45 protein-coding genes and 2 tRNA genes (1 of these 47 only partly in view) are annotated in these 49,037 nt (G+C 62.5%); 25 read left to right on the top strand and 22 right to left on the bottom strand.

Annotation, left to right across the window (positions count from 1 at the left end):
- Together ACK4TE_RS04015 and purB are read right to left on the bottom strand one after the other, a co-directional pair.
- Positions 1-932, bottom strand: a 932-nt coding sequence (locus ACK4TE_RS04015) for a dipeptidase (RefSeq protein ID WP_409910190.1), incomplete at its 3' end; no start/stop codon positions are given.
- A gap of 82 nt (positions 933-1,014) precedes the next feature.
- Positions 1,015-2,313: an adenylosuccinate lyase gene (purB, locus tag ACK4TE_RS04010; protein ID WP_409910189.1), complete on the bottom strand. Its 1,299-nt coding sequence runs from the start codon at positions 2,311-2,313 to the stop codon at positions 1,015-1,017.
- A gap of 139 nt (positions 2,314-2,452) precedes the next feature.
- On the opposite strand from purB, the gene recJ reads away from it, so the two are divergent.
- The 5 genes from recJ (at position 2,453) to ACK4TE_RS03985 (ending at position 5,989) form a co-directional block, all read left to right on the top strand.
- Positions 2,453-4,258 (top strand): single-stranded-DNA-specific exonuclease RecJ, encoded by a 1,806-nt coding sequence (gene recJ / locus ACK4TE_RS04005; protein WP_409910188.1) that lies wholly within the window; start codon positions 2,453-2,455, stop codon positions 4,256-4,258.
- Between the two features lie 68 nt (positions 4,259-4,326).
- Positions 4,327-4,401, top strand: a tRNA-Glu gene (locus ACK4TE_RS04000).
- Positions 4,402-4,524: 123 nt separating this feature from the next.
- A complete protein-coding gene (locus tag ACK4TE_RS03995) occupies positions 4,525-5,052 on the top strand; it encodes a cold-shock protein (RefSeq protein WP_409910187.1) in 528 nt (175 codons plus the stop codon).
- Positions 5,053-5,103: 51 nt separating this feature from the next.
- Positions 5,104-5,559 (top strand): DUF192 domain-containing protein, encoded by a 456-nt coding sequence (locus ACK4TE_RS03990; protein WP_409910186.1) that lies wholly within the window; start codon positions 5,104-5,106, stop codon positions 5,557-5,559.
- Entirely contained in the window at positions 5,552-5,989 is a 438-nt protein-coding gene (locus ACK4TE_RS03985; RefSeq protein WP_409910185.1) for a PaaI family thioesterase, read from the top strand. Before ACK4TE_RS03990 ends, ACK4TE_RS03985 begins: the two co-directional genes overlap by 8 nt.
- 6 nt (positions 5,990-5,995) lie before the next feature.
- Here ACK4TE_RS03985 and ACK4TE_RS03980 read toward each other — a convergent pair whose 3' ends face one another.
- The 3 genes from ACK4TE_RS03980 to groES all read right to left on the bottom strand — a co-directional run bounded on the left by ACK4TE_RS03980 (position 5,996) and on the right by groES (position 9,717).
- Positions 5,996-7,600 carry an acyl-CoA synthetase gene (locus tag ACK4TE_RS03980; protein ID WP_409910184.1) on the bottom strand — a complete coding sequence of 535 codons (1,605 nt, stop codon included), beginning with the start codon at positions 7,598-7,600 and terminating at the stop codon, positions 5,996-5,998.
- A gap of 133 nt (positions 7,601-7,733) precedes the next feature.
- Positions 7,734-9,377, bottom strand: coding sequence for a chaperonin GroEL (gene groL, locus ACK4TE_RS03975; RefSeq protein WP_409910183.1), 1,644 nt, complete (start codon positions 9,375-9,377; stop codon positions 7,734-7,736).
- Between the two features lie 49 nt (positions 9,378-9,426).
- Positions 9,427-9,717 carry a co-chaperone GroES gene (gene groES / locus ACK4TE_RS03970; RefSeq protein ID WP_409910182.1) on the bottom strand — a complete coding sequence of 97 codons (291 nt, stop codon included), beginning with the start codon at positions 9,715-9,717 and terminating at the stop codon, positions 9,427-9,429.
- A gap of 300 nt (positions 9,718-10,017) precedes the next feature.
- Here groES and ACK4TE_RS03965 point away from each other — a divergent pair, with 300 nt between their 5' ends.
- From ACK4TE_RS03965 to ACK4TE_RS03955, 3 genes are all read left to right on the top strand, one after another.
- Positions 10,018-10,290: a Usg family protein gene (locus tag ACK4TE_RS03965; RefSeq protein ID WP_409910181.1), complete on the top strand. Its 273-nt coding sequence runs from the start codon at positions 10,018-10,020 to the stop codon at positions 10,288-10,290.
- Between the two features lie 120 nt (positions 10,291-10,410).
- A complete protein-coding gene (locus tag ACK4TE_RS03960; RefSeq protein ID WP_409910180.1) occupies positions 10,411-11,310 on the top strand; it encodes a GGDEF domain-containing protein in 900 nt (299 codons plus the stop codon).
- A gap of 70 nt (positions 11,311-11,380) precedes the next feature.
- Positions 11,381-12,577, top strand: coding sequence for a CaiB/BaiF CoA transferase family protein (locus tag ACK4TE_RS03955; protein ID WP_409910179.1), 1,197 nt, complete (start codon positions 11,381-11,383; stop codon positions 12,575-12,577).
- Here ACK4TE_RS03955 and ACK4TE_RS03950 read toward each other — a convergent pair.
- Positions 12,574-13,392 (bottom strand): SDR family NAD(P)-dependent oxidoreductase, encoded by an 819-nt coding sequence (locus tag ACK4TE_RS03950; protein WP_409910178.1) that lies wholly within the window; start codon positions 13,390-13,392, stop codon positions 12,574-12,576. The genes ACK4TE_RS03955 and ACK4TE_RS03950 overlap by 4 nt on opposite strands.
- Positions 13,393-13,557: 165 nt before the next feature.
- On the opposite strand from ACK4TE_RS03950, the gene rpsD reads away from it, so the two are divergent.
- Positions 13,558-14,175 carry a 30S ribosomal protein S4 gene (gene rpsD / locus ACK4TE_RS03945; protein WP_409910177.1) on the top strand — a complete coding sequence of 206 codons (618 nt, stop codon included), beginning with the start codon at positions 13,558-13,560 and terminating at the stop codon, positions 14,173-14,175.
- A 75-nt stretch (positions 14,176-14,250) separates the two neighbouring features.
- A complete protein-coding gene (locus ACK4TE_RS03940) occupies positions 14,251-15,078 on the top strand; it encodes a polyphosphate kinase 2 family protein (RefSeq protein WP_409910176.1) in 828 nt (275 codons plus the stop codon).
- A 10-nt stretch (positions 15,079-15,088) separates the two neighbouring features.
- Here ACK4TE_RS03940 and ACK4TE_RS03935 read toward each other — a convergent pair whose 3' ends face one another.
- Positions 15,089-16,024 (bottom strand): GIN domain-containing protein, encoded by a 936-nt coding sequence (locus ACK4TE_RS03935; protein WP_409910175.1) that lies wholly within the window; start codon positions 16,022-16,024, stop codon positions 15,089-15,091.
- 101 nt (positions 16,025-16,125) lie between these two features.
- Positions 16,126-17,115: a GlxA family transcriptional regulator gene (locus tag ACK4TE_RS03930; protein WP_409910174.1), complete on the bottom strand. Its 990-nt coding sequence runs from the start codon at positions 17,113-17,115 to the stop codon at positions 16,126-16,128.
- Between the two features lie 66 nt (positions 17,116-17,181).
- On the opposite strand from ACK4TE_RS03930, the gene ACK4TE_RS03925 reads away from it, so the two are divergent.
- A complete protein-coding gene (locus ACK4TE_RS03925; RefSeq protein WP_409910173.1) occupies positions 17,182-17,889 on the top strand; it encodes a DJ-1/PfpI family protein in 708 nt (235 codons plus the stop codon).
- On the opposite strand, the gene rimO is transcribed toward ACK4TE_RS03925, so the two are convergent.
- The 5 genes from rimO to ACK4TE_RS03900 form a co-directional block, all read right to left on the bottom strand.
- Positions 17,871-19,226 (bottom strand): 30S ribosomal protein S12 methylthiotransferase RimO, encoded by a 1,356-nt coding sequence (gene rimO, locus ACK4TE_RS03920; protein WP_409910172.1) that lies wholly within the window; start codon positions 19,224-19,226, stop codon positions 17,871-17,873. The genes ACK4TE_RS03925 and rimO overlap by 19 nt on opposite strands.
- 45 nt (positions 19,227-19,271) lie before the next feature.
- A complete protein-coding gene (locus tag ACK4TE_RS03915; RefSeq protein ID WP_409910171.1) occupies positions 19,272-20,219 on the bottom strand; it encodes a hypothetical protein in 948 nt (315 codons plus the stop codon).
- 167 nt (positions 20,220-20,386) lie between these two features.
- Positions 20,387-20,725, bottom strand: coding sequence for a Grx4 family monothiol glutaredoxin (gene grxD, locus ACK4TE_RS03910; RefSeq protein WP_409910170.1), 339 nt, complete (start codon positions 20,723-20,725; stop codon positions 20,387-20,389).
- Between the two features lie 78 nt (positions 20,726-20,803).
- Entirely contained in the window at positions 20,804-22,633 is a 1,830-nt protein-coding gene (locus tag ACK4TE_RS03905; protein WP_409910169.1) for a M2 family metallopeptidase, read from the bottom strand.
- 72 nt (positions 22,634-22,705) lie between these two features.
- Positions 22,706-22,936: a BolA/IbaG family iron-sulfur metabolism protein gene (locus tag ACK4TE_RS03900; RefSeq protein ID WP_409910168.1), complete on the bottom strand. Its 231-nt coding sequence runs from the start codon at positions 22,934-22,936 to the stop codon at positions 22,706-22,708.
- A gap of 88 nt (positions 22,937-23,024) precedes the next feature.
- Between ACK4TE_RS03900 and ACK4TE_RS03895 the strand changes: the two genes are divergently transcribed.
- Complete coding sequence (locus ACK4TE_RS03895) at positions 23,025-24,059, top strand: M28 family peptidase (RefSeq protein WP_409910167.1); 1,035 nt, start codon at positions 23,025-23,027, stop codon at positions 24,057-24,059.
- The gene (locus ACK4TE_RS03890; RefSeq protein WP_409910166.1) at positions 24,056-24,562 is read left to right on the top strand and encodes a DUF1993 family protein; all 507 of its coding nucleotides are present in this window, start codon (positions 24,056-24,058) and stop codon (positions 24,560-24,562) included. Before ACK4TE_RS03895 ends, ACK4TE_RS03890 begins: the two co-directional genes overlap by 4 nt.
- 63 nt (positions 24,563-24,625) lie before the next feature.
- On the opposite strand, the gene purL is transcribed toward ACK4TE_RS03890, so the two are convergent.
- Positions 24,626-26,887 (bottom strand): phosphoribosylformylglycinamidine synthase subunit PurL, encoded by a 2,262-nt coding sequence (gene purL, locus ACK4TE_RS03885; protein ID WP_409910165.1) that lies wholly within the window; start codon positions 26,885-26,887, stop codon positions 24,626-24,628.
- Positions 26,888-27,044: 157 nt separating this feature from the next.
- Between purL and ACK4TE_RS03880 the strand changes: the two genes are divergently transcribed.
- The gene (locus ACK4TE_RS03880) at positions 27,045-28,175 is read left to right on the top strand and encodes an FAD-dependent oxidoreductase (RefSeq protein WP_409910164.1); all 1,131 of its coding nucleotides are present in this window, start codon (positions 27,045-27,047) and stop codon (positions 28,173-28,175) included.
- Here the strand turns inward: ACK4TE_RS03880 and ACK4TE_RS03875 are convergent, their stop codons facing one another.
- Genes ACK4TE_RS03875 through purQ form a run of 3 tightly spaced genes read right to left on the bottom strand, consistent with a single transcriptional unit; the run spans position 28,176 to position 30,276 of the window.
- On the bottom strand, positions 28,176-29,180 hold the full coding sequence (locus tag ACK4TE_RS03875; RefSeq protein WP_409910163.1) for an adenosine deaminase: 1,005 nt from the start codon (positions 29,178-29,180) through the stop codon (positions 28,176-28,178).
- A gap of 44 nt (positions 29,181-29,224) precedes the next feature.
- A complete protein-coding gene (locus ACK4TE_RS03870; RefSeq protein ID WP_409910162.1) occupies positions 29,225-29,614 on the bottom strand; it encodes a c-type cytochrome in 390 nt (129 codons plus the stop codon).
- Positions 29,614-30,276 (bottom strand): phosphoribosylformylglycinamidine synthase subunit PurQ, encoded by a 663-nt coding sequence (gene purQ, locus ACK4TE_RS03865; protein WP_409910161.1) that lies wholly within the window; start codon positions 30,274-30,276, stop codon positions 29,614-29,616. The genes ACK4TE_RS03870 and purQ overlap by 1 nt, the downstream gene beginning before the upstream one ends.
- 162 nt (positions 30,277-30,438) lie before the next feature.
- Here purQ and ACK4TE_RS03860 point away from each other — a divergent pair, with 162 nt between their 5' ends.
- Complete coding sequence (locus tag ACK4TE_RS03860; RefSeq protein WP_409910160.1) at positions 30,439-30,591, top strand: entericidin A/B family lipoprotein; 153 nt, start codon at positions 30,439-30,441, stop codon at positions 30,589-30,591.
- A gap of 36 nt (positions 30,592-30,627) precedes the next feature.
- Here the strand turns inward: ACK4TE_RS03860 and ACK4TE_RS03855 are convergent, their stop codons facing one another.
- Complete coding sequence (locus tag ACK4TE_RS03855; protein ID WP_409910159.1) at positions 30,628-30,972, bottom strand: DMT family protein; 345 nt, start codon at positions 30,970-30,972, stop codon at positions 30,628-30,630.
- A 107-nt stretch (positions 30,973-31,079) separates the two neighbouring features.
- On the opposite strand from ACK4TE_RS03855, the gene ACK4TE_RS03850 reads away from it, so the two are divergent.
- From ACK4TE_RS03850 to ACK4TE_RS03840, 3 genes are all read left to right on the top strand, one after another.
- Positions 31,080-31,322, top strand: coding sequence for an entericidin A/B family lipoprotein (locus tag ACK4TE_RS03850; RefSeq protein WP_409910158.1), 243 nt, complete (start codon positions 31,080-31,082; stop codon positions 31,320-31,322).
- 242 nt (positions 31,323-31,564) lie between these two features.
- A complete protein-coding gene (locus ACK4TE_RS03845) occupies positions 31,565-31,969 on the top strand; it encodes a hypothetical protein (protein WP_409910157.1) in 405 nt (134 codons plus the stop codon).
- A 186-nt stretch (positions 31,970-32,155) separates the two neighbouring features.
- Positions 32,156-32,231, top strand: a tRNA-Trp gene (locus tag ACK4TE_RS03840).
- A 4-nt stretch (positions 32,232-32,235) separates the two neighbouring features.
- On the opposite strand, the gene ACK4TE_RS03835 is transcribed toward ACK4TE_RS03840, so the two are convergent.
- From ACK4TE_RS03835 to ACK4TE_RS03825, 3 genes are read right to left on the bottom strand one after another with little or no spacing between them, the layout of a single operon-like run.
- Complete coding sequence (locus ACK4TE_RS03835) at positions 32,236-33,777, bottom strand: MFS transporter (protein WP_409910156.1); 1,542 nt, start codon at positions 33,775-33,777, stop codon at positions 32,236-32,238.
- Between the two features lie 5 nt (positions 33,778-33,782).
- Positions 33,783-35,177, bottom strand: a complete 1,395-nt coding sequence (locus tag ACK4TE_RS03830) for an alpha-amylase family glycosyl hydrolase (protein WP_409910155.1) — start codon at positions 35,175-35,177, stop codon at positions 33,783-33,785.
- Positions 35,174-37,282 carry a glycoside hydrolase family 97 protein gene (locus ACK4TE_RS03825; RefSeq protein WP_409910154.1) on the bottom strand — a complete coding sequence of 703 codons (2,109 nt, stop codon included), beginning with the start codon at positions 37,280-37,282 and terminating at the stop codon, positions 35,174-35,176. The genes ACK4TE_RS03830 and ACK4TE_RS03825 overlap by 4 nt, the downstream gene beginning before the upstream one ends.
- Positions 37,283-37,624: 342 nt before the next feature.
- On the opposite strand from ACK4TE_RS03825, the gene ACK4TE_RS03820 reads away from it, so the two are divergent.
- The gene (locus ACK4TE_RS03820; protein WP_409910153.1) at positions 37,625-39,520 is read left to right on the top strand and encodes an alpha-amylase family glycosyl hydrolase; all 1,896 of its coding nucleotides are present in this window, start codon (positions 37,625-37,627) and stop codon (positions 39,518-39,520) included.
- Positions 39,521-39,528: 8 nt separating this feature from the next.
- Entirely contained in the window at positions 39,529-41,166 is a 1,638-nt protein-coding gene (locus ACK4TE_RS03815; protein ID WP_409910194.1) for an alpha-amylase family glycosyl hydrolase, read from the top strand.
- Between the two features lie 8 nt (positions 41,167-41,174).
- Here the strand turns inward: ACK4TE_RS03815 and ACK4TE_RS03810 are convergent, their stop codons facing one another.
- Positions 41,175-42,188, bottom strand: coding sequence for a LacI family DNA-binding transcriptional regulator (locus ACK4TE_RS03810; protein ID WP_409910152.1), 1,014 nt, complete (start codon positions 42,186-42,188; stop codon positions 41,175-41,177).
- Positions 42,189-42,461: 273 nt separating this feature from the next.
- Here ACK4TE_RS03810 and zwf point away from each other — a divergent pair, with 273 nt between their 5' ends.
- The 5 genes from zwf to ACK4TE_RS03785 all read left to right on the top strand — a co-directional run.
- The gene (gene zwf / locus ACK4TE_RS03805; RefSeq protein ID WP_409910151.1) at positions 42,462-43,931 is read left to right on the top strand and encodes a glucose-6-phosphate dehydrogenase; all 1,470 of its coding nucleotides are present in this window, start codon (positions 42,462-42,464) and stop codon (positions 43,929-43,931) included.
- Between the two features lie 5 nt (positions 43,932-43,936).
- A complete protein-coding gene (pgl, locus tag ACK4TE_RS03800; RefSeq protein ID WP_409910150.1) occupies positions 43,937-44,635 on the top strand; it encodes a 6-phosphogluconolactonase in 699 nt (232 codons plus the stop codon).
- A complete protein-coding gene (gene edd / locus ACK4TE_RS03795; RefSeq protein ID WP_409910149.1) occupies positions 44,635-46,470 on the top strand; it encodes a phosphogluconate dehydratase in 1,836 nt (611 codons plus the stop codon). The genes pgl and edd overlap by 1 nt, the downstream gene beginning before the upstream one ends.
- Before the next feature lie 2 nt (positions 46,471-46,472).
- Positions 46,473-47,432, top strand: coding sequence for a glucokinase (locus tag ACK4TE_RS03790; protein WP_409910148.1), 960 nt, complete (start codon positions 46,473-46,475; stop codon positions 47,430-47,432).
- Between the two features lie 285 nt (positions 47,433-47,717).
- Positions 47,718-49,037: the beginning of a TonB-dependent receptor gene (locus ACK4TE_RS03785; protein WP_409910147.1), read on the top strand. The gene runs 1,521 nt beyond the window's last position; only the first 1,320 of its 2,841 coding nucleotides appear in the window; the start codon lies at positions 47,718-47,720; its stop codon lies beyond the right edge, outside the window.

The following is a 49,037-nucleotide window of genomic DNA, read 5'->3' as shown; positions in this document are numbered from 1 at the left end:
GGTGTCAGGGCGCTGAGATTGCCACCGAATTGCTCCTGCAGGGCTGCCAGCGCCGCCGTGCGCTCCGATGTTGCCGTCAGCAATTCCAGATAAGCGCCGAGCGCATTGATCTGGATGACACCGCCCCCGGCCGCGACGGCTTCGATCAGGTCGTCCGGCAGGTTGCGTGGGTGGTCATAAATCGCTTTCGGGCCGGAATGCGAGAGAATGATCGGCGTCGTGGAGAGCGCCAGCATGTCGCGCAATGTGTCATCGGACGCATGCGAGCCATCAAGGATCAGGCCAAGCCGGTTGGCTTCGCGCACAAGCTCTTCGCCCAGCGGGCTGAGGCCGCCAAAGGCCGGACCAACATCCGTCGTGCTGTCCGCATACTGATTGTTGGCGAAGTGGACGGGTGCAATCATCCTGAGGCCGGCCACATAGAACGTCTCGAGCATCGAGACATCGTTGCCCAGCGGGTAGGAGTTTTCCATGCTCTGGAAAACAACCTTCTTGCCGGCAGCGTTGATACGCTCGGCATCTGCAGCCGTGAAGGCGAGTTCCACGTCGTCCGAATATTTCGCGGCAAATTCACGGATGGCCATCTGGCGCAGCACCGCAGAGGTGCGCGCCGCATATACGGAGGCGTCATCCAGCGGCCCCTGCGGCGTGTAGATAACCCAGAACCCTCCATCAAGACCGCCTTCATTCATGCGCGGCAGGTCAACTTGGGTGCCATCCTTGTCGAAATCTCCGCGATTGGAAAACGTGTAGGTGGGCGAATGGAAGAAGGCCGGCGTGTCGAGGTGGGTATCGAGCACCATCAGGCGCTCATGCAGTTGGCGCGCTTCGGAGACAGGCGCGGCGGCCACCTCAGGTGTGGGCATGGGCGCGCCATTCGAGGCGCAGGCCGCAAGCAGCATGGCCGGGACAGCCAGGATCAGTTTCTTCATTTGCTCTCTCTTCTTGCGTGGGGACAGTTTCGTGTTTCCCGCCATCTTGGCGCGGCGAGACCGGGCGTCAATGCACCCTGCTTCAAGCCTTGCCGAAAACCCGGGCAAAGATCGTGTCGACATGCTTGAAATGGTATTCAAGGTCGAACAATGCATCGATTTCTGCCGGGGTCAGACGCCCCGTCACGTCGGCATCGGCTTTCAAAAGGTCCGCGAGGTCGCCCTCCTTCTGCCAGGTCCGCATCGCATTGCGCTGCACGAGGCGATAGGCATTCTCGCGGCTCTCGCCTTTCTCGACCAGGGCCAGAAGAATGCGCTGCGAGTTGTGCAGCCCGCCCATGCTGTTCAGCGTCTTGAGCATGTTGTCCGGATAAACGACGAGGTTCTCGATCACACCGGCCAGCCGGTGCAGCGCAAAGTCGAGATGGATGGTAGCATCCGGCCCGATCCCGCGTTCAACGGAGGAGTGGGAGATATCCCGCTCATGCCACAACGCAACGTTTTCCAGCGCAGGTGTCACGGCAGATCGGACCAGACGGGCAAGACCTGTCAGGTTTTCCGTCAGTACCGGGTTACGCTTGTGCGGCATGGCGGAGGAGCCTTTCTGGCCGGCGGAGAAATACTCCTCCGCTTCCAGAACTTCCGTACGCTGAAGATGGCGCACTTCGGTCGCAAGCCGCTCAACGGAAGAGGCGACAACGCCCAGCACCGCAAAATACATCGCATGCCGGTCGCGCGGGATCACCTGTGTGGAGACAGGCTCCACCTGCAGTCCCAGTTTCGCCGCAACATGCGCTTCAATCTTCGGGTCAATGTTCGCGAACGTGCCCACCGCGCCCGAAATTGCGCAGGTCGACACATCTTCCTTCGCCATCACCAGCCGCGCCCGCGCGCGCTGGAACTCAGCATGGAAAGTCGCGAGCTTGATGCCGAAGGTCGTCGGCTCAGCATGGATGCCGTGGCTGCGCCCGATGGTCGGCGTGTACTTGAACTCCCACGCACGCTTCTCCAGCGCCGCAAGAACCCGGTCGATCCCGCCGAGCAGCAGGTCCGCCGCCCTTACCAGCTGCACGTTCAGGCAAGTGTCGAGCACATCCGAAGACGTCATGCCAAGATGCAGGAAGCGCGCCTCCTCGCCCACATGCTCCGCCACATTGGTCAGGAAGGCGATGACATCATGTTTTACTTCGCGCTCGATCTCGTCGATCCGGTCGACATCAAACGCCGCGCGTTCCCGCACCGCTTTCACCACGCCCTTCGGTACGATGCCGAGCTCTTCCATTGCTTCAGCGGCCAGTGTCTCGATCTCCAGCCAGATGCCGAACCGGCTGTCCGGGGTCCAGATCGCAGCCATTTCCGGGCGGGTGTAACGGGGAATCATCGCCGGCTCTCCTGTCGTCTTCGCAAGCCAATAGGGGCAGAAGGCGCCGCGCGCCAGCCTGCAGCGGCGCAACGGTTGCCGCAGCCTTCCGGTCACCCCCCATCCCGGGCTACTCTCCTCCCGATTCGAGGCACTCCACATGACCCGCGCCGCAAAGATTCCCAGCCCGGAAGCGACAGGCCTGCCGCCCATTTCGGCCAGCGGACGGCGCTGGAAGCTGATCGAGGCAGACCCGCGCCGGGTGCAGGCCCTGTTGCCCGTCACAGGCGGAATCGACCTTCTCGCCCGGCTGATGGCGGCCCGTGGCATCGAGCCGGCCGATGCCGCCGGATTCCTGGCGCCGACGCTGCGCGAATATTTCCCTGATCCCAGCAGCTTTGCCGACATGGACAAGGCCGCCGGCATTGTTCTCGACGCCATCCTCGACGGCCGGAAAGTCGTGGTCTTCGCCGACTACGACGTCGATGGCGGCACCTCCTCCGCCATCCTCGCACGCTACTTCCGCGCGTGGGGCCGTGATCTCGGGCTCTATGTTCCAGACCGGCTGGAAGAAGGCTACGGCCCGTCGCCTGCCGCCTTCCGCTACCTGAAATCGAATGGCGCCGAACTCGTCATAACGGTCGATTGTGGCGCCGCAGCCGTGCAGGCGCTGGACGAGGCCAACGCCATCGGCCTGCCGATTGTTGTAATCGACCACCACCTGATGAGCGGCCCAGCCCCCAATGCGGCCGCTCTCGTCAATCCGAACCGGCCCGATTGCAATTCGGGGCAGGGCCACCTTGCTGCAGCAGGCGTCGTCTACGTTTTCGTCGCCGCCATGAACCGCCTCGCCCGCGAACGGGGCATCGCGCCACCAGCGGGCTTGCCGGATATTCTGCCGCTGCTGGATCTCTGCGCCCTCGGCACGCTTTGCGACATGGCGCCCCTCACGGGCGTCAACCGCGCCTTCGTGCGCCAGGGGCTCTCCATGATGTCGCGCGACCAGAACCCCGGCCTGCGCGCCCTCGCGGACGTATCCGGAATCGGCCGGGTCGAGAGCGTCTACCATGCCACTTTCATCCTTGGCCCGCGCCTCAACGCGGGCGGCCGCGTCGGCGATCCGTGGCTCGCTGCCAAGCTCCTCGCCACCGACGACCGGGCTGAAGCCATCGACCTCGCCGAACGTCTCCACGCCCTGAATGATGAACGCAAAGCGCTCGAAACGGCCATCCTTGACGCCGCTACTGCGCAGGCCGAACGCGCGCTCGAGTCCAACCCTGATCGCGGCGTGCTGATCGCGGCCGGCGAGGGATGGCATCCGGGCGTCATCGGCATCGTGGCCGGGCGTCTGAAGGACCGGTTCCACCTGCCGAGCATCGTGATCGGTTGGGGCGATGGCCTCGGCCCTGTCGCCAAGGGGTCCGGCCGTTCGGTCCGGGGCGTCAATCTCGGCGCCGCCATATCCGAGGCCGCACGGCAGGGGATCATCCTCTCAGGCGGCGGTCATGCGATGGCGGGCGGCCTCAGCATGGACCCTGGCCAGCTCGAAGGCTTCGACGCCTGGATGCTGGACCACATGTCCGCCTTCGCAGCCGAGCGTGACGCTGCCTTGCAGCTGGATATCGATGCGCTTCTTGCGCCCGGGGCCGCGACTCCGGTGCTCGTGGCCCGGATCGCGACGCTTGGCCCGTTCGGCGTCGGCGCGCCGGAACCGGTCTTCCTGCTGCAGGATGTGTCGATCACGGGCCTGCGCCGCATCGGCGTCAATCATCTGCGGTTTGTTGCCGAAGATGCCTCGGGCCGGATCGACTGTGTCGCCTGGCGCGCCGAGGACCAGCCCATTGGCCAGGTCCTGCGGCAGGGCGGGCGCTTCAGCCTGGTCGGGCGCCTGAAGTGTGACACATGGAACGGCCGGGAGCGCGTGCAGCTGGAAATCGCGGACGTGGCAGCGCTGCAGGTCAACTGAATCAATCGCCACCAGGTGGGTTGCGCTCCCCTGAATCGCCCGCTATATCGCGCCTCTCAAACCGGTGCGGTCCCTTCGTCTATCGGTTAGGACGTCAGGTTTTCAACCTGAAAAGAGGGGTTCGATTCCCCTAGGGACTGCCAGGTTACCTGCCCCAAAATTGCCGCATCCTGCTGTGTAAGAGGCCCCGAATCGTTTCGGGCTTGTGAACTTCGCGTGACAAGTGCATCGCCCCGCACTAGGTTTGCGACAGGGGAATTGGGTTGATGACGAACACTGCCGCTAAGACTGAATCCGACCCACCCGCGGCCGAACCGGTCGTGCGGGTGATCGGCCACATCAAATGGTTCGACAGCGCCAAGGGCTATGGCTTCATTGTCGCGGAATCCACTTCGGATTCCACGCTGTCGGGCGATGTCATGGTGCACATCTCCTGTCTGCGCGAATATGGCGAAGCCACAGCTGACGAAGGCGCCAAGATCGTGTGTGACGCGGTCCAGCGCCAGCGCGGCTGGCAGACCGTGCATATCATCGAGATGGAGCGCCCCCGCGCGGCAATCGCGAAGGAAAAGGGCGAGCGTCCGGATTATGAGCCCGTGTCGCTGAAATGGTTCAACCGGGCCAAGGGCTACGGTTTCGTGCGCCGGCCGGGCAGCGAGGAAGACATCTTCGTGCACGCCGTGGCCCTGCGGAAGGCAGGGTACGAGGAGATCGAGCCCGGCACCGAAATCGAGGTCATCATCGAAACCGGTGCCAAGGGCGAGCATATCTCGGCGGTGCGTCCGAAGCGCTGAACAGCCAGCAGGCGCTTGCCGCTGGCGCCTTGGCCCTCTATTCCTCTCGCCATGACCCGCTTCTTCGCCGCCTTCATCGCCGCCGCTGCCTTCCTTGTGCAGCTTGCCGCCGCCCAGCTCCCGGTCACGCCGCTGACGATCACGTCCGGCGAAAAGACCCACGCCTTCACGGTGGAGATCGCCTCGACGCCCGAGGAAATCCAGCAGGGCCTGATGTTCCGGGAAAGCCTCGCCCCGGATGCCGGCATGCTGTTCGATTTCGGTCAGAGCCGCCCGGCGTCGATGTGGATGAAGAATACGCTGATCCCGCTCGACATGCTGTTCATGGACGAAACCGGTAGGGTCGTCGCGATTGCTCGCAACGCCGTCCCGCGCTCTACCCGGTCGCTTGGCCCCGGTGTGCCGGTGCGGGCTGTGCTGGAACTGCCCGGTGGACGTGCCCGCGAACTCGGCATCGTACCCGGCGACATCGTCAAGCATCCGATCTTCAGCGCCTCCGGTGGCTGATACGGCCTTGCCGGCACGCGAGCCACGTCCAGGCTTTGCCCTCACGCCATCGCGCGGCAAGTTCACGATCCATAACGGCCCCAGTTACCGCGCCACCGCGCCCGGCGATATCCGCACGGGCATCTGGGTGCTCGACCGCCATTGCAACGGCATGGGCTTCCTCCATGGAGGCATGGTCTCCGCTTTCGCAGACAGCGCGCTCGCCTGGGCGGTGTTCTCTGCCACGCAGAAAATGTCGGTGACTATCAAGCTCACGCTCGAGTTCATGGAAATCGTCCGCGAAGGCGAATGGCTCGAAGCGCATCCGGAAGTCACCTCCATCGACGGTGACTTCGTCCATGTCAGCGCCCGCATCGTGAAAGAAGACGGTGGCCTCGCCGCTCTCGCACACGCCGTGTTCCGCACCGTCCGCCGGGGGGCGGCGAAGTAACCACCGCTAAAGGCCAAGTTCCTTCAGCGCGAATGCCTTGATCGACTTGTAGTCTGCCTTGCCATTCGGCGCGCGGCCCAGATTGTCCTTGAACAGGATGCGCTTGGGCGCCTTGTAGCGGGCGAGCTTGCTTTGAACGAACGCGCGCAGCTCATCTTCCGTCGCCGTACCATCGAGCGACACGACCGCTGTCACCGCCTGTCCCCATTTGTCATCTGGCACACCAACGACCAGTGCATCACTCACCGCCGCATGCGCCTTCAGCGCTTCCTCGACCTCTTCGGGATAGACTTTCTCGCCGGCCGTATTGATGCAGTTTGATCCTCGCCCGAGCAGCGTGATGGTTCCGTCCACTTCCACTGTGCACCAGTCACCCGGAATGGCGTAGCGCATGCCGTTGATCGTCTTGTAGGTCTTCGCGGTCTTCTCGGGGTCCTTGTAATAGCCGAGCGGCACAGCGCCGCCGCGCGCGATAAAGCCCGGCACACCGCTGCCGGGCACCACTTCGCGGTCATCCTCGGTGAACACCTTGCAGCTGCCGCCAATCTCGAACTTCGAGGTCTGCGTGCCGCCCTCTGCCGTCGTGATCGACGTGCCGAACCCGACCGCTTCGGAGGCGCCGAAACTGTCCGTCAGCGCTGTCTGCGGAATATGCTTCAGCAGTCCCTGCTTCACCTCGGCGCTCCACATGACACCCGAGGACACGATGTTGAGAACGCTCGAAAGGTTCCACTTGCCGGGATTTTCCTCCAGCGCCTGCAGCATCGGCTTGGCGAACGCATCGCCGACAATCGCCATCGAGGTCACGCCGTTTTCATGCACGGTAGTCCACAAGTTGTCTGGACTGAATCTGGACTTCTCCGTGAGCGTTATCACCGCCCCGCCATTCAGCATTGCGCCCATCGCCGTGAACCACCCGGTGCCATGCATCAGCGGACAAGCCGGCAGCTGGCGCGAGAAACGGCCCACAGTCAGGGCATTCTGCACATGCTCCGCCATCGTCTCCGGCACCGGCCCGCCCAGCTTGCGCACACCCTCCATGCTGGCTTCCCGCCAGATATTATGCGTCCACATCACCCCCTTAGGCAGCCCCGTCGTCCCACCGGTGTAGAGAAGGAATATATCGTCGCCGGAGCGTTTGCCTTGAAGGGAAGACGCATCACCAGTTGTTGCCAGCGTCTCGTAGTCCTGTGCGAAGGGCAGCGCCTCACCAACGCCGATCTGTACCCAGGCGACTACGCGTGGCAGCCGTTGGCGCACGCGTTCGACTTCGGCGGAAAACTCGACATCGAAGAACACGACCGTCGAGTCCGAATTGTCGATGATGTAAACGAGTTCGTCGTCGAGATAGCGATAGTTCACGTTCACCGGCGACAGGCTGGCTTTGAAACAGGCGGCCATCGCCTCCATGTATTCCGGTTGGTTGCGCATGTAGAAGCCAGCCTTGTCGCCACGCTTTGCGCCGAGGTTCAGGAAGGCGCGGGCGAGCCGGTTGGTGCGGGCGGTGAAGTCCGGCCAGTAGATCTTCCGGTCACCATGCGCGAGGGCAAGATCGTCCGGGCCGAGTGCGGCGCCCACGGCGTCCAGCATGTCACCGAAATTCCAGTCCATTATTTCCTCCGCCGGTCAATTTTGACCAATGTTTACGGGCGCGGGAGCTGAGCAGCAATCGTGACCCAAAGGAAACGGCCCCCCGGATCGCTCCGGAGGGCCGCTGTTTTTCGCGAAGAGCGAAGGGCGGGACTTAGAAGTCCATGCCGCCCATACCGCCCATGCCGCCAGGCATTCCGCCGCCGCCGGCCGAGTCTTTCTTCGGCGCTTCGGCAATGCCGGCTTCCGTCGTGATCAGCAGGCTGGCCACCGAGGCGGCGTTCTGCAGGGCCGAACGGACAACCTTGGCCGGGTCGATGACGCCCATGGCAACGAGGTCGCCATACTCTTCGGTCTGGGCATTGAAGCCGAACGTACGCGACTTGTTGGTCAGGATCGTGTTGACGACCACCGAGCCTTCGACGCCTGCGTTCTCGGCGATCTGGCGAAGCGGAGCTTCCAGCGCCTTGCGCACGATGTCGATGCCGGCTTTCTCGTCGTCATTGGCGCCGACGACGTCGATGTTTTTCGAAGCGCGCAGCAGGGCCACGCCGCCGCCCGGAACGATGCCTTCTTCCACGGCCGCGCGGGTCGCGTTGAGGGCGTCGTCGACGCGGTCTTTCTTCTCTTTCACTTCGACTTCGGTTGCGCCGCCAACCTTGATCACGGCAACGCCGCCGGCCAGTTTCGCAAGACGCTCCTGGAGCTTCTCACGGTCATAGTCGGACGAGGTGTCATCGATCTGCTTGCGGATCTGCGAAACGCGGGCTTCGATGTCTTTCTTCTTGCCGGCGCCGTCGACGATGGTCGTGTTGTCCTTGTCGATCGACACGCGCTTGGCTTTGCCGAGCATTTCCATGCCAACGTTCTCGAGCTTGATGCCGAGGTCTTCGGAGATGACCTGGCCGCCCGTGAGAACAGCGATGTCCTGCAGCATGGCTTTGCGGCGGTCGCCGAAGCCCGGTGCTTTCACGGCTGCAATGCGCAGGCCGCCGCGCAGCTTGTTGACGACGAGGGTTGCGAGCGCTTCGCCATCAACGTCTTCCGCGATGATCAGCAGCGGCTTTTGCGACTGAACCACAGACTCGAGGATCGGCAGCAGCGGCTGCAGGCTCGACAGCTTCGACTCGTGCAGAAGGATGAGCGCATCCTCGAGTTCAACCGTCATCTTGTCGGCGTTGGTGATGAAGTAGGGGCTGATATAGCCGCGGTCGAACTGCATGCCTTCAACGACGTCGAGTTCGGTTTCGAGCGCCTTGGCTTCTTCAACCGTGATGACGCCTTCGTTGCCGACTTTCGCCATCGCTTCAGCGATCATGGCGCCGATTTCGACTTCGCCATTGGCAGAGATGGTGCCGACCTGGGCAATCTCTTCGTTCGTTTTTACTTTCTTGGAGTGATGCTTCAGGTCGCTGATCACTTCGGCGACGGCTTTGTCGATGCCGCGCTTCAGGTCCATCGGGTTCATGCCTGCGGCAACGCGCTTCATGCCTTCGCGAACGATGGCCTGGGCGAGAACGGTTGCCGTCGTGGTGCCGTCACCGGCAGTGTCGTTGGCTTTCGATGCCACTTCGCGCAGCATCTGGGCACCCATGTTCTCGAGCTTGTCTTCGAGTTCGATTTCCTTGGCGACGGTCACGCCGTCTTTCGTCGTGCGCGGGGCGCCGAAGGATTTCTCGATGACGACGTTGCGGCCTTTCGGGCCGAGCGTCACTTTCACGGCGTTTGCCAGGATGTCGACACCGCGGAGCATTTTCTCGCGGGCGTCAGCACCAAAAACTACATGCTTTGCAGCCATTGTCTGTTACCTCTTGAAGTCTGTTGGATTTGGAAAGCGGGGCGGAGACTTACTTCTCCAGCACGCCCATGATGTCGCTTTCTTTCATGATCAGCAGGTCTTCACCGTCGACTTTTACTTCGGTGCCGGACCATTTGCCGAACAGGATACGGTCGCCTTTCTTGACGTCCAGCGGGATGCGTTCGTTGTCATCGCCGAATGCGCCGGCGCCAACGGCGACCACAACGCCTTCCTGCGGCTTTTCCTTGGCGTTGTCGGGAATGATGATCCCGCCTTTGGTCTTCTCTTCTTCCTTGACGCGGCGCACAACGACGCGGTCATGCAGGGGGCGAAGTTTCATTCTGACTGCCTCTTCGATCATAGCTAAACCTCGGGTCTAGGGGTTGAACTGGTCGCCAGCAGGAGGGGTGCGCCCAAAAGTTAGCACTCACCCGAGCAGACTGCTAACGATGCGCCGGAAATAGTACCTCCCTGAGGGCCCGTCAACCTCCCCGGAACGCCCTTCTGCGCGCGGCGGCCGGGGTCGTGGCAGCACTCGGACTTGATCGATGCTAACCAATTGAAACTATTGCATATTCATCAAAGCTTCATAACGCTGTCTGCACACTGTGGATGTCCTCAGGGATGAAAGGAGACAGCAATGCCCGTTGACCGCGATTTTCAGGCCCGCCTCATGGGCGGCGGCCTGCTGACCACGGAAATCCTCTACCACATGCCCGACCATCGCAGCCTGCTTCAGAGCTTTGTCTGGCAAACCATCGACACCGCTCCGGTTTTTCCGCGCCTGAATGCTTTTCTGGATCACTGGCGGCGCGAAGTCCTGGCAACCATCCACTCCATCCGTGTGGCCCATTCCGACTGGATTGGCCCGGCAGAATTGCGGGCCATCGACGGGCGGTGGGTGCTGAACTGACGTGGCTGCGGCCGGAAAAGGTTAACCAATTCTCGCGCCGCCCTGCGCAAATGCGGACCTGAATTGAGCATGGGCTCAATTTTCCTGTCGTAGATACGGCAGGAACAGAGGAACGCGAGAATGCGCCATTCAACCCGGGACATACTGCAGTCGGTGAACTTTTTCACGCTCGTCTGCGCGTCGGCACTGTCGATTTCGTTCATCGTGTCGATCATCGTCTATCGGATGGGTCTGCCCCACGATGTCTCCGACTATGTGCGAATGAACCTGTTCGTCACGTGCTGCATCGCCATGCCGACAGCGATCATCGCCTCGCTGCACGATTTCCACGAGCGTATGTACAAGCGCAAGCTTGAAGCACTCGCCTGGACCGACGAACTCACCGGCCTTCTCAATCGCCGCTTCTTCATGCGCGCTGCTGAAGAAGAATGCCGCCGCATGCGCCGCACACAGCGCACCGCCGCCATCGCGGTGATCGATCTCGACCACTTCAAGGAAGTGAACGACCTCTACGGCCACGCCGCCGGCGACCAGGTCCTCAAGAATCTCGCGCAGGTTGCCTATGCCGAACTTCGCGGCCCGTTCGACAAGCTCGGCCGCTGGGGCGGTGAGGAATTCGTGGTCCTCTTGAGCGATGTGAACTCTGAGCAGGCGCGCATCGTGTGCGACCGCCTGCGCACCCGCATCCAGGAGTCGATCGTCAAGACCGGGCTCTATCAGGTCACCGTCACCGCCAGCTTTGGTTACTGCATGCTGTCTGCCGGCTCGGATGTCAGCGCGGTCATCGAAGCCGCAGACCGGGCGCTTTACGAAGCCAAGCGCCTCGGCCGCAACCGAGTTGAGACGGCCGAATACCGTCATCCGGAAGTGCAGGATCTCGCCGAGTTCAAGAAGCGCAACGCTGCGACCTACAAGCGCGTCACCGCGTTCGACGATGACGCTTCAGACGACCTGCGCGCTGCCGCCATTGCATCGACCCCGCGTTTTGGCCGCCCGGGCAAGGCACGCAGCTCCCGCTGACGCGGCGGCTTCGCTTGCCGGACGTGTGATTTCCTGATTGGAAACGGCATTCCGCACTGGGAGGAATGCCATGCCTGCGCCGCGCACCGGTCCGCTTACGGATCTCCGGGTCATCGAACTTGGCCAGCTGATCGCGGGTCCGTTCTGCGGGCAGATCTTCGCGGATTTCGGCGCCGATGTGATCAAGGTCGAGCCGCCGGGGCAGGGGGATCCCTTGCGCGAATGGGGCCGGGAAGGCTTTCCCCTCTGGTGGTCAGTCGTCGCGCGCGGCAAGCGCTGTATCACGGCAAACCTGCGCGAGAAGGAAGGACAGGACATCGTCCGCCGCCTTGTCGCCGAAGCCGATTTCCTGCTTGAGAATTTCCGCCCCGGCACACTGGAAAAGTGGGGTCTGGGCTATGAAGACCTCAAGAAGATCAACCCGCGCCTGATTATGATCCGTGTCTCTGGCTACGGCCAGACCGGGCCTTACGCCTCGCGCGCAGGATATGCGTCCGTCGGCGAAGCGATGGGCGGTCTGCGCTATGTCATGGGCGAAGCCGACCGCCGCCCTTCGCGCGCCGGCATTTCGCTCGGTGACAGCCTTGCTGGCCTCTATGCCACGCTTGGTGCGCTTGCCGCATTGCACCACCGCGAGAAAACCGGGGAGGGACAGGTCATTGATGCAACGATCTACGAGTCCGTCCTGTCCGTGATGGAAGGCCTCGTCCCCGAATACCAGTTCGAAGGATACATCCGTGAACGGACGGGTTCCTACCTTCCAGGAATCGCGCCTTCGAACATCTATGAAGGCACTGACGGCATGGTCATCATCGCCGCCAATCAGGACACGGTGTTCGCCCGGCTGTGCGATGCCATAGGGCAGCCCGCTCTGAAAGATGAGCCCGCCTATGTGTCCCACATCGCCCGCGGCAAGAACCAGAAAGCACTGGACGATCTCATCCAGCAATGGGCATCAACCCGGACCATCGACGAGATCGAACGCATCATGATCGAAAACGGTGTGCCTGTCGGCAAGGTCTACCGCGCCCCCGATATGCTCACCGATCCGCACTATGCCGCCCGCGAAACGCTCGTCGAGGTTCACAGTGACCGCTGGCCCGGCATCCGCCAGCAGAATGTCTTCCCGAAACTCTCCGCCACGCCCGGCAAGGCCCGCTGGGCAGGCCCCGACACGCTCGGTTCTCACACGGAAGAAGTGCTGACAGAGCTTCTCGACCTCACCCCCGATCAGGTCGCAAGGCTCCGAGCCAGCGGCATTGTCTAGCGTGCAGTCAGCCCACCATCGACGACATGTTCCTGCCCGGTGATGTAGCTCGACATGTCTGAGGCGAGGAACACGATCAGCTCTCCCACTTCCTCCGGCCGGCCCGGGCGCGCCATCGGCGTGCTGCCTAGCGCGATCACATTGGGGTCGAGCGCGTTGCCGCCGGTCGAAGCGGTCAGCACCGCCTTCTGATCGGCCTGCATCGTCTCCGTCATGCGAGTAATGTCCTTCTGCCAGATCGGTGTGTCGATGATGCCGGGATGCACCGAGTTCACCCGGATCTTCAGCCCCAGCGCCGCGCACTCCACCGCCGCCGCCTTCGTGAACAGCCGCACCGCCCCCTTGGAGGCGCAATAGGCGCTGACACCGGATGATCCGCGCAGGCCCGCCACGGACGAGAGGTTGATGATCGATCCGCCGGTCTCCTTCATCGCCCGCATGGCAGCACGGGTGCCCAGGAAGACGCTGTCGGTGTTCACCGCCATCTGCCTCTGCCAGTCGGCAAGGGAATACTCCATGATCGCCCCGGCAATCGCGATCCCGGCATTGTTCACGAGGATTGAGGGGGCGCCGAGCAGGCTCTTCGTATCGGCAAACACGGTGTCCCAGAGGGCCTCATCAACCACGTCCTGTTTCATCGAGGCGGCCTTGCCGCCGGCCTTGGAAATGGCCTCTGCGGTGGCCCTGGCGCCCGCTTCGTCGAGGTCCGTGACCATCACGGCCGCTCCCTCCCGGGCCAGCACAAGCGCCGCCGCCCGCCCGATTCCGCTGGCTCCGCCTGTTACAATGGCCACTTTACCCTTAACCAATCCCATGAATTCCTCCCTCTTTATGGGGGATACACTAGCAGCCGCCACGCTTGACGCGAGCGTCCTGATGGTGTTTTACCCGCGACTTCATGACGGGATGGTGCGGAGCCGCCGTTGTAATCGCAGGCGCAATGGAGCGTTTGCCGGCCCGCGCTGACAATGAGGACTACCATGTCACGTCGCCACAGCGCGAAGTACAAGATCGACCGCCGCGTCGGTGAAAACATCTGGGGCCGCCCCAAATCCCCCTTCAACAAGCGCAATTACAAGCCCGGCCAGCACGGTCAGAACCGCCGTAACAAGGTGTCTGACTTCGGTATGCAGCTGCAGGCCAAGCAGAAGCTAAAGGCTTACTACGGCGACATCACCGAAAAACAGTTCTCGAAAATCTACGAAGAAGCGGCCCGCATGAAGGGCAACTCGGCCGAGAACCTGATCGGCCTGCTCGAATCGCGCCTCGACGCCATCGTCTACCGCGCCAAGTTCGTGCCGACCGTGTTCGCTGCCCGCCAGTTCATCAACCACGGCCACGTCACCGTGAACGGCAAGCGCTGCAATATCGGCTCCGCCCGCCTGAAGCCTGGCGATGTCGTGCAGGTCCGCGAGAAGTCCCGCAACCTCGCCCTCGTCCTGGAAGCCCTCGGCAGCCCCGAGCGCGACATCCCGGACTATGTCGAAGTCGATCCCAAAGGCATGACCGCCACCTACAAGCGCGTTCCGGTCCTGACAGACGTGCCGTACCCGGTGAAGATGGAACCGGCCCAGGTGGTCGAGTTCTACTCCTCCTAAGTCACCTGATTTCCTTGAAGTTCCGGAAAGGCCGCGCCAGACTGGTGCGGCCTTTTCATTTTCAGGAACCTTTCAATGGCCATTCCGTCCATCGCCGTCGTTCGCAAGGCCGTCATCGCCCGTCCGGGCAAGCCCTTCGTCCTGTCGGCACGCGATACCTCAGGCCGTGACGTCTTCGACAACAAGGAAGAGGCAGAAACCAGTCTCAAGAAGGATGCAGCCTGCATCAACGAGCTCAAGGACAAGCTCTATGCCGAGGGCAGGCGCTCCCTGCTGGTCGTCCTCCAGGGCATGGACACGTCCGGCAAGTCCGGCACCATCAAGTCAGTGTTCTCGGACACAACCCCGCTTGGCATGGAAGTGAAAGCCTTCAAGGCGCCGAGCAGCGAGGAACTCGCGCGCGACTATCTCTGGCGCGTCCACAATGCCGTGCCCCGCCGCGGCCATATCGGCATCTTTGATCGCTCGCACTATGAAGACGTGCTCGTCGTCCGTGTCCGTGGGTTCGCGCCGCTGGACGAGGTCGAGCAGCGCTACGGCCAGATCAATGCCTTCGAGAAACACCTCTCCGAAAACGGCACGAAAATCGTCAAGTTCATGCTGAACATCGGCTATGCGGAGCAGGGCGTGCGCCTCAAGGAACGGCTGCAGGAAGAACACAAGCTCTGGAAGTTCAATCCCGGCGATCTCGACGACCGCTCGAAATGGTCAGAGTTCATGTCTGCCTACGAACTTGCCGTCCAGCGCTGCTCCACACGCCATGCGCCCTGGTATGTCGTTCCCGCCGACAGCCGCACGCGCCGCAACGCCATCGTTGCCCGCATCGTGCGCGGCGCTCTGGAAGAGATGGACCTGAACTGGAAGGACCCGGGCTACAAGCCCGAGTCCTTTGATTTCGGCTGAGGCTGGCGGGTCAGCTGCCGAACTTGACCGAGCCACCGCTCGATTTCGAAACTTCCGTCGCCGACGGATTGCCTCTGAAGCTGATATCGCCGCCGCTCGAAGCGTTGCCGCTGGCCGAGCTGCTGGCGAAGATATCAATATCGGCGCCACTCGATGCATTGGCTGTCGCGCTCACGCACAGCAGTTCCTCTGCCGCCACATCTGCGCCTGAAGATGCCGTGACGCTGATCGAATTGCAGGCGCCGGACATATCCACGCTCGCACCCGACGAGGCGCTGACGGTGAACACGCCTGCGCCAGTGGAGTGAAGCGTCACATCCCCGCTTGAGGAGGCCGACACGTTGGTCTTACCGGACCCGGTCACGGTGGCTTCGACATCGCCACTCGACGAGGCAGAAATCTTCGCAGTAGCTGCCTTCAGGTTCTTCGCCTTCAACTCGCCGGCAGACGACGCGCTGAGGCTGGCTTCACCGGCCGTTCCGGCCAAGGTGATGCTGGCGCTGGAAGACGCGCTGGCGTCAAAAGCGGAGGCGTTGATTGATTGGGCGTCGAAGCGCGAGGATTGCGAAGCCTTCACGGCCGACAGATCCGGCGATGTGACGTACACGGTATAAACCGGCACTTTCTTGCCGTTCACCTTGATCGTCTTGCCGTCCTTGGAAATGTTGACCGAGCGGCCGGTGGAGAACCAGCTCTTCTTTCCGTTCAGGCTCTCACGCGAAATGTGCAGCGTGTCGTCCTTCGTCTCGATGATGGCATCGGAATAGTCGCCATTGTCGGCTTCGACGCGCACGCTGCTCGCGTTGCCGGTCTTGTGGACGACATACATCGCCCCTTCGACCTTGATCTCGCTGAAGGACGAGACGTCATAAGACTTGCCCTGGGCGAGTGCGGCAGGGGCGGCCAGGATGGCGATGGTGGCGAGGGCTGTAAGGGCTTTTTTCATTGTGATCCTCCCGGGGGGCTTAGGGAAAGCGATAAACCCTGTATGAGTTATCGAAATACGATATGTCAATCGTTGTTTTTCGATAATTTCAAAATTCCTGCTCAATCAGGTGACTGGCTCTTCGTCCGGCCGGGGGATTGCCGGCGCAGCACCATTGGCGGTTGCCCGTAGGCCCGGATGAAGGCAACGCGCATCCGTTCCGGATCTCCGAATCCGGATGCCCGGGCAATTTCCTGCAGCGATGTCGAGGTATGCTCGACTGCGACCCGCGCCGCCTCCAGCCGAAGCTTCTCGATCAGCCGCGCCGGTGTCACCCCGGTCTCTGCCCGGAACACGCGCGCGAAATTGCGGGGGCTCATCGCCGCGCGCGCCGCCAGCGCCTCGACACTGAGGTCGGCAGACAAATTCGTCTGTACCCAGCCGATCAGCTCATCAAACCGGCCTGTGGCCAGCTTCACATCCTGCATCACCGAGAATTGAGACTGCCCGCCTTGGCGGCGATGATGGATCACCAGTTCCCGCGCCGCCTCCCGCGCCACGTCATTGCCAAGGTCATCCTCCACCAGCGCCAGCGCGAGATCGATGCCCGCCGTGATACCCGCCGATGTCCAGAACTTCCCATCACGCACAAAGATGCGGTCAGCGTCGAGTGCCGTCTCCGGAAAATACCGTTCGAAGGCGGACGATCTGCGCCAATGGGTCGTAGCCCTGCGGCCCTTCAGCAATCCGGCCGCCGCCAGCAGGAAGGATCCCGAGCAAACCGAACACGTCCGCCGTGTGCGTGCTGACAAATCCCTCACGGCATCCAGAAACGCCGCGTCATGCATCACCGTCCGGGTGCCGTCGCCCCCGGAGACGACCAGCGTATCGAGCATCAGCATCGCGGGCAGGGGTTCAGAGATCATCTGCACTCCGCAGGAAGATCGCACGGGTCCGCCTTTCAGCGAATACACATTCAGGCGGTAAGGCTCCGGCGTCATCCCGCGCGCCGGCATCTCGAACACGGAAATCGGCCCGGCGGCATCCAGCAGCTGGAAATCCTGGAAGATCAGCACGCCGATCTGGCGCGGCACTGCGGTGGCGGAATCCATGGGAACATTGTCCTTTCTGCCAATCCGGCTTTACGCCAGAACAGTCCGGCCAGCAAGGAGGCACTCATGTCCGCTCAGCCCTTCGTCACCGTCTTCGCAATATACCCGAACCTCACGCATCTCGATTTCACCGGCCCGCACCAGGTCCTCTGCCGCCTGCCCAACTCGCAGACGATCATCGCCAGCCGCGATGGCGGCGACATCGTCGCCGAGGGCGGCCTCGTCATTGGCCAGACCGTCCGCCTCGCCGACATTCCGCGCTGCGATCTCATCTGCGTGCCCGGCGGCATGACCACGACGGAAGTTGCGCTCGACGAAGCTTTCGTCGGCGAAATCCGCCGCCTCGCCAGCGGCGCGAAATACATCACGTCTGTCTGCACCGGATCGCTCATCCTCGGCGCAGCGGGTCTCCTGCAGGGCAAGCGTGCCGCCTGCCACTGGGCCTGGCGCGGCATGCTCACCGAGTTCGGCGCGATCCCCGATGAAGCCCGCGTAGTGCGCGACGGCAATATCTTCACTGGCGGCGGTGTCACGGCAGGTATCGATTTCGCCTTCACCATGTTCGCGGAAATTGCGGGCGAGGGTTACGCCAAGGCGCTCACCCTCGGTCTCGAATACGCCCCCGCACCGCCCTATGCCTGCGGCCGCCCGGAACTCGCGGATCACGAAACGCTGTCGCGCGTCGCCGCAAACATGGACAAGGCCATGGCCCAGCGCCTCGCCGAAGCCAGGGAGGCCGGCGCCCGCCTGACAGCTCAGACCGGAACGGCGTAGAGGTCGTAATCGTCAGCGCCGGTGATCTTCACACGGACGATATCGCCGGGCTTCAGTGCCGCCGCATTGCTGACAAAGACGCAGGCATCCACTTCGGGCGCATCTGCCTTGGTGCGCCCGACCATCTCGCCGGCCTTCTCGCCCGGCTCATCGATGATCACGTCCAGCTTGCGGCCAACCTGCGCCGCCGCCCGTGCTGCGGAGACCTCCGCCTGCGCTTCCATGAACCGGTGCCAGCGCTCTTCCTTCACTTCTTCCGGAACATGCCCGCCCAACTTGCCGCTCTCGGCGTGCACGACATTCTCGTATTTGAAGCATCCGGCGCGGTCGATCTTCGCTTCGCGGATGAAGTCGAGCAGGGTCTGGAAATCCTCTTCCGTCTCGCCCGGAAAGCCGACGATGAAAGTCGAGCGGATCGCAAGGTCCGGCACGTCCCGGCGCCAGGTCGCAATCCGCTCCAGCACCTTGTCCTGATTAGCCGGCCGTTTCATCGCCTTCAGCACGGGCTTCGATGCGTGTTGGAATGGAATGTCGAGATACGGCGTGATCAGCCCTTCCGCCATCAGCGGGATCACATTGTCCACATGCGGATAAGGATACACATAATGCATCCGCGTCCACACACCGAGACTGCCAAGCCCCTTCGCAAGATCAAGGAACCGGGTCTCGTATTCCGTCCCGCGCCAGGTCTCCGGCTTGTATTTCACATCCAGTCCGTAGGCGGACGTATCCTGGCTGATCACCAGAAGTTCCTTCACTCCCGCCGCCACCAGTTTTTCCGCCTCCATCAGCACATGATGGATCGGCCGCGACACGAGATCACCTCGCAGTTTCGGAATGATGCAGAAGCTGCAGCGATTGTTGCAGCCTTCTGAAATTTTCAGATAGGCATAATGGCGCGGCGTCAGGCGCAGGCCGCTTTCCGGCACGAGGTCGAGGTGCGGATTGTGCGGAGGAGTCAGGTGTGTATGTACCGCGTCCATCACCGCCTCATACTGATGCGGTCCGGTCACGGCGAGCACTTTCGGGTGGGCCTTCTCAATCACCTCCGGCTCGGCACCAAGACACCCGGTCACGATCACCCGTCCGTTCGCCTCAATCGCCTCGCCGATCGCCGACAGGCTCTCGTCGCGCGCCGAGTCTAGGAAGCCGCAGGTATTCACCAGCACAAGGTCGGCGCCTGAATAGTCCGGCGCGATCTGATACCCCTCGGCGCGCAGGCGCGTGATGATCCGTTCGGAATCAACCAGCGCCTTCGGACAGCCGAGCGAAACGATGCCGACTTTCGGCGTCTTGGCGCCCTTGATCGGGGCGGGAGCGATGGGTGTGGACGTCATGCGCGCCCTGCTAGCGCGAAACCACGCGCCGGAAAAGCAGAACCGTCATCCGCGCAACGGCATGGCCCTTAGGGTCACGCCATGATCCGCGTCGAAGGGCAGGGGTTGCCAGTAGCGCGCCAGCGGCTCCGGCATATCGACATTGAACCGGTAATAGGCATGCGCCGCCGCGCCCAAGTCCTTCTGCGCACTGTCTAGCATCGGCCCGATCAGTCCCATCAGCGGCGGCGTCACCAGCCCCAGCCGCATCCGCGCCGCCCCGCCTTCGCGGGCAAGGTGAAGCCCCGTCTGCAACAGCGCCTGCACGGCTTCCCGGTCCTTCGGGTCGAGCGTCACAAGGTCGATGATGTCGAGCTGTGCCGCGCTCGTCCGCGACGGCTTGTTGAACTGGAGCAGCGCCAGCCCCCGGATCGCGCCGTCCGCCGGAAACGCCATCAGCACCGGCGGCACGCCTGCATCCGGATCGGTCACGCGCCAGTGCAGCACTTCGGGTGAGCGCTCCGCAAACAGGCGCGCCCCGCTGCGCAGCGCCGCATCAAACGCCGCGAGCCGCGCATTGCCGAGCGGCACCACAATCTGTGACGTATCTTGGCCGGACGCCGCAATCGCATCCCCCACCGCCGGCCAGCGCCGCGTCGGCTCAGGCAGGAACGGCGCGAGCTTCTGCAGCCACTCGGCCGGCCGCGCGCTGCCCTCAACCGTCCAGCTCAGTTTCAGGTTTCCGGTATCGGGATAGGAGGGATAGCCGAGCACATCATAAATCCAGGCGCTCTCCGGCGGCGTGTTCAGCCCGTTCAGCAGCGCCGCGCCCTCCTGGTTCACAAACTCGCGCAGCAGGCGAAGCGTCCGGTCACGCTCGCCTTCTGCAGAGGCGAAACTGTGCGCCGACGCCGTCAGGCAGGCCCGCCCGTTCAGCCAGGCCTGCTGGACGAAATTGCCGACAAAAGCTGTAATTTCACCGTCCTTGTCTTCCACCACCCAGCCGGGAGGCACATCCGACTGTCCTGGATTGTCGCGAAACAGCCATCCGATCCCGCGCTGTGAGCGCAGGGGAAGTCCCGCAGATTTCAGGAGCGCACTGATCCCGCGATAGTCGCGTGTCCCGGCGGGCCGGAGTGTGGAAGAGGTCCGGAAGGGCAAACGGCCGCCTCCTCAGGATATCAGGCCGCGTCGAGCGCGATGCCTTTTTCCGTCAGCAGCTGTTTCAGCTCACCCGCCTCGAACATCTCTTTCACGATGTCGCATCCGCCAATGAACTCGCCCTTCACATACAGCTGCGGGATGGTCGGCCAGTTCGTGTACTGCTTGATGCCATCCCGGACGGCCGCGTTTTCCAGCACGTTGGTCGAAACGTACTCGACCCCGAGATAGTCCAGTATCTGCACCACAACCGAGGAAAACCCGCATTGCGGAAAGGTCGGCGTGCCCTTCATGAACAGCACGACGTCATTCTCTTTCACAGCCTTGTCGATGGCGTCGAGGGTGGCCTGATCGGTCATTTGAGGAAATCTCCGCGTTTGCGTTCATGTGGCCGTGGCCCGCCCCGGGGTCAAGTGGGGCGGGCCGCAAGGCCGGGCTTACCAGCCGCAGGCCTGCCCTTCATTCTGCTCTTTCAGATAGCCGATCAGCGGATCGAAATACTCGATGATGGCCGAGCCATCCATCGTGCGCGTGCCGGTGAACTTCTCCAGCGTATCCGGCCAGGGCTGCGACATGCCGGCTTCCAGCATGTCGGTGAAGCGCTTGCCGACTTCCTTGTTCCCGTAGATCGAACAGCGGTGCAGCGGGCCTTCCCATCCGGCCTGCTCGCATGCGGCCTTGTGGAACTGGAACTGCATGATGAAGCTCAGGAAGTAGCGCAGGTAAGGCGTGTTGCCCGGAATGTGATACTTCGCGCCCGGATCAAACGCATCCGCTGGCCGCTCGCCGGGCGGCACGATGCCCTGGTTCTTCGTGCGCAGGTCCCACCACGCCTTGTTGTAGTCTTCCGGCTTCGTCGCGCCCGACAGCACACCCCAGCGCCAGCCATCCACCGTGATGGCGAACGGCAGGAAGGCAATCTTGTCGAGCGCGGCCTGCATCAGCAGCGCCGTATCTGCATCCGGCCCCGGCATTTCCTCCGCCGTGATCAGCCCGATCTGGCGCAGGTATTCCGGCGTGATCGACAGGGCCACGAAGTCGCCGATGGCTTCATGGAAGCCATCATGCGCGCCGTTCTTGTAGAGGAAATCCTGATCCTTGTAGGCGCGCTGATAGTAGTTGTGCCCCAGTTCATGGTGCACCGTGTAGAAGTCTTCTGAGTTCACCTGCGTGCACATCTTGATGCGCACATCTTCTTCGTCATCGAGGTCCCAGGCGGACGCATGACATTGCACTTCGCGCCCTTCCGGCTGCACGATCATCGAGCGTTCCCAGAATGTCTGCGGCAGCGGATCGAGCCCAAGCGATACGAAGAAGGCTTCCGCCGTCTCCACCATCTTCACCGGCGTATAGCCCTGCGCGACGAGGCGCTGCGTCACGTCATACTGGACCGGTGCCGTCGGCGGCTGCACAATGTCATAGATGCCCGACCATTGCTGCGCCCACATATTGCCGAGCAGGTCCGCCCGGATCGGTCCTGTCGCCGGTTGCACGGCGTCGCCATAGCGCTGGTTCAGCTTGGTGCGCGTGTAGCAATGCAGCTCCTTGTACAGCGGCTCCACCTGACCCCACAGGCGCTGCACTTCAGCTTCCATCTCCGCCGGCGGCATGTCGTAATTCGACAGCCACATCTGGTCGAGGCTCGGATAGCCGAGTTCACGCGCGCCTTCATTGGCGATGTCCACCATGCGGGCATAATTTTCCTTCATCGGCGGCGAGATCGTGTGCCAGCCTTCCCAGACCGTCTTCAACTCCGCCGGATTGCGCGACGCGCTCATGATGTTCGACGCTTCGGTCAGCGTGATCATACGGCCCTTGTATTCAAACTTGCCGGTGCCGTAGGTCGCGTCGAGCCCGGTCGTGATTTCCGCCAGTTCTTCCGCCGCGCCTTCGCGGGACGGGGCAGGGATGGTGATGCCGCTGCGCAGGATGCGGATTTTCCGGCCGAGGTCCGGCGGCAGGATGTTCACATCGAACTGCTTGGACTCGTTTGCCAGCGCCACCACCAGCTTCGTCGCCTTCGCGCCGGCTTCTGCGGCCGCCGCATTGGTCTCCGGCGTAATATTGGTTGCCTGGTTCCAGTAGGCATGCGCGGCCTCCCGGTTCATCGCGGCGAGCTCGGTCTCGGCCCGCGTCAGGAAAGCGCGCGCTGCGATCGCGGCCTCTTCGGCGGCAATCGCATCGGCGCTCACGCGGTCCTGGCCACCGCAGGCAACAAGCACAAGGCCAAGTGCAGCAGCGCTGGCCGATTTCAACAGACTGGACATGGAAAAAGCCCTCCCTGGGTTTTCCCCAGCAGACAGCGAACCGGCCCTTACGTCAATTCTGCGCCAGCAGGCTCAGGGCGCCCGCGTCTTCAGGGCGAGCGCATGCAGCACCCCGCCCATGTTCCCCTTCAGGGCAGCATAAACCATCTGGTGCTGACGCACTCTCGGCACCCCGGCAAATCGGCTGGACACGATTTCGGCCTGCCAGTGATCATTGTCCCCGGCAAGGTCGGTCAGTGTGATCTCGGCTTCCGGAAAAGCCTCGGTCAGATACCGCATCAGCGTGTCGCGGCTCATGCCCATATCTGGCGCTCCTGTGATCTGAAGGTCACTAGGCACATGCGGCGGCGCGCCCTATGGGTCAAGTTTGCAAGGCAGGAAAGACCAACGAATGCATTGGCGTCACTGGAAAAAGGACATGGCCATCGGCGGCTTCGGCATGATTGCGCTGATGCTCATTGTGTATTTCTGGCCGCGTCCCGACACGTCCCTTCCGGGCGTCACCTATGAGGCCCACTACATTGATCCCGGTCCGATGCTCCACCTTGCCGAAGTCCTCTCCTCCGACGCCCTCGAAGGCCGCGGGGCGGGCACCCCCGGCGCCGAAGCCGCCCGCAGCTTCATCCGCAAGCGTTTCGAGGATACCGGCGTGCGTCCCTTCCTCACCACCGGTTGGGAACAGCCCGTCACCATCCTGCCGCGCAAGGACCTCGAAGATCCCGGCCCCGGCGCCAACATCCTCGGGTATGTTCCCGGCGAAACGCCTGGCGAAGGCCCGCTCCTCGTTATCACCGCCCACTCCGACCATCTCGGCATCCGGGGCGGCGAAGTCTACAACGGCGCAGACGACAACGCCTCCGGCGCCGCCATGCTCACCGCGCTCGCCGAATATTTTGTCCGTGTGCCTCCGAAACATGACATCCTCTTTGCTGCCCTTGACGCCGAAGAGGTCGGCTTTCTGGGCGCCCGCGCGTTCCTGCGCGATCCTGCCATCCCGCTGGACCGCATTGCCCTTAACATAAATCTGGACATGGTCAGCCGCTCAGAAGCCGGCGAACTCTACGCCGCCGGCACTTACCACACGCCCGCGCTCGCGCCGCTGATCACCGAAACCGCGCTTAACGCGCCGGTCATGCTGCTAATGGGTCACGACCGCCCGGAAGATGGCCCGAACGACTGGACCAGCCAGTCAGACCATGCCGTCTTTCACGCCGCTGGCATCCCGTTCCTCTACTTCGGCGTCGAAGACCACCCCGGCTATCACAAACCCGAAGACGACTTCTCCGCCATCACACCGGACTTCTTCGTCCGTGCTGGCGACACGCTCGCCATGATCGTGCGCGCCGCAGATGCTGATCTCGCCAACATCGCTGCCCACCGCCGCGACATCACAGAAACCACACCTCAAGAGGAAACTGCCGAATGACTACCACCGTCTCCTACATTCTGAAAAAATCCACGGAGCAAACGCTCGGCGCCCTGAAAGGCATTCTTGCCAAGGGCGAGGCTCACGCCAAGGCCATCAACTGCGACGAAGCTGGTATGCTCGCCCAGCGTCTTGCGCCGGACATGTTCGCCCTGCCGCGCCAGGTGCAGATCGCCTGCGACACGGTAGCCCGCGGCGCAGCCCGTCTCGCCGGTCTCGACATGCCAAGCTTTCCGGATACGGAGCAAACCTTCGCCGAACTCATTGCCCGCTGCGACAAGGCCATCGCCTATGTGAATGCCATCGAGGACGCAAAGATCGACGCCACCGCCAAAACCACACTGCAAATCCCGATGGGCTCGGTCACGCTGCCGATGACCGGCGAGCAATACCTGCAAGGCTTCGTCCTGACCAACCTGCACTTCCACGCCGCCATGGCCTACGCCCTCCTTCGCAAGCAAAGCGTCCAGATCGGCAAGCGCGACTATCTCGTCCCGGCTTGAAGCGCCGTTTCAATCCTCCCCCGCCTTGCGGGGGAGGTGTCCGCGCAGCGGACGGGGGGGCGTTCAGCCTACTGAATTCATATACCCCGGCAGCCAGCCCTCATGCGCCGCACGCAGCTCAGAGAGCGCCACGGAAAACTCCGGCGCATCCTTGCCCCAGCCCGTTTCCAGCACGACCGCATCGCCGCCAAACACGCCGAGCCGCCCCGGCATGAAGCCGCGCGAGTCCCATTTCTTCAATTGCGCCTCGCTCACCGCCACGAGGTAAAGCGCTGAGGCCTCGCCAAACAGACAGGCTTCGTCGCGCGTATCTTCCGGCTCGCGGTTGCCGACAAGGCGCACGCCGATCCCGCCCGCCAGCGCCATTTCGACCGCCGCGCAGGCAATCCCGCCATCGCTGACATCGTGCACTGCATTCACCAGCCCCGCATTGATCAGCGAGCGGACGAACCCGGCATTCTTCTTCTCGGTCTCCAGGTCCACTGCCGGCGGCGGGCCAAGCTCGTCACCCTTCAGGCCCAGCCACACGCGCGCATACAGCGACGCACCAAGATGCCCCTTCGCCTCGCCGATCAGGATCAGCGCATCGCCTTCCTGCGCGCCCCTCAGCGTCGCGGTTTTTGACAGGTCCTCGATCAGGCCGACACCGCCCACCACCGGTGTCGGCGGAATGGCCTTGCCATCGGTCTCGTTATACAGCGACACGTTCCCCGACACGACCGGGAAGTCGAGCGCGTGGCAAGCCTCCGCCATGCCTTCGATCGCCTTCACAATCTGGCCCATCGTCGCGGGCTTCTCGGGATTGCCGAAGTTGAGGTTGTCCGTAATCGCAATCGGCAACGCGCCAACCGAGGAAAGGTTCCGGTAGGCTTCCGCCACCACCTGCTTGCCGCCCTCGAACGGGTCAGCCGCCACATAATGTGGGTTGCAATCCGAACAGATCGCCAGCGCTTTGTTCGTGCCATGCACACGCACGATGGCCGCGTCCCCGCCGGACTGGGAACTATCCAGCGTGTCGCCCATCACATGCCGGTCATATTGTTCCCAAACCCAGCGCTTCGAGGCCATGTCCGGCGAAGCCATCAGCTTCTTCAGCACCGCGCCGTAATCCTCTGGCTCCGCATATTTCGTTACGTCAAACGCAGGTCGCTTCTTCGGCTCCGTCCACGGACGGTCATAGTTCGGCGCATCCTCGCCCAGCGGCGCCACCGGAATGTCGCAGACCACTTCGCCGAACTGTTTGAGCACTAGATGCCCCGTGGTCGTCGTCATGCCGATCACTTCGGCGTCGAGGTCCCACTTGTCAAAGATCGCCTTGGCCACGGCTTCTTTGCCGGGCTTCAGGATCATAAGCATCCGCTCTTGGCTTTCAGACAGCATGATCTCATACGCCGTCATGCCCGTCTCGCGCTGAGGCACCTTGTCGAGATCCATCTCGATTCCGACGCCGCCCTTGTCTGCCATCTCCACGGAGGAGGAAGTCAGACCTGCCGCGCCCATATCCTGAATGGACTGGATCGCATCGGTCGCCATCAGCTCAAGGCATGCCTCGATCAGCAGTTTCTCGGTGAACGGATCACCCACCTGCACGGTCGGCCGGTTGTCTTCCTCGCCTTCGGTAAACTCTGCCGAGGCCATCGTCGCGCCGTGAATGCCGTCGCGGCCGGTCTTCGAGCCGACATAGAGGATCGGCAGGCCGGGCAGGGCGCCGCGCGCATAGAAAATCTTGTCCTGATCGGCGAGGCCAACTGCCATCGCGTTAACGAGGATATTCCCGTTGTAGCCCTCATCGAACTGCGTCTCGCCTGCCACTGTCGGCACGCCGACGCAGTTGCCATAGCCGCCAATGCCCGCGACCACGCCGGACACCAGCTGGCGCGTTTTCGGATGGCTCGGGTCACCAAAGCGCAGGGCATTGACCAGCGCCACTGGCCGCGCGCCCATCGTGAACACATCCCTCAGAATGCCGCCCACGCCCGTCGCCGCGCCCTGATAGGGCTCAATATAGGAGGGGTGATTGTGCGACTCCATCTTGAAGATCGCCGCCTGCCCATCGCCGATATCGATCACGCCCGCATTCTCGCCCGGCCCCTGGATCACGCGCGGACCCTTGGTCGGAAACTTCGCCAGATGCCGGCGGGAGGATTTGTAGGAACAATGCTCGCTCCACATCACCGAATAGATGCCCAGCTCCACGAGGTTCGGCTGGCGGCCAAGCCGGGAAACGAGGCGCTCCCACTCATCGGCCTTGATGCCGTGTTCCACGCCGGAAGCGGCGTCCTGAGGGGCTTTCAGATGGGCGAGGATAGCGGCTGTATCGGTCATGGCGCGCGTTTAGCCGCAATCCCCCCGAGTCGCCACAGGGAAAGGCGCCGCACACAGCCAAACCACTGAAAAAAACCTGCCGGGCAGGCGCTGCAAAGCCCGCTTGGCGGCCCCGCCCATTCCCTACTAGACAGGTGTGCCAAGCCCGGAGGAAAGCATGAGTCCCCTTAACCGCCGCAGCGTCCTCCTTGGCCTCGGCGCCGCCACCCTCACGGCCTGCGCCACCCAGCGCCTGCCAGCCGCGCCCGCCGCCGCCCCGCAAACCTTCCCGAAAGTCCTCGCCCGCCGCGAGCGCATCACCCGTACGGTCGTCGGCCTGCGCCCCTTCCGCCCGCAGGGCTTCCGCCTCGAAGCCGAACGCTTCGGCGAGAAGACTGTCATCCACAATTACGGTCATGGCGGCTGCGGTGTCACCCTCTCCTGGGGCACCAGCCAGCGCGCCGCCACCATGGCGGGCGAGGCCGGCCGGTTCGATGTCGCCGTCCTCGGCGGCGGTGTCATGGGCCTCACCTCGGCGCTCCTCCTCGCCCGTCGCGGCCATGCCGTCACCGTCTATGCCGAGGCGATGCACCCGAACACCACCTCCAATATCGCCGGCGCCCTCTGGCTGCCCGCCAGCCTCTACGACCGCGATGTCGCCACGCAGGAATTCCTCGATCTCAACTGGCACGTCACCCGCGAGGCGCATCGCGGCTTCCTGCCTTACGTCAACCGTCCCGGCTATGGCGTCAGCTGGGTGCGCCATTCCGAAACCTCAAACCGTGTGCGCGATCCGCGCTTCGCGCTTCCCGGCGGCGATGATCTGTACCCGGACCTTCAGATCCTCACGGCGCAGACCCGTTTCGGCTTCCCCTACGAGGAACGCTACCACACCCTGATGATCGATCCGGACTATTACCTCGACCAGCTGATGCGAGACGCCCAGCTCGCCGGCGCCCGCTTCATCTCGCAGCGTTTCGAAACACTGGACGATGTCCTCGCCCTTGCGCAGCCCGTCATCGTCAACTGCACCGGCCTCGGCGCCGGCAAGCTCTTCGGCGACGAAACGATCATGCCCATCCGCGGCCAGCTCACTCATCTCCTGCCGCAGCCCGAGATCGATTACTCCTACACAACTTACATCGACGGTTCGCTCTACATGTTCCCCCGCAAGACCGGCCTCGTCCTCGGCGGCAGCCACGGCCGAGGCAACTGGTCCCTCGATGTCAGCGAAGAAGAACTCACCCGCATGATCGACGGCCATGCCGCCCTGGCAGAGCGCGCCGCGTTCGCAACGCATCCGGCCTGATCAGCCCGCCGCCACCTCGACCTCAGCCATGAACCGCTGCTTCTCCGCTTCCGGCAGGAAGCTCCCGGCAAAGCTGTTCTTCGCCAGCTGCACGACCTGCGCATCCGACAGGCCCAGCGCCGCGGCCGCCTGCTCATAGTTGCGTCCGATATAGCCCCCGAAATAGGCCGGATCGTCGGAATTCACCGTCACTAACAGCCCCAGCTCCAGCTGCGCCTTCACCGGGCTCTCCTTCAGATCATCGATCACGCACAGCGACAGGTTCGACAGCGGACAATTCGTCAGCGGGATCTGCGTATCCCGCAGCACCGCAATCAGCCCCTCATCCTCCATCGACCGGTTGCCATGATCGATCCGGTCCACCCCGATATCGAGCAGCGCCTCACGCACATAGTCCGGCGGGCCTTCCTCGCCGGCATGCATGCAAAGCTTGAAGCCCATCTCCCGGCAGCGTTGGTAAAGCCGCTCGAACTTCAGCGGCGGATGCCCCATCTCCGAGGAATCGAGGCCCACCCCGACAAACCTGTCATGCCAGCGCTCGGACTCCTTCAGCAGCGCGAATCCGTCCTCTTCCGACAGATGCCGCAGGAAGCTCATGATCAGATAGCTGGTCACGCCCAGCTCCTGCTCCCCGCGCTTCAGCGCCGCCAGAATGCCCTCCGTCACCACGCCGAATGGCACGCCCCGCGCCGTATGCGCCTGCGGATCATAGAACATTTCGACATGGCGCACATTGTCGGCCGCCGCGCGCTGCAGGTAGGCCCAGGTCAGATCGTGGAAATCCTCCTCGGTCCGCAGCACCTGCATCCCCTCATAATAGAGGTCGAGAAACTCCTGCAGGTTCGAGAAATTATAGGCCGCCTTGGCCTCCTCCAGGGTCTTGAACCGCAGATCAATCTTGTTGCGCGCCGCCAGCTGCATCATCAGCTCCGGCTCGAAACTGCCCTCGATATGCAGGTGAAGCTCCGCCTTCGGCAGGCGCTTGATCAGGTCTGTCTGTGTCATGCCCCAAGGCGTAACCCAGCGATGCCGAACCGTCCAGAAAGACCTTACTCCGAGGCCCCCGCCTGCACACTTTCCAGATAGGCAACCAGCCCGTCGAGATCGATCTCTTCAAACTGCCAGTTTGGCATGTCCGGATGGTCGGTATTGATGCCTTCGGTGAAGGTCTGTTTCAGCGTGCCAATGTCCACCACCTGGTCCAGCAGGCTGAAGGGCGGCGCATAGGGATGCGGGCTTTCCGTCTCCGCCCCGATCGCATGACAGCTCGCGCACGCCGTCTCGGCAATCGCCTCGCCCCGGCCGATCATCTCATCCTGTTCAGTGATAACCGGCTTTGCGACGGGCGGCGCTTCGGCGACCGGTGGCTCGGAAGTCCGGTTACAGGCAAGCAGCGTCAGCGCAGCGAAAAGAGCGGAAAGGGCGAGGCCCCTCCGCATCAGGCCGCCGCCATCAGGCTCTTGAACAGGCCGATGCCGTCTTCGCCGCCCTCATGCCCGCCGATGGCGCGCTCGGGGTGGGGCATCATGCCCAGTACCCGTCCGTTGGCGGACAATACGCCGGCAATGTCGCGCGCCGCCCCGTTCGGGTTCTCGCCCTTCGCATACCTGAACGCCACGCGCCCGTCGCCTTCCAGCCGGTCCAGTGTCTCCGCGTCGGCGTAATAATTGCCCTCGGCATGCGCGATCGGGATCACGATATCGCTGCCATTATAAGCGCTCGTGAACGCCGTATTCGTCGCCACGCTCAGCTTCTGCGGCCGGCAGACGAAATGCAGCGAGGCATTGCGCACCAGCGCGCCCGGCAGCAGCCCTGTCTCGGTCAGGATCTGGAACCCGTTGCAGACGCCCAGCACATAGCCGCCGCGTGCCGCATGCGCCTTCAGCTGCGCGATCACCGGCGAATTGCCCGCCATCGCCCCGCACCGCAGATAGTCGCCGTAAGAGAACCCGCCCGGCACCATCACCAGGTCGGTCCCCTCGGGGATCACCCCGTCCTTGTGCCACACCATGGCCGGCGCCTTGCCGGTCAGCTGCTGCAGGGCGACCTGCGCATCACGGTCACAATTGGACCCGGGGAAAACGATCACTGCGGATTTCATGGCCGCTCCATAGCAGGGAGTCGGCGCGGTTGTGAACCTTCCGGTGCTGCAATCCATATGAGACTTTTCCGCCACACCCTGCCAGCAATCATCCCTGGCCCCGCTTGCCCATGGTCCGGGCGGGGTTAATCTCGGACATCACAAGCCAAAGGAGTGTTTTCCATGAAGAAATTCGCAGCCATTGCCCTCGCCGTCGCCCTGATCCCGGCGCTCGCCGCCTGCAATACGGTCAAAGGCATCGGCAAGGACGTCAAGGCCGGCGGTGAGGCGGTCGAAGAAGTCGCCTCCGACGTCGAAAAAGAAATCACGAAATAAGTCACCTGCTCCGGCGGGGCCTTCGGGCCTCGCCGGTCAGCCCTTGCCCTGGAAGATGAACCAGGCGCCGAGCGCAATCAGGCCGAACCCGATCGCGTGGTTCCAGCCCAGTGGCTCCTTGAGCACCCAGACAGAAAATCCGGCAAACACGATCAGGGTGATCACCTCCTGGATCGTCTTGAGTTCAGCCGCCGAATAGACCGAATGCCCCCACCGGTTGGCGGGCACGGCAAAGCAATATTCCACAAAGGCAATCCCCCAGCTCGCAAGGATCACCAGCAAGAGCGGCGCTGCCTTGAACTTCAGATGCCCGTACCAGGCGAGTGTCATGAACAGGTTGGAGACCGACAGGAGAATAATCGGCAGGATATGCGGCGGCATACATTAACTCCGGGAAAGGTTCAGCGGTTTTGGGTGGCAGGGTTCGACACTAGGCCTTATTTCGCCATCAGTATTTCGGTTCACCCCCACGCGAAAGGAGGGCTTCCATGAAGCGCACCATTCTCATCGCCGCAGCGGCCCTGTCGCTGGTCACGCTGACCGCCTGCAACACCGTCAAGGGTCTGGGCCAGGACCTTCAGGCCGCCGGCGACGCCGTCGCCCAGGCTTCCGACGATGTCCGCAGCCATCTCCTTGACGACCGCCCCACGGCCACCGCCTCCGCCGGAGAAACCTGCGACCCCGGCGGCAAGGAACTCGCCGGCCGCAGCAACCTCCCGCCCTGCCGGTAAAAACCTAGCAGCCCGCCCCAACCCCTCTCCCGCGGCGTGGGAGAGGCTGCGAAGGAAAAGCGATTGCCCTGCAATCGCCCTGAGCAGGCCCATTGCGCCGCAATGGGAGGTGAGGGCTTATGCAACACCAGATCCAGCTAAACGCGTCAAAATCCCCATACGGATCAAAGCCCGAAGCAGAAAGAGCGGAACCCGAACGCTACACCCCCACGCACGGGGTTATGCTCCCGCCCATGATCTCCATGCGCCAACTCCGCAGCGATCCCAACTTCGCGCCGCTCTTCCGGCACGTTCACCCGCTGTGTTGGCCGATCCTCTGGTGGTCCCTCAACCGCTTCTTCAGATGGTATGACACCAGCGGCTACGAGAACCTGCTGCTGGCCACCACCCGCTGGGGCTACGTCTACCCCGCCTATCTCGGTCAGAAGAAACCCGACCCCTCAGCCTGGAAACCCTACGAACTGGAACGCCCTCGCTGGGATGATCCGGTGTGGAGCACAAACGTGCCCACGAAGCTCCTCGCGTTCGCCACAAGCGAAACGCTGCGGCCTCGTCCCCATCCTCCCCTGCGCAGCGGGGGAGGTGGCAGCGCGCTCCGCGCGCTGACGGAGGGGGCCTGCGCCCTCGCCCCGTACAACACATCCTAGATAACTCCGATTGTCCCCGCTTTCGCGGGGACAATCGGGAAAAATAGAAAGCTCAGATCAAACAAACCGGCCAGCCCACGCTGCGTCCGGCCTTTCGTGCTGCGCACAGCCCCCGCCCAGCTCAAAAACCGCACCCCAACCCTTGCGGCCACGCGGCAGATGGGGCAAATCGCACCTCTGCCGCGTAGGGGTATAGCTCAGTTGGTAGAGCGCCGGTCTCCAAAACCGGAAGTCGGGGGTTCGAGTCCCTCTGCCCCTGCCAGGCTCTAGCCCTTACCAACCCGGACAATCGACATCGAGGCCGCCGCAAGAAGCAGCGAGCCCGCCCCAAACAGCACGGCCAGCATCGACGTTCCGCCCGCCATGTCCGTGAGACCCGGCAGGGATTTCAGCAGCGGCCCCATTGTGCCCGCCACCAGCAGCTGGGGCAGCACGATGAAGAAGTTGAAGATGCCCATGTAGATGCCCATTTTCCGCGCCGGCAGGGCATCGGCGAGGATGGCATAGGGCAGGGCCAGGATCGACCCCCAGGCCATGCCGAGGCCGATCATCGGGATCAGCAGCGTCTCCGGCGTCGTGAACAGGTGGATGCTGGCAAAGCCCGCCGCGCCCACGATCAGGTTGATCGCATGCAGCCGCCGCGTGCCGACCTTGCGGGCCACCGCCGCGATCACGAGGGCATAGACCGCCGCCACCCCGTTCTGCACGGCGAACATGACACCCACCCAGTCCCCCGCGCTCTGGAAAGCGGCGCTGGAGGTGTCGCTGGTATTCCAGGCCTGCAGGGCGACGGCCGCGGTCATGTAGATCCACATGATGAACATCGCGACCCAGGAGAAAAACTGGACCACCGCGAGGCGCTTCATCGCCGAGGGCATGGTCGCAAGGTCGCCGAGAATGCCGGAGAGGAAATTGGGGGCATCCGTATTGCTGCGCACCAGCAGGCTGTTCAGCAGGAACAGGAGGCCGAGCAGCACAAGGCCGCCGCCGAGCACGAAGAATTGCTGGTCGCCGTGAAAGTGAACCACCGCCCAGTTCCACACCGCGCCGGCGGCCAGGATGCCGAGGCCCCAGCGGACGAAGAAGTCGCTGCCCGGCCGCACCGGCTCTTCCGCCGGTACGCCGGCATCGAAGATATTGTCTTCATCGGGGGCAAATCCGTCGAGCTGTTCGGGCGAATATTCCTGCGTCTTCAGAATGGTCCAGAGCACCGCCGCGAACAGGGCGACGCCGCCGATATAGAAGGAGTATTTGACGTTATCGGGGATCTGCCCCTCGGGCGCGGTGTTGGCGACGCCGAAGGCGTTCAGCACAAAAGGCGCAAGGCTCGCCAGCACCGCGCCGGAGCCGATGAACACCGTCTGCATCGAATAGCCGAGCGGTCTCTGGCGGGACGGCAGCATGTCGCCGACAAAAGCGCGGAAAGGCTCCATCGTGACGTTCAGCGAGGCATCGAGAATCCACAGCGTTCCCGCTGCTACCCAGAGCCAGGGCGAATTCGGCATGACGAACAGGGCTGCCGTCGTGACAACCGCCCCGACAAGGAAATAGGGCCGCCGCCGCCCGAGCCGGCCCCAGGTCCGGTCGCTGAAATAGCCGATCACCGGCTGGATCAGCAGGCCCGTGACTGGCCCGGCCAGCCAGAGCAGGGGTAGCGTATCGATACTCGCGCCGAGGGTCTGGAAGATGCGGCTGACATTGCCGTTCTGCAGGGCAAAGCCGATCTGGATTCCGAAGAAACCGAACGACATGTTGATAATCTGAGCAAGGCTCAGCGCAGGCTTCTGCGGCGCAGTCGCATCGGTCATGTGGATCAGTTACCTCCCGGCAGGGGCTTTCGGTTCAGAACGAAAGTTCCCCATGCGGGAAGGACAATACTGTCGATAAACGTGAGTGTGTAGGCCTCACCGGTAAATGCGTCCTGCCACATGCCCTGAACAGGGCCATCGGTGAGCGTGAACCGCGTCATTTCAGGCGAGAGATTGAAGAGGGCGAGCACTTCATTGCCCTCCTTCGCGCGGGCAAAGCTGACGATGCGCGAGGGTTGGTCAGTCTCGACCGGGATCAGGCGTCCGCCCCAGTCGCCGTTCCAGAGGGCCGGGTTACGTTTTTTCAGGGCGATGAGATCGCGCAGGAAGTCCGCCTGCGGATGATCTTTCCAGGCGATCGGGTCTTTCTCGAAGAAGGCGAGCCGGGTCTCGTTGCCGGCCTCCTGTCCGTTATGGATCAGAGGAAGGCCGTCCATCACGAACTGCAGCGTCATGAAGGCCTTGAGGCTCTCACCGAAGATTTCCGAAGGCGTGCCTTCCCAGGCATTCTGGTCATGGTTCTCCGTGTACAGCATCCGCATGCCGTCGCTGGGCCAGGACGAGATATGGCTCTGCATATATTCGGTCATGCGCCCGGCATCGCTCTTGCCCTCCGCAATATCGTGCGCGGCCTCTTTCCACGCCCACCCATAGGTGGCGTCGAACGCGCGGGCATGCATGTCGCGCTGTTCCCACTCGGCAAGCAGGAAGACCGGCTTGATCTCGTCCAGCTGGCGGCGCACATCTTCCCAGAAATCAAGCGGCACGAAGCCCGCGACATCGGCGCGATAGCCATCGATTCCGACATCGCGCACCCAGTAGACCATTGCTTCGGTCATGTACTGGCGAAGGCCGGGGGAGTCATAGTTGAAGTCGATGATGTCCGCCCAATCGGTCCAGGGCGTCGGGTGAAAGTCACCCTTCCAGTCCTGCTCGTACCAGTCCGGATGCTCCGTAGTTAGAGCATTATCCCATGCGCTGTGATTGGCCACCCAATCGAGGATCACCTTGAAGCCCTGTGCATGGGCGGCGTCCACGAAGGTCCTGAAATCCTCAAGCGTGCCGAACTCCGGATTGACTGCGCGGAAGTCCTTAACGGAATAGGGGCTGCCGAGAGAGCCCTTGCGATTGACTTCGCCAATCGGGTGGATCGGCATCAGCCATAGGATATCGACGCCGAGTGCTTTCAGGCGCGGCAACTGTTCTTGCGCTGCGGCGAACGTGCCTTCCGGTGTGAACTGGCGGGTGTTGATCTGGTAGATCACCGCGTCGCGCGTCCACTCGGGATGCTGAATCTGCACATAGGGCCTCGGCGTATAGTCCGCAGACGGAGCAGCAGGCGTCATGCTCTGGCACGCCGCCAGCACGCAGGCGACTGCTGCGGCGAGGGCGCGGATCATTGTTCCGCCCCGGAGATAGGCGTCAGCCAGACGGCAAGGCCGCCGCCGGGCGCCATGCGGATCGTCAGGCGGTCAGTCGCTGTCAGCTGGCGGGTTTCGATGACCATTTCATAGGGCGCGGTTTTCCAGTCTGCCGTGTCTACATCGCGCCAGATCTTTGCAGTGTAAGTGGCGCCGGGTTCGAGGAAGTCGAGCGCGACGTCCAGCGTGCGCGCCTCTTCATCCGTGACAGCGCCGATATACCAATCGCGGCCAAGGCGTTCCTTCCGGGCATAGGCGACATAGTCCCCGACCTCGCCGGCGATTGCGATGGATTTTTCCCAATCAGTCGGCACGCGCTTGATGAATTCAAAGGCTTCCGGGTGCTTCAGATAGTTTTCCGGAATATCCGCCGCCATCTGTATCGGGCTGTAGATTGTCACATACAGGGCGAGCTGCTTGGTCAGGGTCGTCCGCACACGGTTGTCTGCGTCGAGGCCGTCCCAGGCAAGGTCAAAGATGCCGGGCGTGAAGTCCATCGGGCCCGACATCATGCGCGTCCAGGGCAGGAGGGTCTCATGCTCGGGCGGGCTGAAATCCGGATAACCCCAAGCATTGTATTCCATTCCGCGCGCACCTTCGCGGCTGATCCAGTTGGGATAGGTCCGGCGCAGGCCCGTATCCTTGATTGGCTCGTGCGGATTGATCGAGATTTTCCGCTTCGCGGCTTCCTCTACGACCTTCAGGTGGTGGCGTGCCATAAACTGGCTGTCATGCCATTCCCAGCGGCGGATGCCGGTCTCGTCAACGCGCTGGATATTGCCGCCATCGGCAACATAGCCCGTTTTCACCTGCCGCACGCCAAGGCGTTCGTAGAGATCGAAAGCGTCGTCCAGTTGCCGTTCATAGTTGGTCACGGCGCCGGAAGTTTCATGATGGCCGACAAGGCGGACGCCCTTCTCGAGGGCATAAGCGGCAACGCCTTCCAGATCGAAATCGGGATAGGCTTCCGTAAAGTCGAACACCTCGCCATTGGTGAACCAGTCGCCATCCCAGCCGATATTCCAGCCTTCGATGAGCACGCCGGAGAAACCGTGCTCGGCGGCGAAATCGATGTATTCCTTTGCGCGCGCAGTTGTGGCGCCGTGCTTTTCGCCCGAGCCCCAAGTGCATTTGTTGAGATGCATGCACCACCAGATGCCGATGTAGCGACCAGGTTCGACCCAATCGACATTACCGAGCTTGTTGGGCTCGTTGAGGTTCAGGATAAGGTGGGAATCGAGCAGATCAGTGGCTTTTCGGCCGACCTGAACGGTTCGCCACGGCGTGACGAAGGCACCATTCTTCTTCACGCGGATGCCATCCGACCACGGAACAAGCGAGGTTTTCAGGACGCCGGGTCGCTGCTGGTCCAGCCAGGTGCTGGCATAGTCAACCAGCGCCGCTTCGTGTAGGGTGACGTATGTGCCTTGCGGTGTCTGAAGCGTGAACGGCGTGTGCGCACGGTCGACAGCACTTAGCGCGGTGGTTTTGTAAAGAAACTCGTAGCGGTGATAATTGCCCGCCCATTTCCACCAGCCGCGGGAGTTTTCATCGACCTTGTACTCCGTCAGCTCGTCGGTGATGGAAATCTTGCCGTCCGGCGTCAGGGCCGGAACTTCGTAGCGGAAGCCGATACCGTCATCGAAAGCGCGGAAGCGCACGTTCAGGCTGCGGCCCGTGCCCTGTTCGGCGAGGGTGACGAGCATCTCGTTGTAATGCTCGCGCATCACGCGCTGCTCGCCCCAAGGCTGTTCCCAGGCGATGTCCGCAGTTCCGGTCTGGACGGCGGCGATCTCCATGTCGCGGTCAAAGCTTGCCACTTCGAGGAAGCGCAGGCCGAGGCGTCCTGGCTGGATTACGGGAACGCCGTCGAGCGTGACGGACCAGCGGGCGTATTCCGTACTATCATCAATGGTCAGCGCCAGCGTACCATCGGGCGAGGTGATCGTCTGTGCACCGATGGATGTAATGTGGATGTGCCGGGGCGGCGCAGCCTCGGGAGCGGCGGAAAGTGCCGGCGCGAAACTGGAGCAGGCGGCGAGCAGGGCGGCGCCGGAAATGGCAGCTGCGATTGCGCGGAACATGTGATTTCCTCCCTCATCAGCGGCCCTTGTGGCCCCGGCTGTTGCCGTGTGGCGCCAGTGTTTCCCATACTGCACATTTTTTGCAAGTTATGATTTTCCGGTTTGCTGAATATTGGCGGAAAAGGGTGATGAGGATCGTGTGCGAGATAGGGAGGGCATCATTGTATCATATAAAAACAGAGAGTAAGGGCTGATCTGATGCTCTTACGATACCGCAGTGTCTGATATGAAAAAAAATGGAAAAAAAGTGCAAAGGCGTTGCGTTTTGCTGCGAACCTGCTGCATATCACAAAGCGAACAAGCTGCCGGAACAGGCAGCTGAGCGATCCGGGAGGGCTACGCATGCTGAACTTGAGCGGGACTGGCAGGTGGCCAGCCGCGGCCGGCCTGGCGGCCCTCGGACTGATGGCACTCGGCGGCTGTGCGAGTACGGCGCCGGATGATTTTGTTGCTGCGCGGGAGGTTACCGGCCATGCGGCGCGCCTGCCGCAGGATGAGATCATCTATTTTGTTTTGCCGGACCGGTTCGAGAATGGTGACCCGTCGAACGATACCGGCGGCATCGCGGGCGACCAACTCGCGCATGGCTTCGATCCAACGCACAAGGGTTTTTATCATGGCGGCGACCTCAGGGGGCTGATCGACCGGCTCGACTATATTGAGGGGCTTGGCGCCACCGCGATCTGGCTGGGGCCGATCTATCAGAACAAGGCGGTGCAGGGTCCGCCCGGGGACGAGTCCGCCGGATATCACGGCTACTGGATCACGGATTTTACCTCTGTTGACGGGCACTTCGGCACTGAGGCGGACATGCGCGCCTTCGTCGATGCCGTGCATGGACGCGGGATGAAGCTCTATCTCGATATCATCACCAACCATACGGCGGACGTGATCCAGTACAGGGAGTGCGCGGACGCGTATTGGGAGGGAGAGCGGGTTTCTGACCGGTGTTCGTATCGCTCGGTTGCCGATTATCCGTACACGACGCGGGGCGGGCGCGGCGGAGAGGCAATCAATAACGGGTTCATAGGTCATTCCCCGCCCTTCCAGACGGAAGAGAATTTCGCAAAGCTGACGGATTTCAGCTTTGCCTACACGCCCTACATTCCGGCAGGCGAAGAGAACGTGAAAACGCCGGCCTGGCTGAACGACCTTCGCTACTATCACAATCGTGGCAATTCGAGTTTCGCGGGCGAAAGCTCGACGATGGGGGATTTTGCTGGGCTGGATGATCTGATGACAGAAGACCCGGCGGTTGTCGCAGGGTTTATCGAAATCTTTCAGGACTGGATCACGAAATACCGGATTGACGGTTTCCGCGTTGATACGACCAAGCATGTGAACAGCGAATTCTGGCAAGCCTTCAATCCGGCCATCCTTGAGCACGCGCGGTCTATCGGCCTGCCAAATTTTACGGTGTTTGGTGAGGCGTATCATGCGGGCGATGCGGCCATGGTGGCGCGCCATTCGCGGATTGAAGGCTTTCCGGCTATGCTGGATTTCGGCTTTCAGGATGTGGTGGCCCGCGTGCTGATCCATGGCGATCCGGCAGGCGTGCTGTCGCGCTTTTTCGCGATCGATGATCTTTACGAGGGCGACGCAGCGTATCAGTCGCCGACCTTCATCGGCAATCACGATATGGGCCGCTTTGCAGGACTGCTTCGCGAGGCGCATCCGGAGATGAACGACAAGGAAATGCTGCGCCGGGTTGAGTTGGCCCATGCGATGATGTTCTTCGCACGCGGTGTGCCGACGCTTTACTATGGCGACGAGCAAGGCTTCGTTTCCGATGGCCACGACCAGTTGGCGCGTGAGAACATGATGCCCAGCCAGGTTGAGGTCTACAACGACAACCGCCTGATCGGGACGGATGCGACAACGGCGGATTCCAACTTTGACATGCAGCATCCGCTGTATCTTGCCATTCAGGGCATGGCAGCCGTTCGTACCGGTGAGCCGGCCTTGCGCCGGGGGATTCAGATCGAGCGGCTAGCGGAGGAGAAGGGCGGCGTCTATGCCTTCTCGCGGCTGGCGCCGGAGGGCGGGCATGAGGTGCTGGTTGTCATGAACCTTCGCAATGAGGCGCGCACTCTGGGCATTCCGGTCGACTCGCGCTCGAAGACATTTCGGAGCCTGTCCGGCGCGTGCCCCTCGCGGGCGGCGGCCACGGGCGTGATTGAAATTGAGCTTGCGCCGCTCGGCTATGCGGTCTGCAAGTCGGGGGACTGGAAGAATTGAGCAACATCATGGATGGTTCGGTGCGGGATGAAGTGCGCGGCGCGGGCGTGGCTGCGCATCCCTGGTGGCGCGGCGCGGTGGTCTACCAGATCTATCCGCGGTCCTATCTCGACACCAACGGGGACGGGATCGGCGACCTGCCGGGGATCACCCAGAAGCTCGGCTATATCGCCAGCCTTGGCGTGTCTGCGATCTGGATTTCGCCCTTCTTCACCTCGCCGATGGCGGATTTCGGCTATGACGTTTCGGACTATTGCGATGTCGACCCGATCTTCGGAACGCTCAAGGATTTCGACGCGCTGCGCAAGGAGGCGCACCGGGTCGGCCTGAAGGTGATCATCGATCAGGTCTATTCGCACACGTCGGACCAGCATGCCTGGTTCGAGGCGAGCCGGCAGTCGCGGGATAATCTGTATGCCGACTGGTATGTCTGGCGCGATCCGAAGCCGGATGGCATGCCGCCCAACAACTGGCAGTCCGTCTTCGGCGGTCCGGCCTGGACGTGGGATGCGCGCCGCCAGCAGTATTACATGCACAATTTCCTTTCGTCGCAGCCGCAGCTGAACGTGCACAATCCTGTGGTGCAGGACGCGCTGCTCGCGGCAGGGCGGTTCTGGCTGGACCGCGGCGTGGATGGGTTCCGGCTTGATGCGATCAATTTCTCGATGTTCGATCCGGAATTCCGCGACAATCCGGCATGGCCTGCCGAGGGCCGCACCATTACCCGTCCATTCGACCTGCAGCGGCATGTGCACAATCAGTCACATCCCGATATCGTGAAATTCCTAGAGCGCGTGCGGAAGCTGACGGACGAATTTGGCGCAGTCTTCACGGTGGCCGAGATTGGCGGGCCGGATCCGCTGGGCGAGATGCGGGCGTTCACCGAGGGCGATAAACGCCTCAATTCGGCCTACAGCTTTGACTTTCTCTATGCGCGGGAGTTGACCCCGGCGCGGGTGAAGGCCTCGCAGATGAACTGGGCGGGCCCGGTGAGTGAAGGCTGGCCGTCCTGGGCGTTCTCGAACCATGACGCGCCGCGCTGCATCAGCCGCTGGTGCCCGCCGGATATGGACCGCCAGCACTATGCGAAGCTGACCAATGCGCTGCTGCTGACGCTGCGGGGCAATCCGATCCTGTATCAAGGGGAGGAGCTGGGTCTTCCGCAGGCGGACGTTGCGTTCGCGGACCTGCAGGACCCCGAAGCGATTGCCAACTGGCCGCGAACGCTGGGCCGTGACGGTGCGCGCACGCCCATGCCGTGGGCAAAGGGGAATTCCTATGCGGGTTTCTCGGAGCAGAAACCCTGGCTACCAGTGGGGCAGGGGCATGCCGAGCTCTCAGCGGCACTGCAGGAGACAGAGGCTGACTCGGTGCTGAACTTTACCCGCCGGATGCTCGCGGTGCGCGAACAGTCGCCGGCGCTGCGTCTGGGGGATGTTCAGTTCCCGGATGTTCCGGAGCCTCTGCTGGCCATTCGCCGGGAGCTTGCGGGCGAGAGTATCGCCGCGCTGTTCAATCTTGGCCGCGACGCGGTGACCGTGCCGACGGGTCTGGTTGCGGGGTACAAGGTTCTGATTGCGTCCGGGGCCGGCGCAGAGCCTCCGGCGCAACTCGCCGGGCATGCCGTGTGGATCGGTCAGCGCTGAGGCTGATGTCAGGCTAGACCGCAGGATTCGCGCACGATCAGCTCGGTCGGCAGGCGCTCCGATCGCATCGGCGAACTTTCTGTCGCTGACAGAAGCTTCGAAACCATCAGGCGGCCCGCCTTGCCCATGTCCTGAGAGATCGTCGTCAGGGACGGGTGAGTGTAGGCCGAAAGCTGGATGTTGTCATACCCGATAACGGCGACTTCTTCCGGCACCTTGCGTCCTGTCTTCAGGAGGCTGCGGATTGCGCCGAGGGCGATCAGGTCGCCAGCGGCAAAGATGCCGTCGAATTTCAGGCCGCGGCTGATCAGTCCGTCCACGGCAGATTCAGCGTAGCTGATTTCGAATTGCGCCGGAACGACAAGCGCCGGATCAACAGAAATCCCGATGCGGCGGTGTGCTTCGACATAGCCTTCATAACGCTGCTGCACTTCCGGTGCGGCGGTGTCGCCCAGGAAGGCGATGCGGCGGCGGCCGAGATTGAGCAGATGAGACGTGGCACGCGTGCCGCCGCGCAGGTTGTCGGAGCCGACAGAGCAATATTTCTGGCCGGGCAGGTCGGCGCCCCAGACGATGAAGCGGTTTTCTGTTTCGGCAAGGCGGTTGAAACGGTCGTGCAGCTGGCTCTGGCCGAGGAAGATAACGCCGTCGGCCCGGTTGGCGGTCATCAGCGAGGCGAGGTCGTCCTGGCTCTTCGGAGCGAGGTGGGAAATCAGGATGTCACAGCTCGACGCGCGGGCGGCCTCGGCGATCCCGCCGATGAGTTCCTGGAAGAAAGGGTCCGAAACCTGGGTCTGGCGGGCCTGCGGGGTAGGGATCACTACGGCAATAGTGGCGGTGGCGCCGGACAGGAGGGCGGGCATGGAAGGGCGGAAGTGGTAGTTCTGCTCGCGCGCGATCTTCCAGACGCGGCGCTTGGTCTCGTCATTGACCGCAGGGCTGTTGTTCAGCGCGCGGGAGACCGTCGCGATTGACACGCCGGCAATGCTGGCGAGGTCTTCAAGTCGGGTCCGGCTGGACATTTGAGGCAAACTCCCGCATATTCATTACAACGTTGTCAATTGGCGCTCGACAAGCCATCTAAGGCAAACTATAGCGAATGTAAATAACTGCAAAATGAATGCCGGATATGTCTGCGGATGGTATGAAAACTATTCATAGTGAATAAAAACAAGGTATTGATGATCGCTTATGGCAAGGATGTGCCGCAAATAATTTGCCCTCGCAACACCATGCAGACGCTGCGCGCGCTTGCGCGGGAAGGCTGCGGGACCGGGGCAGGAGGAAAGGTCTGAATGGCAAAGTTTGTACCCGTTGATCCCTTCGACATCGTCATTTTCGGCGGTACGGGGGACCTTTCCCGGCGGAAGTTGCTGCCGGCGCTCTGGCACCGCTGGCTTGACGGTCAGATCCCGGAGAACAGCACGATTGTCGGCACGGCGCGTTCGGAGATGGATTCGGCGGCGTACCGGAAGGTAGCGCGGGAGGCCTGCAAGGCGGCGTCAGGCGATGCCTGGGACGAGAAGGCCTGGGCGAAGTTCGAGAAGCTGGTGCACTATGTTACCATCGACGCCACGGATCCGAAGGCGGATTGGGGAGCACTGCGCAAGCACCTGAAGCTCGAGGCAAAGCGCCCACTGGTGTTTTACCTCGCGACCTCGCCGCACCTTTATGTCGAAATCTGCCGGGCTATTGGCGGGGCAGGGCTGGCGGCGGAGCCGGCGCGGGTGGTGCTGGAAAAACCGATCGGGACGGATCTCGACTCGGCGCGCGCGATTAACGAGGGAGTGGGCGAAGTGTTTGCCGAGCGGCAGGTGTTCCGCATCGACCATTATCTCGGCAAGGAGACGGTGCAGAACCTGATGGTGCTGCGATTTGCCAATATCCTGTTCGAGCCGCTCTGGTCGCACAACTATATCGACCATGTACAGATCACGGTGGCCGAAAATCTCGGGCTCGAGGGGCGGGCGGACTATTATGACCGCTCTGGCGCGCTGCGCGACATGGTGCAGAACCATATGCTGCAGCTCCTGTGCCTGACGGCGATGGAGCCGCCAAACAATCTCGACGATGATGATATCCGCACCGAGAAGATAAAGGTGCTGAATGCGCTGAGCCTGATCGAGGCCAAGGACGTGCGCAAACAGACCGTACGCGGACAATACACGGCGGGCCTGTTCGACGGTAAGCCGGCTAAGGGGTATCTGGAAGAGCTGTCGGCGGCAAATGGCAGCAAGACCGAAACCTTCGTTGCCGTGAAAGCGGAAGTGAAGAACTGGCGCTGGGCCGGCGTGCCGTTCTACTTGCGCACCGGCAAGCGGATGTCGGGACGCCATTCCGATATCGTGATCCAGTTCAAGTCAGCCCCGCACAACATCTTCGGCCAATCGGCGGAGACGGTGAACCGTCTGGTGATCCGTCTGCAGCCGGATGAAGCGGTGCGCCTGTTCGTGCAGATCAAGGAGCCGGGGCCAGGCGGCCTGCGCGTGAAGTCTCTGCCACTGAATCTCTCCTATGCCGAGAGTTTCCTGATCCGCTATCCGGACGCGTATGAGCGCCTCCTCATGGATATCGTGCGGGGTAATCTCTCGCTGTTCATGCGGCGCGAGGAGGTCGAGGCAGCCTGGCGCTGGGTCGATGGTCTGATCGAAGCGTGGGATGCCAGCGGCTATACACCGGAGCCTTATCCGGCCGGGACGGATGGTCCGCTGTCATCTGCTGTGATGATGGACCGCGACGGGCGTTCCTGGTGGGGCGAGGGGTAGGCGCCATGGCTGCGGCGATCCTCGACTGCGCATCGCGCGATGAGGCCTCCCGCATTGCTGCGGTTATGGCGGCCAAGGCGCTTGAGCAGGACATTCGCGGGCAGGGGTTTGCGAGCCTGTTTGTTTCCGGGGGCTCGACTCCCGAAGGCATGTTCCGGATGCTCCGGCGCGAAGCCCTGGACTGGCACCGGGTGACAGTCGGGCTGGTAGATGAGCGCTGGGTGCCGCCGGACGATGCTGAGTCGAACGAACGGCTGGTGCGTATGCATCTGCTGCAGGACAAGGCCGGCGCGGCCGGATTCCTGCCGATGTGGATGCCGGCATGCACGCCGGACGATGCGGCCGCTGCACGGAGCGTGGCCTATGCGCCGCACTGCGGCCGGGCGAGTTTTGTCTTGCTGGGCATGGGGCTGGACGGTCATACTGCGAGCTGGTTTTCCGGTGACCCGGCATTGAACGGTTCGATGATGGCGCCGGCTTCGCCTGCAGTCGTTTCGGTGAGGGCAGAGGGTGTTTGCACGCCGCAGCGCCTTACTCTGTCGGGCGGGCCGGTCACCAAAGCTAAGCGCGCCGTGCTGCTGGTGTTCGGACTGGAAAAGCGCGCTAAACTTAATGAAGCGCGCCGCGTGGATCCCCAGACCTGCCCTGTTCGCTATGCCATTGACGGATTGGGCGATCGCCTCAGCATTGTGTGGGCCGAATAATGACCGTGAAACTCAACCCCGTTATCGAGCAGGTTACCGCAAGGATCGAGGAGCGATCGCGGGATACGCGGGCGGCGTACCTGGAATTGATCCGGTCTCGGCGGCCGTCATCCTTTGCCCGCAAGCGGCTTGCGGAAGGAAACATTGCGCACCAGTCGGCGGGCTGCGCGGTGATCGAGAAGGCGGAAATCCTGGGTGCCTCATGGCCGGTGATCGGCATCATCACGTCTTACAACGACATGCTGTCGGCGCATGCGCCATTTGAATCCTATCCGCAGATCATTCGCGAGGCGGCACGCGAAGTGCATGCTGTCGCGCAGGTGGCGGGCGGCGTGCCGGCGATGTGTGATGGCGTGACGCAAGGCCAGGAGGGAATGGAGCTTTCCCTATTCTCGCGGGATGTCATCGCGATGGCGTCTGCGGTCGGCCTTTCGCATGATGCCTTTGATGCGGCGCTGCATCTGGGCGTGTGCGACAAGATCATTCCGGGGCTTGTGATTGCAGCGCTGCGCTTCGGCTGGCTGCCTTCCGTATTTGTGCCGGCGGGTCCCATGCCGTCGGGCCTGTCCAATCCTGAGAAAGTCCGTATCCGGCAATTGTTCGCTGAAGGAAAAGTTGGGCGCGACGCGTTGCTGAAGGCCGAGGCGGACAGCTACCACGCGCAGGGAACCTGCACTTTCTACGGCACTGCCAATTCCAATCAGATGCTTATGGAAGTGATGGGCCTGCATATGCCGGGCGCGGCTTTTCCGAACCCAGGTACACCGCTGCGGACCGCGCTCACGCGCGCGGCGGCGCAGCATGCCGCTTCAATCACCGCGCAGGGCGCGAATTACAGGCCGGCGGGCGAGCTTGTCGATGCGCGGGCAATCGTTAATGGCATCGTTGGCCTGATGGCTACTGGAGGCTCAACAAACCACGCGCTGCACATTCCCGCAATGGCAGCGGCGGCGGGCATCAAGGTGACGCTGGAAGATTTCGCGGACCTGTCGCATGTGACGCCGCTGTTGGCGCGCGTGTATCCGAACGGTTCGGCGGACGTGAACCATTTCCATGCGGCGGGTGGGATGGCGTTCCTGATGGCGCAGCTCCTGTCGGCAGGCTTGCTGCACGGCGATGCGCTGGGTGTGGCCGGGCCGATCTCTGCTTATGCGCGCGAACCGATGCTGAACAATGGCGCACTGACATGGCGCGGCGCGCCTGATGCGAGCGGTGACCGGGAAGTGCTGCGGCCTGCAGATGATCCGTTCTCGGCAGATGGCGGACTGCGCCTGATGCATGGGCCGCTGGGCGAAGGCGTTTGCAAGGTCTCTGCGGTGAAGCCGGCGCAGCGGATCGTCGAGGCGTCTGCTATCGTGTTCGACTCGCAGGAAGCGCTCAAGGCGGCGTTTGAGGCCGGGCGTCTGGACAGGGATTTCGTCGCGGTTGTTCGCTTCCAGGGGCCTGCGGCCAATGGCATGCCGGAGTTGCACGGCCTCTCGCCGGTGCTCGGCGTGCTCCAGGATCGCGGGCACAAGGTTGCGCTCGTGACCGATGGGAGGATGTCAGGTGCGAGCGGGAAGATTCCCGCTGCGATCCATATCTGTCCGGAAGCGGCGCGGGGCGGACCGATTGCGAAGGTTCAGGACGGCGATGTGATCCGGCTGGACGCCGAAGCGGGCCGGCTTGAGGTGAAAGTGGAGCCTTCCGAATTCAATGCGCGCGTGCCTGCAGAGTTCCGGCCGAACCGGGCGCCGGCAGGGCTGGGACGTGAGATGTTTGACATGTTCCGGCTACATGCCTCGCCGGCCTCCGAGGGCGCGAGCCCGTTCGGCTTCTCCGGGCTCCGGGTCTGATCATGGACGCGCCGATGCTGGTCGGAGATGTCGGTGGCACGAATGTGCGGTTTGCGCTGGCATTGCGGCGCGGCAGCGGCATGCGGATCGAGCGGTTCGAGGTTTATCCGGGTAAGGAGTTCCGGACATTTGCGGACGCGCTTCATCGGTATCTCGACCAGACCGGTGTGCGCGCATCGGCGGCCTGCTTTGCTGTTGCGGGTCCAGTGAAGGATGGCGTCGGGCAGCTGACCAACCGGAACTGGACCGTCTCTGCCTCTGAATTGTCGAAAGAGTTCGGCATGCGCGAGGTTATGGTCGTCAACGACTTTCTTGCCATGGCGCGGTCTGTGCCCGAACTCGACGATGATGCCTTCGAGATGCTCTTTGAAGGTGGGGCCGTTCCGGACGCACCTATCCTGGTGGCAGGTCCGGGCACCGGGTTTGGCGTGTCGACGATTCTGCCGACCGAATGCGGCTGGCGCGTCGTCTCCGGAGAGGGCGGACACATCGCGTATGCGCCCCGCACGGAACTGGAGCGCGATCTCTCGAGGATACTTTCGCGGGACCATGGCTATGTTTCCAACGAATTGGTCGCTTCGGGCAGCGGGTTGCCCGCTGTGCACGCAGCGTTCTGCGAGATTTATGGCGTGCCTCTGAAAGACATTCCGCCAGCAGAGATGCGCACGCGCGCCGATGCCGGGGATACGATGTTCCGCGCGCTAATCGAGCTGCGCGCGATGGCGGTGATGGGAGCGGTTGGCGATCTTGCCCTGATCAATGGCGCGCTGGGCGGCGTTGTGCTCGCCGGCGGGGTGAGCGAGCGCATTGTCGACTTTCTGAAAACGCCGGAAGCCTTCGAGCGGTTTGCATCGCGCGGGCCGATGAGTGGCTATCTCCGCAACTGTCCCGTGCGTCTCCTGCATGATCCCGTCGCCCCGCTGATCGGTGCGGCGGCGCATTTCGAGCAGTTTTCCCGCTAAGCGATTCCCGTTTCTGCCGGCCGGAAGCCGCGAGCGCGCATCGTTTTGCGATGTATTGCAAATATTGCAAAAACCTTGTCAGGATTTCGATTGCGCAGACGAGGGCTTCTCGGAAAATAAAAAACAACAAAAACAGGGACAAGAAAGACTAATCGACCAAGGCAGTCGTGCGCTGGCAACATTGTCATGGAATTTATTTGCGCCGGCTTGCGTAGTTTGCATTTTGTTGCGATAGTTTTCGAAAGCCACGTTGCAATAGGCCGGGCTTGGCACTGGGAGGAGCCGATGGACATCACTATGAAGCACAACCGCACGCGCCTGATGATGAGCGCTGCAACAGGTCTGGTGCTGATCTGGTCAGGCGCCGGCGCCGCCCATGCGCAGGAAGAAACAACCGCTCCGTCCGCTGAGGAAACGCGCCCTGCCGACGAGGCGGATCGCAAGCTAGATACGGTGGTTGTGACCGGCATTCGCTCGTCCATCCAGAACTCCCTGCTGACCAAGAAGAATGAGACGTCGATTGTCGAAGTGATCTCGGCGGAAGATATCGGCAAGTTGCCGGACCTCTCGATTGCCGACTCGCTTGCGCGCCTTCCGGGCGTTACCGCGCAGCGGGTTCGCGGACGGTCGCAGCAGATTTCCATTCGCGGCCTCGGCCCGGATTTCTCGATCGCCTTGCTGAATGGTCGCGAGCAGGTCTCGGCGGGCAACAATCGCGGCATCGAGTTTGACCAGTTCCCGTCGGAACTCGTCTCGCAGGGCATTGTTTACAAGACCCCGGATGCTAAGCTGGCGGCGACCGGCATCGCGGGCGCGGTGGACCTGCGGACGGTCCGTCCCCTCGACTATGGCGACCGGCGGATCAATCTCTCGGGCAAGTATGTCTACAACGACTCGGACGTATCCAATCCTGACTTCGAGGATAACGGTTACCGCTTCTTCGGTTCGCTGATTGATCAGAATGATGCTGGCACAATCGGCTGGTCGCTGGGTGTCACGCATCAGTCTGACCCGACGAATTTCTCCTCGCGGGAGCTGAAGACCAATGCGGGCCAGACGTCGTCGACGCAGCCGGGCGGCGGCATCATCTATCCGTCTGACAACCCGCGCACAGGCGTCGTCTCGCGTGAATTCAAGCGGACTTCAGCTGTTGGAACCCTGCAGTTCGAACCGACGGACCGGTTCCAGACGACAATTGACGCGTTCTACACCGACACCGAGGATGCAGGCATTTTCCGCGGCGTCGAAACGCCGATCGCCTCCTGGAGCGGCGCGCAGTTTGCCGGCGCAACCGGCAGCGGTGTGTTTGCAGATACGGCGACCTTCACGGACGTTGTACCGATCCTGCGGACGGATACCGAAGGCGCAACCGCCGAGATTTTCTCGTTCGGCATCAACAGCTCCTACGAAGTGACGGACCGGTTCCGCGTTTCGGGAGACATCAGCCGGTCGAAGCTGGAACGTTCGGATACGGATTATGAGTCCTATGCCGGCACGGGCCCGGGCCGCTCAGGCGCGCAGGATACGCAGACCTTCACGCTCCGCCCGGATGGCGATTACAGCATTTCCGGCCTGCTCGATTATACCGATCCGGCGCTGATCGTC

It is taken from the genome of Hyphomonas sp. (assembly GCF_046313975.1).
Classification (GTDB): domain Bacteria; phylum Pseudomonadota; class Alphaproteobacteria; order Caulobacterales; family Hyphomonadaceae; genus Hyphomonas.
This window is presented reverse-complemented; position numbering and strand designations above follow the sequence as displayed.

Coding starts and splice junctions, on each gene's coding strand:
- purB (WP_409910189.1), bottom strand. CDS start 2,313: ATGATTCCCCGTTACACCCGCCCGGAAATGGCTGCGATCTGGACCCCG.
- recJ (WP_409910188.1), top strand. CDS start 2,453: ATGACCCGCGCCGCAAAGATTCCCAGCCCGGAAGCGACAGGCCTGCCG.
- ACK4TE_RS03995 (WP_409910187.1), top strand. CDS start 4,525: ATGACGAACACTGCCGCTAAGACTGAATCCGACCCACCCGCGGCCGAA.
- ACK4TE_RS03990 (WP_409910186.1), top strand. CDS start 5,104: ATGACCCGCTTCTTCGCCGCCTTCATCGCCGCCGCTGCCTTCCTTGTG.
- ACK4TE_RS03980 (WP_409910184.1), bottom strand. CDS start 7,600: ATGGACTGGAATTTCGGTGACATGCTGGACGCCGTGGGCGCCGCACTC.
- groL (WP_409910183.1), bottom strand. CDS start 9,377: ATGGCTGCAAAGCATGTAGTTTTTGGTGCTGACGCCCGCGAGAAAATG.
- groES (WP_409910182.1), bottom strand. CDS start 9,717: ATGAAACTTCGCCCCCTGCATGACCGCGTCGTTGTGCGCCGCGTCAAG.
- ACK4TE_RS03965 (WP_409910181.1), top strand. CDS start 10,018: ATGCCCGTTGACCGCGATTTTCAGGCCCGCCTCATGGGCGGCGGCCTG.
- ACK4TE_RS03960 (WP_409910180.1), top strand. CDS start 10,411: ATGCGCCATTCAACCCGGGACATACTGCAGTCGGTGAACTTTTTCACG.
- ACK4TE_RS03955 (WP_409910179.1), top strand. CDS start 11,381: ATGCCTGCGCCGCGCACCGGTCCGCTTACGGATCTCCGGGTCATCGAA.
- ACK4TE_RS03950 (WP_409910178.1), bottom strand. CDS start 13,392: ATGGGATTGGTTAAGGGTAAAGTGGCCATTGTAACAGGCGGAGCCAGC.
- rpsD (WP_409910177.1), top strand. CDS start 13,558: ATGTCACGTCGCCACAGCGCGAAGTACAAGATCGACCGCCGCGTCGGT.
- ACK4TE_RS03940 (WP_409910176.1), top strand. CDS start 14,251: ATGGCCATTCCGTCCATCGCCGTCGTTCGCAAGGCCGTCATCGCCCGT.
- ACK4TE_RS03935 (WP_409910175.1), bottom strand. CDS start 16,024: ATGAAAAAAGCCCTTACAGCCCTCGCCACCATCGCCATCCTGGCCGCC.
- ACK4TE_RS03930 (WP_409910174.1), bottom strand. CDS start 17,115: ATGGATTCCGCCACCGCAGTGCCGCGCCAGATCGGCGTGCTGATCTTC.
- ACK4TE_RS03925 (WP_409910173.1), top strand. CDS start 17,182: ATGTCCGCTCAGCCCTTCGTCACCGTCTTCGCAATATACCCGAACCTC.
- rimO (WP_409910172.1), bottom strand. CDS start 19,226: ATGACGTCCACACCCATCGCTCCCGCCCCGATCAAGGGCGCCAAGACG.
- grxD (WP_409910170.1), bottom strand. CDS start 20,725: ATGACCGATCAGGCCACCCTCGACGCCATCGACAAGGCTGTGAAAGAG.
- ACK4TE_RS03905 (WP_409910169.1), bottom strand. CDS start 22,633: ATGTCCAGTCTGTTGAAATCGGCCAGCGCTGCTGCACTTGGCCTTGTG.
- ACK4TE_RS03900 (WP_409910168.1), bottom strand. CDS start 22,936: ATGGGCATGAGCCGCGACACGCTGATGCGGTATCTGACCGAGGCTTTT.
- ACK4TE_RS03895 (WP_409910167.1), top strand. CDS start 23,025: ATGCATTGGCGTCACTGGAAAAAGGACATGGCCATCGGCGGCTTCGGC.
- ACK4TE_RS03890 (WP_409910166.1), top strand. CDS start 24,056: ATGACTACCACCGTCTCCTACATTCTGAAAAAATCCACGGAGCAAACG.
- purL (WP_409910165.1), bottom strand. CDS start 26,887: ATGACCGATACAGCCGCTATCCTCGCCCATCTGAAAGCCCCTCAGGAC.
- ACK4TE_RS03880 (WP_409910164.1), top strand. CDS start 27,045: ATGAGTCCCCTTAACCGCCGCAGCGTCCTCCTTGGCCTCGGCGCCGCC.
- ACK4TE_RS03875 (WP_409910163.1), bottom strand. CDS start 29,180: ATGACACAGACAGACCTGATCAAGCGCCTGCCGAAGGCGGAGCTTCAC.
- ACK4TE_RS03870 (WP_409910162.1), bottom strand. CDS start 29,614: ATGCGGAGGGGCCTCGCCCTTTCCGCTCTTTTCGCTGCGCTGACGCTG.
- purQ (WP_409910161.1), bottom strand. CDS start 30,276: ATGAAATCCGCAGTGATCGTTTTCCCCGGGTCCAATTGTGACCGTGAT.
- ACK4TE_RS03860 (WP_409910160.1), top strand. CDS start 30,439: ATGAAGAAATTCGCAGCCATTGCCCTCGCCGTCGCCCTGATCCCGGCG.
- ACK4TE_RS03855 (WP_409910159.1), bottom strand. CDS start 30,972: ATGCCGCCGCATATCCTGCCGATTATTCTCCTGTCGGTCTCCAACCTG.
- ACK4TE_RS03850 (WP_409910158.1), top strand. CDS start 31,080: ATGAAGCGCACCATTCTCATCGCCGCAGCGGCCCTGTCGCTGGTCACG.
- ACK4TE_RS03845 (WP_409910157.1), top strand. CDS start 31,565: ATGCGCCAACTCCGCAGCGATCCCAACTTCGCGCCGCTCTTCCGGCAC.
- ACK4TE_RS03835 (WP_409910156.1), bottom strand. CDS start 33,777: ATGACCGATGCGACTGCGCCGCAGAAGCCTGCGCTGAGCCTTGCTCAG.
- ACK4TE_RS03830 (WP_409910155.1), bottom strand. CDS start 35,177: ATGATCCGCGCCCTCGCCGCAGCAGTCGCCTGCGTGCTGGCGGCGTGC.
- ACK4TE_RS03825 (WP_409910154.1), bottom strand. CDS start 37,282: ATGTTCCGCGCAATCGCAGCTGCCATTTCCGGCGCCGCCCTGCTCGCC.
- ACK4TE_RS03820 (WP_409910153.1), top strand. CDS start 37,625: ATGCTGAACTTGAGCGGGACTGGCAGGTGGCCAGCCGCGGCCGGCCTG.
- ACK4TE_RS03815 (WP_409910194.1), top strand. CDS start 39,529: ATGGATGGTTCGGTGCGGGATGAAGTGCGCGGCGCGGGCGTGGCTGCG.
- ACK4TE_RS03810 (WP_409910152.1), bottom strand. CDS start 42,188: ATGTCCAGCCGGACCCGACTTGAAGACCTCGCCAGCATTGCCGGCGTG.
- zwf (WP_409910151.1), top strand. CDS start 42,462: ATGGCAAAGTTTGTACCCGTTGATCCCTTCGACATCGTCATTTTCGGC.
- pgl (WP_409910150.1), top strand. CDS start 43,937: ATGGCTGCGGCGATCCTCGACTGCGCATCGCGCGATGAGGCCTCCCGC.
- edd (WP_409910149.1), top strand. CDS start 44,635: ATGACCGTGAAACTCAACCCCGTTATCGAGCAGGTTACCGCAAGGATC.
- ACK4TE_RS03790 (WP_409910148.1), top strand. CDS start 46,473: ATGGACGCGCCGATGCTGGTCGGAGATGTCGGTGGCACGAATGTGCGG.